This is a genomic window from Neisseria sp. HMSC064D07 (assembly GCF_001837185.1).
In the GTDB taxonomy this organism is placed as follows: Bacteria; Pseudomonadota; Gammaproteobacteria; order Burkholderiales; family Neisseriaceae; genus Neisseria; species Neisseria flavescens_C.
Genome location: NZ_KV831707.1, coordinates 195990 through 250292, shown reverse-complemented (window position 1 = coordinate 250292; position 54303 = coordinate 195990). Strand labels below are relative to the sequence as shown.

Below are 54303 nucleotides of genomic sequence, written 5' to 3'. Positions count from 1 at the left end.
CGGGTCGTGCTGTTTCAGGGCTTCGGCCAGCGCGTTTACGCCACCAAAATAGGCAACCAAACGGTCAATGTCTAATTGCATGATGTTCCTTGTCCAAATCTGATTAAGATTATTGTATTCTGGTTTTGCATTATACTCATTTTAGACAAAACGACAATCTGTTTTTATAAAAATATTAGCTTAAATTTTAAAACTTGAGAAATTTTTATACATTTTGTCTAATTCAGACTATTAAAAGCCCATCTCAAACCGAACCCATCCTAAATATAGTAAACTAATCCCCTATTTCCTCGATTTGAAGCGCATTATGCCCCATACCATCCCTACCAACCGCTCCGACATCGAATGGCGCAACGAAAGTACACAAAAGCCGCCCAAGCAGGCGGTTTACATTCAAGAAGCAGGTGCAGCAGAAATTTTAAAAAATGCCCACGCACAAACTGCAACTGTTTGGACTGGCGATTTTCACAATGCCAAGCAAGTCTTATCTGCAATGAAAAAACGTATCCGCAGGCCGTCTGAAAAAAAGAAAGGCGCACCTGCCGATATTCAGACGGCCTTCCACGCCCACCGTATGAAACAAGCTCAGCAAAGTCGTTTGCTCAATATGCTTGCCGTTGAAATCCAACCGAATTTTCAACTGGACAATGCACGCGCACCCGACATCTACTCCGCCCTTCGCGATGTTTACGACACACCAAACGACAAACCGTTTCTTTTGCCGCTGAATCAATTATTGGGTTTTATCGGCGCACACGAATGGCACAAAAAAGGCATAGACATTCCTCAGCTTGATGGAAAAATCCATGTTCCTTTCGGCGTATTCTCTCCACTGCGTGGCGAATATTTGGATTTAATCGCCCAAGCACCACTCGCTCCCCATATTCAGACGGCCTTTGACATCGGCACCGGCTCAGGCGTTATTGCCGCCATTTTGGCCAAGCGAGGCGTACCCGACATCATTGCTACAGACACCAACCCAAAAGCAATAGGCTGCGCCACAGCAAACCTCGAACGCCTAGGCTTAGATAAAGCTGTCAGCATTCAATCGATTGATTTATTTCCCGAAAGCTGCGCCGACCTTATCGTCTGCAATCCGCCTTGGCTGCCGGCAAAACCGACCTCCGCCATTGAGACCGCCCTTTACGACCCCAATCATGCCATGCTGACTGCATTCCTCAACGGCGTACGCAAGCACTTAAATCCAAACGGCGAAGCCTGGCTGATTATTTCCGACTTGGCAGAACACTTGCATTTGCGAGATAAAGACTTTCTAAACCAATGCTTTCAGACGGCCTCGCTCAATGTAGTCGATATTTTGAAAACCAAACCGCAACACAAAAAAGCAATAGATGAATCTGATCCTTTGGCGTTTGCCAGAAACAAGGAAACTACTTATCTATACCGTTTGAAAGCAATATAAAATCAAGGCCGTCTGAACATTCAGACAGCCTTTAAGCATTTCCATAAAAGAAAACGGCATATCCGTAAAGATATGCCGTCGATGGGAGCAGGGACTGCTATATTTGGCAGTGGTTTGTGTTTTAGTCCTCTTGCGCCGCTGTTTGCAGGTAGTTTGGCAAACCGACTTTGCCAATCAATTCCTGCTGAGTTTCAAGCCAGTCGATATGTTCTTCGTTGATGTCTTTTTGTTTTTCCAACAAATCACGGCTGACGTAGTCTTGTTGCTCTTCTGCAAGAGTGATGGCTGCAACCAGAGCATCATGTTTTTCATACTCTTTTTTCAGATCGCAGGCAATGATTTCTTCGGTAGATTCACCGATCAACAGTTTGCCCAATTCTTGCAGATTAGGCAGGCCTTCCAAGAACAAAATACGCTCGATTAAATCGTCTGCGGATTTCATTTCGCGGATGGATTGTTTGAAGAAGTGTTCGCCCAATTCTTCAAAGCCCCAGTTTTTCAAAATACGGGCATGCAGGAAGTATTGGTTAATGGTAATCAGCAACAAACCTAAGTTTTTGTTCAGCTCGCGAATAACTGAGATATTACCTTTCATATTCAGCTCCTTATACGTTATACGCTAGATTACAGTTGGCTTTGGTAGTAGTTGCCTTCGCCGACCAATTCGATCAGACGCAGTTGTTGTTCCAACCAGTGAGCGTGATCTTCTTCAGTGTCTTTCAGTTGGGCAATCATCAAATCGCGGGTAACGTAGTCTTGAGCTTCTTCGCACAACTTGATGCCTTTTTTCAGCGCATCGCGTACTTCGTATTCAGTGTTCAAATCTGCTTTCAGGCAAGAGATTACGTCAGTACCGATGTTCAGTTCGGTACGGGTCATTTTAGGCGTACCGCCCAACATCAGGATACGACGGATGAAGTCTTCGGCGTGAGTGGTTTCTTCTTCCATCTCGTGGTTCAAACGTTCAAACAGTTTGGTGTAACCCCATTCAGAGTACAGGCGAGAGTGGATAAAATATTGGTCGCGAGCAGCCAACTCACCAGACAATAATTCGTTCATGTAATCAATAACTGCTTGGTTGCCTTGCATAATTCTTTCTCTTTCTTTTAAAAGTTGATAATCACGAATGAAGATTCGTGTGTTGTTATGGAATGAGGTAATTGTATGCACAAGTAGCACTTTTGACAAATTTTCTATTTAAAATACAAACAATTATCAAAAAATTTAACCTGCCTAAAAGGCCGTCTGAAAAATTAATCCCCTGTTTTTAATAACAATTTTTTGACATTAATATTAAGAATCCATTGCATTATTCAAAAACATTTACATTCGTTAACCATAAATAAAAGCAAATAATCCAACAAAATCAATCAAATTTAATTATGAATTATTCTCAACTGCTTTTGCCTCATTTTTTTGAATCTTCTACTCCGTCAACATTTAGGAATCGTGCTATAATTACCAGTTATCTTTTTTTTAAGCACCTAGCTGAAACACATAAATCATCATGAAACAAATCCGCAATATTGCCATCATCGCCCACGTCGACCATGGCAAAACCACATTAGTTGACCAATTGCTGCGTCAGTCCGGTACATTCCGTTCCAACCAGCAAGTAGAAGAACGCGTCATGGACAGCAACGATCTTGAAAAAGAGCGCGGCATTACCATTCTCGCTAAAAATACCGCCATCGAATACGAAGGCTACCACATCAACATCGTAGATACCCCGGGACACGCCGATTTTGGTGGCGAAGTGGAACGTGTATTGGGCATGGTTGACTGCGTCGTACTGTTGGTTGACGCACAAGAAGGCCCTATGCCGCAAACCCGTTTCGTGACCAAAAAAGCCTTGGCTTTGGGTCTGAAACCTATCGTTGTCATCAACAAAATCGACAAACCGTCTGCCCGTCCAAGCTGGGTTATCGACCAAACATTCGAATTGTTCGACAACTTGGGCGCAACTGACGAACAATTGGACTTCCCTATCGTCTATGCTTCCGGCCTGTCCGGCTTTGCCAAACTGGATGAGAACGACGAGAGCAGCGATATGCGTCCTCTGTTCGAGACCATTTTGAAACACACGCCTGCACCAAGCGGCAGCGCGGACGAAACGCTGCAACTGCAAATTTCCCAACTGGACTACGACAACTACACCGGCCGCCTCGGTATCGGCCGCATCCTGAACGGCCGCATCAAACCCGGCCAAGTCGTTGCCGTCATGAATCATGAAGAACAAGTCGCCCAAGGCCGCATCAACCAGCTGTTGGGCTTCCAAGGCTTGGAACGTGTACCTTTGGAAGAAGCTGAAGCCGGCGATATCGTGATTATTTCCGGTATCGAAGACATCGGTATCGGCGTAACCATTACCGACAAAGACAATCCTAAAGGCTTGCCTATGTTGAGCGTGGACGAGCCGACCCTAACCATGGACTTTATGGTCAATACCTCTCCTTTGGCCGGTACTGAAGGCAAATTCGTGACTTCCCGCCAAATCCGCGACCGCCTGCAAAAAGAATTGCTGACCAACGTTGCCCTGCGTGTTGAAGATACTGCCGACGCTGATGTATTCCGCGTTTCCGGCCGCGGCGAATTGCACTTGACCATTTTGTTGGAAAACATGCGCCGTGAAGGCTTTGAATTGGCAGTCGGCAAACCGCGCGTGGTATTCCGTGAAATCAACGGTCAAAAATGCGAGCCTTACGAAAACCTGACCGTGGACGTACCTGATGACAACCAAGGCGCCGTTATGGAAGAGCTTGGCCGTCGCCGTGGCGAATTGACCAATATGGAAAGCGACGGCAATGGCCGTACCCGCCTGGAGTACCACATTCCTGCACGCGGTCTGATCGGTTTCCAAGGCGAATTCCTGACTTTGACCCGCGGTACCGGCTTGATGAGCCACGTTTTTGACGACTATGCTCCGGTTAAACCTGATATGCCCGGCCGTCACAACGGCGTACTGGTTTCTCAAGAGCAAGGTGAAGCCGTTGCTTACGCCCTGTGGAACTTGGAAGACCGCGGCCGTATGTTCGTTTCTCCAAACGACAAAGTCTACGAAGGCATGATTATCGGTATTCACAGCCGCGACAACGACTTGGTGGTAAACCCTCTGAAAGGTAAAAAACTGACCAACGTCCGCGCCAGCGGTACAGATGAAGCCGTGCGCCTGACTACGCCGATCAAATTGACTTTGGAAGGCGCAGTTGAGTTCATCGACGATGACGAACTGGTTGAAATCACGCCACAATCCATCCGCCTGCGTAAACGCTACCTGAGCGAATTGGAACGTCGCCGTCATTTCAAAAAACTGGACTGATTCTGTTTGATTGACGCATTTTAAAATTAAGGCCGTCTGAAAAGTGTTTTAGAAATCCTAGATTTCATTTTTACACTTTCAGACGGCCTTTTATCATCTGTTCAAATAAAGTAAATCGGCATCTCTTCCGCTTGTACTGCTGCTTCATCAGCGCGATCATTCTTACGATATTGCCCCGGCGATATCCCATATTGCTTTTTAAATGCCTTGCCAAAATGCGTTTCCGATTGAAAACCGACCGAGAGCGCAACCGATAAAACCGAATCCGCCGTCTGTTTCAATAATAATGCCCCCTGTTGCAAGCGAATACTGTTAACAAAGGCGTGCGGGCTTGTGCCCGTCTGCTGCTTAAATACCCGCATCAACTGGGCGCGAGATAAGTTGGCAATCGCGGTCATTTTCTCGATATTCCATTCCTCTTCCGGCTTATCCACTACTGCCTGAAGCAGATTCCGCAGGCGTTTGTCCTGCCAACCATTCAGCAAACCGCTTAATTGCGCTTCCCCATTTTTCTCCAGGCTGGCTCGAAGTAGAAATACCAGCAACACCGAAGCCAATGCGTTCACAACCGCTACCGAGCCGGACAAAGCTTGACCGCTCTCATATTGCAACAATGCCACCAAATACTGTAAAGAAGGATGGTTGATATTCAGTAAAACCGTATCAGGTAGTCCCGCCATAATATCCGCCTGCGCTTCATATTCAAACCGCGCGCAGAAAAGATGCAAAGCCGCATCGCCTCCTGCATGACTCTGCTTGACTTTAAATGCGCCTTTTTCACTCGTTAGCACGCTGACGCCGAGATTTTCACAACTACTGTCGCTGCTCAAAGTATGCCCTACGCTGCGCGGAAAAAAAATGACATCCCCCGCACTCAGCAGCCTGGCCTCTTGCTCCCCATCAATTCGGATATAACCCGAACCTGCAGTTACGATATGAACCAAACCATGCGCACGCTTTGATTCATGCCGTACATACCACTCCCCCTGAAACAGACATTGAACATCCACGCTGCCTCTTACCTGCGCCAATTCGACCAGCCTATCCAAAATATCCATAGTGTTTTTTACCAATAAATGAGATGTTTTGACGATTTAAATCTTCCAATTATTGCAATAATACACACACCAAACACAAACGGATAGGATTTTTTATCTTATCCACTCACCTTAAGAAAGGACATATCATGTTTAAAGACTGGCCTGAACATACCGCCTTGGTAAAAAAAGCATTCGGCGAACTGGGTAAAAACCATCCTAAAATGCTGCAAGCCTACGGCGCACTGGATCAAGCAGCCGCTGCCGAAGCACTGGATGCCAAAACACGCGAACTGATCGCCATTGCCGTTGCCATTACCACGCGTTGCGAAAGCTGCATCAGCGTGCATGCAGCCGCCGCAGCCAAAGCAGGTGCAACCGAAAGCGAAATCGCCGGTGCATTGGCCACTGCTATCGCCCTGAACGCTGGTGCCGCTTATACCTACGCTTTACGCGCTTTGGAAGCAGTAGAAACCCAACGCTAATCGGTTTGTAAAATCAGGCCGTCTGAAAGCCGACTCCCCTTTCAGACGGCCTGATGAAATGCTAAACTGATAAAGTTATCATATTGTTTTCTGTCTAATAGGAGATTGAACCATGAAGAAACTGCTGACCGCCGTACTTTTTGCCGCCGCTGTTGCCACTCCTTTGGCCACTTCCGCTGCCTCTATGCCTAAAGTTGAAAAAATTGCGGCACAGCCTGCAAAAGCAAAAGGCGTTTGGATTGATGTCCGCTCTGCCGAAGAATTTAAAGAAGGCCATTTGCAAGGTGCGCTCAATATTCCGCATGACCAAATCGTTGACCGCATCAAATCCGTCAGCCCGGATAAAAACGCACCGGTAAACCTCTACTGCCGCAGCGGCCGCCGTGCAGAAGCCGCGCTGACTGAGCTGAAAAAAGCCGGCTACACCAACGTAACTAACCATGGCGGTTATGAAGACTTGGTGAAAAAAGGTTTGAAATAAATCTAGTTGATTTTAAAAAGGCCGTCTGAAACTTTTCAGACGGCCTTTATTGCATTACAGACAGCAACTTCCAAATCTCAAACGTTTGCTGAGACCGGTTTCGTGAATCAATTGTTTGATAACCAAAATATTGGTGTTATCGGCCAACGCGCGAATGCTGTGCGCTTCCATCGGCTCAAGACGGATAACTTGCAAGCCTTCGGTTTGCAAAACTTCGCCCACCGTTTTGATTTCGGCTTTGCCGTTTAAAACCAAAAGCAAAATAATCGCATCCGCCTCATATGCCGGAATTTCATTATCCTTCTGCAGTGAAAGCTGAACAATCTCCTGATTGCCGTCTGAAGCAATCACGCCGCCCAATAAAGCTTTGGGGTCTAACTCATAATGTTTCATTATTATCCTTTCCGCCCAAACGTTGCCGATTCATGGACAATCGCTCAAGCAAACCAGTACAATACCGCCCATCTTACCGATAGACACAATATTGTCACATGAACATATTAATCTCAAACGACGATGGTTATCTTGCGCCTGGTTTGGCTGTTTTGGCAAGAGTGTGCGCAGAATTTGCCAATGTCAGGGTGGTTGCGCCCGAACGCGATCGCAGCGGCGTCAGCAATTCCCTGACTTTAGACCGTCCTTTACAACTGAAACAGGCGGAAAACGGGTTTTACTATGTGAATGGCACCCCCACCGACTGCATTCATGTCGGCCAACATGCCCTTGCCGACTTCAAACCCGACTTAGTCTTGTCTGGTATTAACAACGGCGCAAACATGGGCGACGATACGCTTTATTCTGGTACGGTTGCCGCCGCAACGGAAGCTTATCTAATGGGTATTCCCGCTATTGCCTTTTCGCTTGCCGATTCAAGCGGCCGTTATTGGGAAACTGCAGAAAAAGCCGCTTGGATGCTGCTTTCCTACTTTCTCAAACGACCTATTTCCAAACCCATCTTATGGAACATCAATATCCCTGCCGTCGCACCTGAAGATATCCAAGGCATAAAAATTACACGGCTCGGCCGTCGTCATCATGAACAAAGCATTGTTCCCATGTATAATCCACGTGGCGAACAAATTTATTGGATTGGGCCGGTCGGCGATGTTTCCGACAGCGAAGAAGGTACCGACTTTGGCGAATGCGCGTCCGGCTTCATCACGATTACCCCGCTGCAAGTCGATTTGACTGCCTACGGACAAATGGAGCAAACCGCTTCCTTTTGGTCAGAAATCCCTGCGCCTTAACAGTCCCTAACAGCCGAACACTTGAGAAACAAGCATATTTTTATTATGATATGCCCCGACGAGAACAATTACCCGAATACGAAAGTCATTAACATGTTGAAAAAAAGTGTATCTTATGCCGGATCGGCAGCTTTGGTTTTATTACTTGCAGCCTGTGCCAGCCAACAACCGGCTCCTGTAGTCGTCGGCACACAAAGCGGTGGGGCAACAACAAGTTCTACCGCTGACAATCCTTACGGTGCAGCGCCTTACAATACCAACACCAGCCCAGCGACAGATGCGCCATACACTCCGCCGGCAAGTACACCTGCTCCAACGTACAACAGCGGCAGCACCGGCACTTACACGCCTTCTTACGCGCCTGTTGATATTAATGCAGCGACACATACCGTTGTTCGTGGCGATACCGTTTACAACATCTCCAAACGCTACAATATTACCCAAGACAATCTGCGTGCTTGGAATAACCTGGCCGACAACACCATCAGCGTAGGCCAAACCCTGCGCGTGAAACCTGAAGGCTACGTTGCACCTGCAGCTTCTGCAAGCAAACCTTCTACTCCAACAACTACAACCACTGCTCCGGCCCCAAGCACTCCTGCAAATACACCAACCGTATCTACCGGCAGCAGCCGCAACGTCAGCGGCATCACATGGCAACGTCCGACTACCGGTAACGTTATCGCCAACTTCGGCGGCAGCAATAAAGGTGTAGATATCGCCGGTACGCAAGGCCAGCCTGTTGTTGCAGCGGCAGACGGTAAAGTCGTTTACGCAGGCTCAGGCTTGCGCGGTTACGGCAACTTGGTCATCATCCAACACAACTCCTCATTCTTGAGCGCATACGGCCACAACCAACGCCTGCTGGTTAATGAAAACCAAACCGTGAAACGCGGTCAAACCATTGCGCACATGGGTAATACTGATGCATCCCGCACTCAGTTGCACTTTGAAATCCGTCAAAACGGCAAACCGGTCAATCCGGCAAGTTATGTTGCCTTCTAAGCTGATTCAAGCAACCTAATTTCACTTCAATCCCTGCCTAAATGTCATTTAGGTAGGGATTGTTTGTACCGGTTCCCCATGAAATTTCATCTTCCCTTTCTTTATACCCTGCTATTGGGCGGTTGCGCCGCGTTTTTGCCTTCATTGGACGAACGCACCCAAAGCAGTTATCTTGACATACCTGCAACGCCGCGGCTGGACAGCGCATTAGGCATTCCTTCTACATCCTCCAAGACCGATGTTTCCCATATCTATCTGTTGAACGATGCCCATGAAGCCTTTGTCGCCCGTGCCGCCCTGATTGAATCCGCCGACCATACCCTCGATTTGCAGTACTATATCTGGCACAACGACATCTCCGGCAAGCTTCTCTTCAACCTGATTCATCGCGCGGCCGAACGCGGCGTCCGTGTGCGTTTGCTTCTGGACGACAACAACACCAACGGCATGGATGATCTCCTACTTGCACTCGACAATCATCCCAATATCGAAGTCCGTCTGTTTAATCCCTTTATTTTCAGAAAATGGCGTGCACTCGGCTACGTTGCCGACTTCCCGCGACTTAACCGCAGAATGCACAATAAATCGTTTACCGCCGACAACCGTGCCACCATTTTGGGCGGACGCAATATCGGCGACGAATATTTTAAGGTTAACGACGATACCATTTTTGCCGACCTCGATATCCTCGCCACAGGCCGCGTAGTAACCGAAGTTTCCCAAGACTTCGACCGCTATTGGGCAAGCCACTCCGCCTATAACGCGACCAGCATCATCAAACGGGGAAACATGCAAAAAGGATTGGCAGAGCTTGATTACACCGACCAAGATAAAAATCAAACGCTCATCCGCTACCGTCAAAGCATCGAACACTCCAACCTCTATCAAAAAATGCAGAGTAACCTTATGGAGTGGCAAAGTGTCAGCACACGCCTGATCAGCGATGACCCGGCCAAAGGCTTAGACCGCGACCGGCACAAACCGCCTATTTCCGAACGCCTGCAAGACGCCCTCAAGCAACCTGAAAAAAGCGTTTACCTTGTTTCCCCTTATTTTGTACCCACAAAATCAGGCGTTAAGGCCATAGAAAGGCTGATTCACAACGGCGTGGATGTTACCGTTCTGACCAATTCCCTCCAGGCGACCGACGTTGCCGCCGTCCATTCCGGCTACGTCAAATACCGCAAGCCCTTGCTTAAAGCCGGAGTTAAACTCTATGAGCTTCAACCCAACCACGCCGTTCCGACCTCCAAAGACCGCGGCTTGACCGGTAGCTCCGCCACCAGCTTGCATGCCAAAACTTTCATCGTGGACGAGAAACGCATTTTCATCGGCTCATTCAACCTCGACCCACGTTCCGCACGCCTCAATACCGAAATGGGCGTCGTCATTGAAAGCCCCGAAATCGCAGGCCAAATGCAGCGTACCCTCGTAACGACCACCCCAAGCTACGCCTATCAGGTAACGCTTGGCAATTACAACAAACTATACTGGTATGACCCAAGCGAAAAACGAACTTACGCACACGAACCCGAAGCCAAGTTCTGGAAACGGATGACTTCAAAAATCCTGTCCATCCTGCCCATAGAAGGATTATTATAGAGGCCGTCTGAAAACAAAAATCATGCAGCCGGAGGAATTCACCATGTCTCGACTCATCTGCAAAACCCTATTTGTTTGTACCACCTGCTTATTGTTGGCCTCCTGCGGCACCACTGGCAAGCATAAATCCCACAAGCCGCAAACAACCGCCAGAACAATCCAACCTGTCCGCATTTCCCATATCGACCACACCCAAGGTTCGCAGGAATTGATGCTTCACAGCCTAGGCCTGATCGGTACGCCCTACAAATGGGGAGGCAGCACCACAGCCACAGGCTTTGACTGTAGCGGCATGATCCAATTCGTCTATAAAAACGCCCTCAACGTCAATCTGCCACGCACCGCACGCGATATGGCCGCAGCCAGCCGAAAAATTCCCGACAGCAAATTGAAAGCCGGCGATCTTGTCTTCTTCAATACCGGCGGCGCACACAAATATTCCCATGTCGGCCTCTACATCGGCAACGGCGAATTTATTCACGCCCCCAGCAGCGGTAAAACCATCAAAACCGAAAAACTTTCCACTCCGTTCTACGCAAAAAACTATTTGGGCGCACATACTTTTTTTACTGAATAAATCAAGGCCGTCTGAAAGGTATCGCCACATCATCGATCCCTTTCAATCTATTGCTGATGAGTAAAACTTAGTTGCCAGATAGACCCATGCAAAATTTACCCATAACAAAGCAATAGAAAGATAACACTCAGTTTCAACAGCTTAAATCATCTTTCACCCTGTCATTTTGCAAGTACGAAACCATCAAGGATATATCATGCACACAGAATCCGTTCTCACCCTCCTCAAAACCCTGCAAAACCAAATCTGCGCCGCGTTGGAGCAAGAAGATGGCGAAGCCGAATTTGTGCATGAAGCATGGACGGGGAAACTGGGTATCGGCGAAACCCGCGTATTGAAAAACGGCGCAGTATTCGAGCAGGCTGGTGTAAATTTTTCGCATGTAAAGGGAACCAAAATGCCGGCTTCTGCCACTGCCCATCGTCCGGAATTGGCAGGCGCGGCGTTTGAAGCCATGGGCGTATCGCTGGTCATTCATCCGAAAAATCCTTATGTTCCAACCAGCCATGCCAATGTGCGCTTTTTTATTGCCTATCCTGAAAATGCCGAGCCGGTTTGGTGGTTTGGCGGCGGCTTTGATTTGACGCCGTTTTATCCTTTTGAGGAAGATATCGTGCATTGGCACACAGTGGCGCGGGACGTATGCGCGCCATTTGGCGAATCGGTTTATCCTGAATTCAAACAATGGTGTGACGAATATTTCTATTTGAAACACCGTAACGAAACACGCGGCGTGGGCGGCCTGTTTTTTGACGATTTAAACCGTTGGGATTTCGATACCTGCTTGAACTTTATCAAGGCAGTCGGGGAAGGCTATATCGCAGCGTATCTGCCGATTGTGGCCAAACGCAAAAACACGCCTTATGGAGAACGTGAACGAGATTTCCAACTCTACCGTCGCGGACGCTATGTCGAGTTTAACTTGGTTTGGGACAGAGGCACGCTGTTCGGCCTGCAAAGCGGCGGCCGTACGGAAAGCATTTTGATGTCCATGCCGCCTTTGGTACGCTTCGAGTATCAATATGTGCCGGAAGAAGGTTCACCCGAAGCACGCCTCAATCAATTCCTTATACCGCGCAACTGGCTGGAAGAAGCCGGCAGATAGTTTTACCTATCAAAGGCCGTCTGAAAAGCGATTCTCACTGGTTGAGACTACCTTTTCAGACGGCCTTTGCTTCAATTGCTTTGAATTTGCATACCTTTGCCTATCATGCTGTTTCATCTCTATAGAGTTTTTGAGACAATGCGCCCATATAAAAATCACCTCACAAACCACACTAAAAAGGAATAATCGGTGAAACGCATTTTCTTATTTATCGCAACCAATATCGCAGTTCTGGTTGTCATCCGTGTTATTTTGGCCATCTTGGGCATCAACAGTACCGACCAAGTCGGCAGCCTGTTGGCTTATTCCGCAGTCGTCGGCTTCAGCGGCTCGATTGTCTCCCTGCTGATGTCAAAAACCATCGCCAAACATTCGGTCGGCGCCGTCGTCATCGACCAACCCCAAAGCGAAGAAGAAGCTTGGCTGTTGGCAACTGTTGAAGCGCAAGCCCGCCAATGGAATCTGAAAACGCCGGAAGTAGCCATTTACGACTCTCCCGAGCCTAACGCCTTTGCAACCGGCGCAACCAAAAACAGCTCGCTCGTCGCTGTCAGCACCGGCCTGCTCGACCACATGACCCGCGATGAAGTCGAAGCTGTTTTAGCGCATGAAATGGCGCACGTCGGCAACGGCGATATGGTAACGCTGACGCTGATTCAAGGTATTGTGAATACTTTTGTCGTCTTCTTGGCGCGTATCGTTTCCAGCATGGTAGCGCGCAATAATGACGGCAGCACTTCGCAAGGTACATATTTCATGGTCAGCATAGTATTGCAGATCGTATTCGGCTTCCTCGCTAGCATCATTGTGATGTGGTTCAGCCGCCAACGCGAATACCGCGCCGATGCGGGCGCTGCAAAACTGGTGGGCGCGCCGAAAATGATTGCCGCCCTGCAACGCTTGAAAGGCAACCCCAGCGATTTGCCGCAAACCATGACGGCAATGGGCATTGCCAGTGAAGCCAAAGATTCTTGGTTCAGCACCCATCCTTCTTTGGATAACCGCATCAACCGTTTGAAAAACCGCTAATCGAAAACATCAAGGCCGTCTGAAACATCTATTTCAGACGGCCTCTTTTTATTTCTTCATCAAAGCCCGTTTGATGATAATCATCCAGTCTTTTTTATCCAACAGCGGCCGCTGGTTAAACACGTCATATTTGCAACCGTCCAGCTTCTGCAAAATCAACTGGCCGCCGACAATAATCATGCGCAGCTCAAAACCGATTCGCCCTTTGAGGGTTTTGCCCAACGGCGAGCCGGCCTTCAGCATTTGAAAGGCACGTTGGCACTCGTGCGCCATCAATCGTTGAAAAGCAAAGTCGGCTTTACCGGCCGCAATCTGTTCTTCGCTAACTTTGAACTTCTGCAAATCTTCCTGGGGGATGTACACGCGCCCTTTCTGCCAATCCACCGCCACGTCCTGCCAGAAATTAATCAGCTGCAAGGCAGTGCAAATGCCGTCGCTTTGCGCCATGCTCACTTCATCGGTTTGCCCGTACAAATGCAGCATAATGCGCCCCACAGGATTGGCGGACAAACGGCAATAGGCAATCAATTCGCCAAAGTTTTCATAACGGGTTTTAACCACATCCTGACTGAACGCCGCCAGCAAATCATAAAACGGCTGCAACGGCAATTGAAACGGCTCAATCGCTTCGTTATACAAACGCTGCATCAAAGCCGTTTGCGGTTTCCCACCTTGTGTAATGCGGTCTAACTCTGCCTTCAGTTTGTCCAGTTGGCGCAGGCGTTTGACTGCTTCGGCATTGCCTTCGTCGGCAATATCGTCCGCCGTCCGTGCAAAAGCATAAACGGCATGAACCGGCTTGCGCAAACGGCGTGGCAGCACAATGGAGCCGACTGGGAAGTTTTCGTAATGATTGACTGACATGGGAAATCCGAAAATTTAAAATAAAATGTTTTTGCTGACAGGCCGTCTGAAATTCAGACGGCCTTACGTTTGGCCGCAAAGAAATCCTGCAATACGCTTTGGCATTCTTCTGCCAATATGCTGCCCAAAATTGCGGTATGCTTGTTCAGACGTTTGTCGGCAAATAAATCGACCACGCTGCCTGCCGCACCGGTTTTGGCTTCAGCCGCACCATAAATCACACGCCCGACCCGCGCCTGTATCAAAGCAGATGCGCACATGGAGCAAGGCTCTAATGTGATGTACACATCGCAATCTTCCAAACGGTAGTTTTGCAAGGCTTTGCCTGCGGCGGCAAGTGCGTTGATTTCGGCATGATGGCTGACATTGTGGTCGCCAATGCAGGTATTGTGTGCCGCTGCGATTGCCTTACCTTGATATACGATGACCGCGCCAACCGGCACCTCACCCAATGCCGCCGATTGTCTGGCCTGTTCTATCGCCAGCCGCATAAAGGCTTCCGTATCGCTTTGCGAAGGGAAAACGGCAACAGGCGGATGATTTTTCAATGCCTCGCCCAGTTCCGTCTTTCTCTCCTCGGAAATATGCCGGACATCCATTCCTGAAACCAACGCGTCCAGTTGCCACAAAGTGCTTTTGGTTACGGTCAAACCCGATGCTTTCAGCAATAGAAACGATCGGACTGCGCCGATTTCCTGTAAATCTTCCAGTGTACAAATACCCAATTCTTTTAGCGCGGCCAATGTTTTAGGCGCAAGTGGTGGCGTGTTCAGCATAGATTATTCCTGAAAATGCTGACGCGCCAAGGCTAAGGCCGCCTGAACATAATCACTGTCTGCGTAAGGATCTAACGTGTGCGCCAAAGGAATTTTCCGCAACCAGGTCAACTGGCGTTTGGCAAGCTGGCGCGTGGCGACAATGCCTTTTTCGACAAAGGTGTCATAATCGGTTTCGCCTTCGAGATAATCCCAAGCCTGACGGTAGCCCACGCAGCGCATAGACGGCATATCGGCATGCAGCTGCGGATAATCGCGGCGTAAGGCGTGCATTTCATCGAGGAAACCGTGTTCCAGCATACTTAAAAAGCGTTTTTCGATTTGACGGTGTAACAAATGGCGCTCTTCGGGGATAAGGGCAACCGTACATAAATCCAATAAAGGCGCAGCCTGCTTCTGCTCTGTGAAATGTTCGCTCAAAGGCTTGCCGGTCAAAAGATAGACTTCCAAAGCGCGTTCAATACGCTGGCTGTCATTGGCTTTCAGACGGCTTGCCGTAATCGGGTCAACTTCCTGCAAACGGTGATACAGGCCTACCAGACCATGTTCGTTTTTTTCCGCCTGAAGCTGTGCGCGCACCGCCGTATCTGCGCCAGGCAAATCGTTCAAACCTTCCGTCAGCGCGTGGAAATACATCATTGTGCCACCGACAATCAGCGGATAGCGACCGCGCGCATGTATTTCATTCACCAAGCGCACGCAGTCGCCGACAAAATCCGCCGCGCTGTAACTTTCCAGCGGCGAGATAATATCAATCAAATGATGCGGTACGGCGGCAAGCTCTTCGGCAATCGGCTTGGCCGTACCGATGTCCATGCCGTGATACACCAGCGCGGAATCCAAACTGATGATTTCCACCGGCAACGATTGGGCAATATTTAAGGCCAGTGCGGTTTTACCGCCGGCTGTCGGGCCGAATACGGCGAAGGCTTTGGGCGCGTTCATAAGAAAACGGAAAAATTAAAAATGCGATTATAGCAAACCCGGGCAGACCATATTTCAGGCCGTCTGAAACATTTGCTCTACATTATCAAAAGCGTTACACTTGCTGCGCCGTTTCAGACGGCCTTTTATATTGATTTCAAACCTGCTGCTGCCGTCATTGCGCCGGCAGTCAAGCCGTCAGCGACACTGCGTCGCTGTAAACACGAAAGAACACACTATGACCGTATCTCCCGTAGCCTTGCGCCGTCAAACCGAGCGCAAGCCGCATCCGACTGCGCGTTATTGGAAAAAATGCGATGTCGAGGCTTTGTTTGGACTGCCTTTCCTCGACCTCGTTTTCCAAGCCGCCGAAATCCACCGCCAAAACTTCAACCCGCGCGAAATCCAACTTTCCACCCTGCTCTCCATCAAAACCGGCGGCTGTCCCGAAGACTGCGCCTACTGCCCGCAATCGGCACACCACAACACCAATCTGGGCAAAGAGCAGATGATGGACGTGGACGAAATCGTCGAAAAAGCCAAAATTGCCCAATCGCGCGGCGCCAGCCGTTTCTGCATGGGCGCGGCATGGCGCGGCCCCAAACCCAAAGACGTGGCTGTCGTTTCCGAAATCATCAGCGCGGTGAAAGGCTTGGGCATGGAAGTGTGCGGCACCTTCGGCATGCTCGAAGACGGCATGGCTGAAGACTTCAAAAAAGCCGGTTTGGACTACTACAACCACAACCTCGACACCGACCCCGAACGCTACAACGACATCATCCACACCCGTAAACACGAAGACCGCATGGATACTTTGGGCAAAGTCCGCAATGCCGGTTTGAAAGTCTGCTGCGGCGGCATCGTCGGTATGAACGAAACCCGCGCCGAACGCGCAGGCCTGATTGCCAGCCTTGCCAACCTCGATCCTCAGCCCGAAAGCGTACCGATTAACCAGTTGGTCAAAGTAGAAGGCACGCCGCTGGCCGATGCCGAAGATTTGGACTGGACGGAATTTGTCCGCACCATCGCCGTCGCGCGCATTACCATGCCGCACAGTTACGTTCGCCTGTCCGCAGGCCGCAGCAATATGCCGGAATCCATGCAGGCCATGTGTTTCATGGCTGGCGCAAACTCGATTTTCTACGGCGACAAGCTGCTGACTACGGGCAATCCGGACGAAGACGGCGACCGCCTGCTGATGGAAAAATTGAATTTGTATCCGCTGCGCTTTGAATTGGAAGAAGAATACAAAGCCGCTCAGGAAACGCCTAAAATCAAAGTCGACTATTAACCGCCATCATAAAAGGCCGTCTGAAGCTTTTTCAGACGGCCTTTTATCGTTATTCAACATGAAAACTTTCAATCTTCCGTATCCATTCTTCCTTTTCCGCCTCGCTCAAAAACGAAGCGCGGAACGAATTGGCGCACAAGGTTTTGACTTCTTCCGTACTCAAATCCAAAGCCTCGGCAAGCGCTTCAAAATTGCGGTTCATATAGCCGCCGAAATACGCCGGATCATCGGAATTGACGGTTACCAACACGCCGCGTTGCAACATACGGCGCAAATTGTGTTTCGCCATCTCCGGAAATACTTTCAATTTCAAATTGCTCAACGGGCAAACGGTCAACGGCATTTGCTCTGCAATCAAACGCGCCATCAAGGCCTCATCTTCTTCCGCCCGTACGCCATGATCGATACGGCGGACATGCAGTAAGTCCAAAGCCTCATAAACATATTCCGGCGGTCCTTCTTCTCCGGCATGGGCCACCGTCAACAAACCCTCCGCCCGCGCCTGCACAAACACGCGCTCAAACTTGGACGGCGGATGCCCCAATTCGCTCGAATCCAAGCCTACGCCGATGATGTGTTCTTTATAAGGCAAAGCCTGATTTAAGGTTTCAAATGCGCTTTCTTCCGACAAATGCCGCAGGAAACACATAATCAAACGCGTGCTTATACCCCATTGCTGCTCAGCTTCACGACAGGCACGGACAATGCCGTTAATCACGGTTTCAAACGCCACACCCCGCGCAGTATGGGTTTGCGGATCGAAAAATATTTCCGTATGCACGACATTGTCTTCATGGCAACGCTTAAGATACGCGCGGGTCAAATCGTAAAAATCCGCCTCGTGCAACAATACGCCGGCACCGGCATAATAAATATCCAAAAACGACTGCAGATTATGAAAATCATAAGCCTGCCGTACCGCATCGACATTTTCATAAGGAATCGCTATATGGTTGCGCTTGGCGATTTCAAACATCAACTCCGGCTCAAACGTCCCTTCGATATGGACGTGCAGCTCGGCTTTGGGCAGGGCTTGGATAATTTGTTTGATATTCATATTTTCTCTGTTTTTCGGTTTATATTTATTTAATATTGAAGGCCGTCTGAAACTTTCAGACGGCCTTTGACCATTTATCTGTTAAAAACCATTTTCCATCATGATTATCCTTTCAATAATAAACATATGTATATAAATATATTTTTATTTCCCACTAATTTATATACCCCCATATATACCCACAAATGCGAATCATCTTGAGCAATACTAAATACAACATAAATGTTGTATTTAGTATTGCAATTACAACATTTTTGTTGTATTATATCCTTACTGTATGGAAAGGAGGTGAATGATGAAATACAGCGAATTCAGGAAATGGCTACTCTCTCAAGGTGTAGAGTTTACCACGCTAAAACGCGGAAGCCATCAATTAATAAAACTTGGTAATAAAACATCAGTTTTCCCAAACCATGGTAGTAAAGAAATCGGTACGGGATTGGTTCAAAAAATCAAAAAAGACTTAGATCTTAAATAAATAAGAAATAAAAAGGAGCAAGCTCTAAGGAGCTTGCTACCTAATAACTATAATCGATTACTATGAAAGGTGCATATGTTAGCTTACCCCTATACTCTAACGCCAGACGATAATGGTACTTTATTAGTAACATTCCCAGATATTCCGGAAGCTGTCGCAGTCGGAGAAGACGAAGACACAGCAAGAATCGAAGCAATTGATGGCCTGATTTGCGCACTAGAAGGATATTTTGAAGACAGGAAAGCAGTCCCTCTGCCATCAGAAAATGATGGTGAGCATGTTGTCGTTTTACCGGCATTAGAAACAGCTAAAATCCTGCTACTTAATGAAATGGTACAACAAAATGTAAAGAAAGCCGAAATGGCAAGAAGATTAGGCGTACACATGCCGCAAATTGACCGCCTACTGAATTTGCGTCACAATACAAAAATTGATTTTTTGGAAAAAGCCGCTGAAAAGCTTGGCAAAAATCTGAATATCAGCTTCTCTTAACCTACTCTTTCCATACAGTAAGCTTTTATAGAGCAAGCCCCCGCAAGGGGGCTTTTTCATTCACCAGAAACAATACGACCATAAGCCTGCCATTCAGCCAGATCATTTCTTTGCTGGTCTGCTACTTCTGCCATTCCAGCATATTCAGCCGTGCATTTTCCGAATAATGCCCAACCTTTGGCAACTGATTCATCAGATGCGCCGGCGGTGCTATCGGTTGTGGGCAGGTTTCGGCGGCCACCTTGATTTCGGGCGTACTGCTGCACGCGGTCAAGCTCGCTGCGAAGGCTATTAATAACAGTTTTCGCATGGATTCGCTCCTTTTCTATTTTGGCTTGCATCGCAGCAAATTCAGCGGTGCGCACCCGTTCTTTTTCCAATGTTTCAGCAACACGCCGACCTTGGGCAACAGCAAAATCTTGGCTGATTTTTGCCGTAGCAACTGCCGCACCGCGCTTTTCAGCATCAGGAATAGCGACACCATAAACAAAGCCAAGCCAACACACCAAAACCACCACCAACACAATTAGGGACGTGATGATTCTGTTTTTAAGTATCCACGGAATCACGGCACTAATCCCTGTAAATAAACGGTTTTCCCACCGCGTTTAACGGAGGTCATAACCTGATTACGTTGAGCGCCATTGTGTCGGAAACCGATGTGCACCCATGCACCATCCCCACGCTCTGGGAATTCCAAGATCAACTGGTCAAATACCAGCTTTCCAACATCACGCATTTCAATCAGCTTTTTCGCAAAAGCAAATGAAGTCATGCCGATAGCGTCACAATCAGCCGCCGAACCAAAACGATGTGCCGATGTTGGGCTACCACCAACCAGCTTATTCACACGATCGCTACGAAAACAGCTTGTAACGATGATGCCACGGCCAACGTATTCACGAATTTTTTCCAACTGCTCAGCTGTCTTGCGGATATTCTGCATTTCCTTTTCAGTCGGAATGTTTTCAACACCCATACGGCGGGCGGTTTCGCTACGCGTCAATTCGCGCAAACTAAAATTTTGTGTTACTTGTGTCATATTCTACCTTTCAAAATAAAAAGGCCGTCTGAAAGCTTTTCAGACGGCCTTTTGCTAGTCTTTACTATCGATAAATTTGTCAGCCGTTTTCCTAAGCCACTTCTTCATCAATCCCGGGGCAATGGCCTGCACGGTATCCATCGCATGACCTGTCAAGATGCCGACAAACGCGCCGGCAATAGCGCAAGTCCATACTTGATTTAGCATTAAAAACCGTTCCGCTACTGAGGCCGCCGCAACCGCCGAAATCAAAGCTTCAAACAGGCTTGATACTGGCGCATCATGGTCTTTCATGCTTGACCACACGCTACCAATGACGCCGCCCCCTATCGCGAACAGATAGCCGATTTGAAAAAAATCGTGCATTATCCCCCCTTCTGTTTCCGTTTGAATTTATCCTCCGAAAACAAGAATTTAAGTGAGTTATTTCCAGCAAGTAAGCAAAGGAACGCCAAGACGGGCGGAATAACCATGCCTGTATGCGCAGGCGGATAGGCTGCCCAAAACGCATATGCCGTTAAATACCAGATAAATGCCGATACCAAAAGCATATAACCCGACAGCACATCCCCCTTGAATGTCTGCCAGTACATCGCCACCAGTTGCAGCACTCCAACACCGCCAAATACCAATATCAACGTAACCTCTGAAATATCCTTGAACTTATAGTATATTGGCCAACTATAAATGTCGTTCGGGGAGAATGCGAAGACCAGCGCATAACCAATCATCGAACACCCACTGACAAATTCAACAGCACGCGTGCCTGTACCAAACAACCACTGCTGAAACCGCACGGGAAGAAACCGCCATTCAAGAATATATTTAACCCATTTGAGCGAGTTACTCATTTTTTTGCCTCCAAGAAAAAAGGCCATCTGAAAGATGGCCTGTTACGCAAGTTTGCCAGTTACGGCGTAGTGAATCGTTTGCACGCCTGCGCTAAAGTAGTTTGAGCGGCAGGTAAAGCCGTCTTTATCCAATGTCAGCAGATACAGAACGCGGTTTTCGTTTGCGCCCATCACAGCAGGCTGACCGTGAAGCGTTGGCGTTTCTGAAAACTTCGCTTCAAATTCAACCGTTTGAATAGATTGAGCGTTGACCGTGACGGGAACAGTACGGATTTCCGTGTGTAGCCCGTTATTACTCCCACCAGCAGGCAGGACGAAGTTCAAGACGGCCTCTGTCTCCGTGCCAGTGTTGGTCACGCTTGCCGTCTCGCCTGTTGTTACCTTGCCAATGGTTACAGTTGCTGATTTGCCGTCAGAACCTTTTGGCCCTGTGTCGCCTTTATCGCCTTTCTGACCCGGCAGGCCACGTTCGCCATTTGTGCCATTTGTACCAGGTAAGCCAGGCAATCCTCGTTCGCCTCGCTCTCCAGTATCGCCTTTGTCCCCATTCGCGCCTGTATCGCCTTTCTCGCCTCGTTCGCCTTTGAACTTAGCGAGGAACTCCTCAAAAGTGCCGGTAAAACCAAGCTCTTTTTTAGCGCGGTCGTACAAGTCCTGACCAACACCATTGATGATAGCGGCGGCTTTTACGTCAATCTCGATTTTTGGCGTTTCGTCAGACAGCCTGAAAATATATTCAGTCATTTCGTGATTACCTCCAGCAGTTCGATTTCCCCACGAATCAGCGTTTGATGGGTAGAGGCGTTCAATATGTCATATCGCGCCCTACGCCATTTCACGCCGGCAGAAAATTCAGGCGGGAACGTTAAAAATAAAACCTGACCGTCTTTAGTCAGGTTTTCGCTTCCATCAAATTCGCCGCCGACACTTGGTCGGAATGTCATCTTTAAATCAAAAGACGACAAGTCGTATGGCTTGCCGTCCGATGTGATTGAGATTTCAAACCGCCGCGCGTTTCCTGTCGGGATTTCGATGTTAAGCGTTGGGATATGCGCTTTAATTTTTACAGTATCGCCCATAATCAACCTCTACAAATTGCTCACGCTCTTTGCTGACACGATGGCGGCAAGGTCGTTGGGCGACCAACGCCAGCCTGCGGGTAACCCCAATGCGGCGGCGCACCACTCGGAGCAAAACCAGCGGCGGCGGCTGTGCCGCAACCCAAAGGCAATGCCCAATGCGCCCTTCAAGTCGTAGCCTTGGCCTTTGGTTTCCGCCCATACCCTTTGCAGACGTTCGTGTGCCTCGGAGGTTGACACCATTGGGATTAAGTCCCACTTGTCATCAGGCAGCGGCATCTTTTTGGCGCGTACGCCGCCGTCCCTGATGGAGGCGGAGTAGCAGGTATAAACCGATGCCTGCGGATGTTCGCGCACCGCAATCTCACAATGGCTGTACTGGCCGCGGGTGAGGATACGGGTGAGCCAATCGGTAGCCCGGGCACACCACACACGCCAGCCGCTGCCGTCGCGGCGGCCTCGATAAAGGGCTAGATAGATGGGTTGCGTATTCATTTCGCGGCCTCCTCAAGCTCGGTGGCGGGCTGCTCATCAAAGTTTGCCGTCCAGCCGTCGCTGTAGTCGTATTCCAGCGGGTGTTCGGCTTTAAGCATGGCGGCTTTATGGCGTTCGGCGTTGATAAAATCCGCCTCCTCATCATCGTGCATGGTCTGCATGATTTCGCGCAGCAGCTCGGGTGTGAGCATCAAAAAGCTGTTATCCATCGTTTTCCAGTTGATGGGCTTTTTAAAACCGCCCGTTACGCTTTCCAGTGCCAGCGCTAGGTATTGCAGGCGGGTGGCGTCGTCGGTCTGAAACCACTTCCCAACCGATTTGGCGTACACCCCATGCCGCAGGTTGTCGTAGCGCTTGGCCTTGATGCGCTCCCACATCTCATCTTGCTGCTCGGCTTTGAGCCGGGCGGCACACTCTGGGTCAATCTGCCATTGAGTGCCGTCCCATGTGCTGGATGGGCATGGCGCGGGGTCGGCCAATACAGGCTTGCCGTCTTTGCCCGGCATCACGATTTGGCCGGTACATTGCCCGACAACCAGCGCCTCATGCTCGGCGGCGGTAAGGGCGATCGCACCTTCCGGCGGCGTATCGTCGGTGTGCAAAAATCCGTTTTGGTAAAAATACACAGTCATGATTCAGCTCCTTTATTTCCAACGCCCGATGGCGACAAAATTAACCGTCACATCCGGGGTGTTATAGTTCGGCTCGTACAACCAGTAGTGCACGGCCGACCGGTTACTCTGCCTGCTGTCAATGGTTACCCAAACATCGCGCACGTTGACTTCCGGTGCAGATATGGTGGCGACCACCACAGGGGCGGTGACAAAGGCCAGCGGCCACGTCAGCACCCGGGCTGTCGGGTTGTTATTGTGGTTTTGGATGCGCACCGTGCCGGATTCGATTTGTGTGCCGTCCGGCAGCCTGCAAATGTCAAACGTGCCGATTTTTTGGTGCACGGTGAGCGCGGCCACTGCCTCGGCAAAGTCGGTGATTTCGGCGGCACGGTGGGTGTGGGCTTTTAGAGCTACCTCATCGCGGTTGGCCTTGCGCTGTATATCTGCCGCCAGCGTGGAGGCATCCAATACACCGGCATTGGTTACTTTGCCAAACGCCTTAATCCACATCACCACGTCGTCCAGGCTGTTTTGAGCTTTAATGCACAATACCATCGCAATGGCTTTAGGGCGCACTTCGTGCGCCACCGGCACGCTGCGTGAGGCATCAAACGTCAGATAGTTATAACCTTGGCGGTGGCCGTCAATATCGGTGATGTAGGCGTTCGGTGAACCTTCGCCGCCGAACACGCCTTCCGGGTCTTTCGGGCCAAGCCCGAGCGTGCCATTGTTGTCACTGCAGAACGATGTTTTGCCCTTGATATTTCGGATGGCGTCGCCCTGCTGCGTGCCCACCGCAAGGCCGCCCGCAGCGTTACGGATAAAGCGGTCGTCGGCCTTGGGTACGGCATCGATTGAGCCGTACTGCGCCACCAGCTTGCGGTAGAGCTCTGGATAGGCGGCCTGCGTGACCTTGGCAGCAATCTCGTCGTACTTAATCCAGCCGTCCGGGATGTCCGCAACCGGGAAGTGGGCAGTCATGCCGATGTCGGAGCGCGTGAGGTTGGGCAGCTTGTTGCCGCCCAGTACGCGATACAGGTCGGGATAGGTGGATTGATTAAAGGGGCTGCCGTCGGCTGTCAGGTAGCCTTCGGGGTTGGTAACCGCGCGGGGGAAACCCACCACTGCGCCTACGGGCAAACCTTTGCCGCCGGCCTGCTCATCGATTAGTTTTTTCAGGGCGGCAAGCAGCTGGTCGCGCTTATCTGGATTAAGTGCCACACCCGCGCCCTCAATCACATTACAAATCTCCTCCTGCACATGGTTGCACCATTCGGCGTTAAACGCCGTAGGCAGCACGCCGCGCGGCAAATCGCCGTTTCTAAAGCCTGCTTTGCCGCTGCCGAACAGGTCGGCCACGGCGGAAGAAGTGGAAATCCGCTGCATAATCAATCGCTCCTAAACATATTTAAAAATCAGATAAGTGTGCGCCGGTTTAAGCTTGTTGAGTACACACTCGATGGCGCTGCGTTGGTACAGCTGCAGCGGGCTGTTGCAATCATCGTTACAGTTAGCCGGTCGGTGGTCGCCGCTGCCGCGCAGCGATACCGCCCAACAATAGCTGTCATTGTCGGAGTACAACGCGGCATTGCAGTCATCATTGCAGGTGGCCGGGAAAAACTCGGTAATTTCCGCCTGTGGTTGCCCGGATACGCGCAACAGATGCAGATAAAATGCCTTACTTTGCGCCCCGCCGCCTGCCAGCCGCGCCACCAGCGCCATACGCCGCGCCTGAATATCGCCGGCAGCTGATGCGCTACATTCATCAGGCAGCCCGGCGGTAGCTTCCCATTCCGGCAATGTTTCGTATGCGCCGTATGGCGTGGCTTCCGCCAGTAGTTCGGTGGCGCGTTGCTCAATACGGGCCAGCTCTAATGCCAACGCAGCGATAAAATCGGCCAGCGCCGGGTCGGATTCAGTTGCCCAGGCGCGGCCGGTTGGCAGCAACGCAGTAAGTTGGCTGCGGTAGGCAGCCTGCCTGATGCTTAAGTCCACGAGATACCTCCCAGCACCGCGATTTCATCTTGCTCACACACCACATCCGCTGCGGGGGAAAGCAGCATATGGTGTGTTTCGCCCGCCGCCAAACTAACCGCCTCGCTGATGCGCGAAATGCGGATAACCGAGCCCAGCGAGGCTTCGCGCCGGTAAAACAGACGCAGTGAGTTTTCCACTGCCTGCCGCACAGCGGCGGTATCGGGATACACTTTGATGCGATGCGCCACGGTTTTCAGTCGCGGCGCGACGACCGACACCCGCGCCGTTACCGGACGCAGCAGCTCTAAATGCTGCCGTACCGCATCCAGCAATGTGCTGTTGGGCACGATGTTATCGCCGCCTGCCACATACACCACAACGTGGTTAATCTCGCCGCCGTTTGGTTTAACCCAAGCGCGAGCAATACCCGGCACCTCGAGCGACCAGCGGATATAGTCGGACACACTGCCGCCCATCGGTGGGTTGCGTATGCGCTGCAGCAAACGTTCGCGCAGCTCTTCGTCGCTTTCTGCCACCGCACCGCCGGCGAGCCCGACACTATCCACTGTGGCTGTGCCGCCGCTGTATCGCAACACCGCACCCGCGCTGGCGTTGCCGGCCGGGCCCGGCTCCAACGCATCCAACTGCACTGTATTGCCTGCTACCGCGCGCACCGAATAGCGCACGCCGTCTTCCCGCCGCAGCTCATCACCCACCAAAGGCAGGCTGCCCGACACAGTAGCCTGTCCGCTGGCAAACGCTGCAGGTTTGCGTGGCACGGTAAGCCAGGTGCGGGCGTGGCGGTCAAGCTCATCGCCTGCGGCCGTGATTGGCAGCATCTGTTGGGCAATCCAATCCAAATGCCCGTGCAAGAGGTGCGATGCTGCGCCCAAAGCTGCGCCGAATACCGATGCCACATCACCTTCCTGCGGGTGCGGGTAGGGTGAGAGGCGGCTGCTGATGTCCAATTCCACCCGTCGGCACAATTCCGGCAGGCTTGGTCGTTCAAACGCCATGATTTACGCTCCACAAATAATCAAAACGGCGGATTTCTCCGCCGTCTTTTTCGATTTCGATATACAACATCGCGCAAGTGAGCGTGTGCCGTTCCGCCCGCACCCGCACTGCCGCCGCGATTTTCTTTTCCGTGAGCCAGGCGAGCGCCTCGGCGGCATATTCCTCCGCTCGCAGCAGGGAGTCGGCAGTAATTTTCTGCCGTTCCAGCAGCCACAGCCGCGATCCGATACGGCGCGGGCGGAAGCTATCGCCCCACCAGCCGCGCTTGTCGCCGTCTCCGCCGGGCAGTACATCGTCGTTTTCGGCGCGGCGGTCGGTGCCAAGGCTCATCCATACTGCCGATTTAAGCCAATCCACCCCGGCAAACAACAGGCGGCTGCCGCCATCTGCTTGAGGCATCAGTCCCAGCATAGTGCTTACTCCATTCGTTCGTTCGGCTGGTCGGTATTGCCGCCGCCGTCGTTTTCGTGGTGGGTGTGGCGGTTAAACAGCGCACGCATCCAACCCATGCTAAAGCGCCCGCCTTGGTCTTTCACGTCTTCTTTAAACACTGCCGACTTGGTGCCGCTCACTTCGCCGTCCAGCGTAATTTTCGGCGCTTTGATGGTGGCGGATGTTTTGGCATTGACCTCAAACACCGGGGTCTCTATCACGCATTTGTCTTTGTACAGCGTGATGTTGTGCCCCCATAGGTTGTAAACTGCCGCTTCGCCCTCGGCCAGATTGTTGCGGCGGGTACCCTTGTGTTCGGCGCACAAGGCAATCGGGTGGTCGTGGTTTCCCGCCACGAATACCACCACCGCCTCGCTGCCCACCGGCGGATGTGCCGAAAAACCGAATGGCTGAAACAGCTCCACCTCGTCGTGCACATCGCCCGCCTGCGCCTCTAGGGTAACGGTTTGCGTGGCGGCGGCATCGTTGATTAAATTTAAAATCGCCCTGCCGATCATATTTTTCAGCGCCTGCATTATGATTTTCCTCTTTCAAAGTTTCCGGGTTTGTAATTACCTTGCGCATCGGGTTTGATCACCAGCACATCGCCGGATACCGCGTTTTGCCCCTTACCCTGCCGCCCGCGTTTGCCGCCACTGCGGCCTTTACCGCCACTGTGGCCTTTACCGCGTGCGGGTTTGGCGGCGGTGTTGCGGTTGGCTTTTTCCGCTGCTTCGGGCGATGGCAGCAGCGCTTCCGGGCGGATTAGCTCGATTTTGGTTATCTCGCCCGAATCATCGTAGCCGTACTCGACCGCCGAAATCAGCAATTCGCCCTGTACTGCCAGCGTAGCCGCTTCCACTTGTGCACGCTGGTTGATGTCCCACAGCTGGCCATTGTGCTGCGTCCAGCCCGCCACCGTGCAGGATAGCTGTGTGCTTTTCGCTTCGCGCACCTGCTTTTCCCATTCCGCCTGCCGCCGTGCCATCTCGGGCGTAGCCTGCCCGTCGGCGGATTTGGCAAACGGCCGGTGGCGCTTGATGGCCTCATCCTTAACTGCAGAGCGCACATGAGCCGCCGCCTTGCCGTGGTCGTTGTCTTTGCCCGCCCGCTGGCCGGTGATGGTGTATTCTGAAAACCGCTCCGAATAATCGTAATCGGCCGTGCCGGATTTGATGTTGCCGCCTAAAACCAGCGGCGTAGCCGCCTGTTGTGCTCCGGCATGGGTCAAAACCAATGCGCCCCGTGCCTGTACCAGCAAAATACCGGCGATTTTCGCCGCCCGTTCCAAGGCTTTAAATACCGTTTCGCCCGGCTCGGTTTTAAACACCGCCAGCGGCTTGCCCGGCTCGGTCTCCAACACCACCTCGATACTAAACGGCGCACACAGCTCTTTAGCCAAGTCCAAAATCGACACATTACGCCATTGCTTCACGGCAGCGGCGCAATCCACCAAATCGCCGGTTTTATCCCGTCCGGCCACGGCAATGCTGTGGCTGCTGTCCGATACATCGAGCGTGGTTTTGTCGATATAGCCCTTAATCACCACCTGCCCGGCCACCCGCACTTCGCACTCGTCGTTCGGGCGGATCGGCCAATGTATTGCCTCGCCGCCCACGTTTTCGGTGCACTCGATGTTAAATGCACCAGCGGCAGTGCCGATGCTACGGCTGATGGATACGCTCGTCCAACCGCCGTACAAAACGCCGTTTACCAATAGCTCGATAGCCATTTACTGCTCCTTAATCCGACAACACCCGCAGCGGGCGCACCGGCATAAAGCCCGGATGCGCGACCGGGTTATGCCGCAAAATCTCGCTGCTGCGCCGCGCATCGCCGTGCAAGCGATAAGCCAATACCACCACCGGCAGCGGGCGCTGCGGGGTGTAATCCACTAGGCGCGGCAGTTCGTTTTCCGTGTCCGGCAAAGCCTGCACGATAGCGGCGCGCAAATCCTGCGCCGCCGAAAATGCCGAATCCGGCAGCTGCGGCGCGAGCTCGTCTAACCACGCCAATAGCAGGCGGCGCAGCGCCACCGCCTCATCCAGCGATTCAAACAGCGGGGCGGCGGCCGCCTTCGGCGCAATGCGGCTGGATGGTTGGTTGCTGCCGCCACCGAAATTGCCACCCGGCTGCGGCAGCTCGATATGCACATCATCCGGCCGCACAACCGCCGTGGACGCAGCCGCATTTAAAGCCGCAGCCTCAAACAACACCTGCACCGCCTGCCGGTTGGATTCGGCACGCTGATACGGCGTAGGGTTGGCTGGCAGCCCGCGCGATACTTCGCGCTTCCCTGTGCGAAACGCCTTGGCCAGCCCCATAATGCCGCCCAAAGGCTGGCCGAAGCTGCCGGTTAAATCGGTAAACAGTCCGATGATGCGGCTACCCAACACCGCCGGTGTTGCCGATAGCTCGCCCACCGCATCCAACAACTGCCGCACCTGCCGCAAAAACGGCGATTGTTTGGACAAATCCAGCAGACCGCCCACCGTAGTCAGTCGCTGGATGCGCTCGGTGAGCGCCTGCAGATTGTCGCGGCTTAAAAAATCCGGCAAGCCGTCCAAATCAAACCACTTGCCGAAGGCTTCGGCCAGCTGCCCGTCCAGCGTATCCGCCGCATCCAACAGGTTGCCTGCCGGGTCGGATTCCGCCGCCGGATAGCGGCTCTCGCCCGCCTCCACAAAGGTTAAATCAAACACCGCCATGCCGCCGGCTTCGCCGCTCTCGCTCACGCTTACCGCTGTGCATACCACGCGCAGCGCACCGAAATACGGGTGCACCAACTGGCCGGGCCCGGGAGCGTTTACCGCATCCAGCAGCGCATCACGGGCTTGCTGGTAGTCCTTGCCCACCACAAAGCCGCGCAGCGTAAAACCCCGTGCCTTCGCGCCGAGGTCTTCCACGTAGGGCTTGTCGCGGCCGGGGTATTCGTGTACCACCACCCGCCGACCCTGCGCGCTGCTGTGCGCTTCCACGCCGAATGCCGCCTGTTTAAACGAGGCCGGCCGCAGCCTGTCTTTCCACGCCATTTTTTTACTCCTAAGTTGCCAGGCTGTAGCCTTGCTTGGTGCTCAACTGCACGCCGTTACTGGCCCGTGCCTGCAGCCGCGTGCCGCGCGGCACATTGCTGTGGTCAATATGTACCGCCACCTTATTCAGGTTTTGCGTTTTACCCACCAGCGCCCCGGCCGGGCCCGTACCCGGAGCCGTAGCGCCATCGCCGCCGCCGAACACCGAACGCACCGTATTGCCCAGTGATTCCAACTTGTCCAATGCCCACTGCAGCTTTCCGCGTATCCAGTCCCATACCCCGGAAATATAGCCTTTCAGCGCCTCAAAACCGCCGCGCATCAGGTTGATCGGTGAGAAGCCGGACAACACCCCGCCGATGGCGGAAAGTGCGGCAACAAAGGTTTGCCGGATTTGCGGCCACACCCCTTTCAGGTAGCTCCACACCGCCGTCATCGACTGGATCATCCAGCCCACCGGCGTAAAATTGAGAAATAAGTTGCCAAGCGCCTCAAACGCCGAAGCACACAGCTCCTTAATCAGCTCCCACGCCACGGCAAACGCACCCGACACTTCATCCCACAATCGGCTGAAATAGGCGCCGATGTCGTCCCAGTTGCGCCATATCACATATACCAAACCGGCAAACGCCGCCACCAGCCCGATAATCCACGTGAGAGGATTAGCCAGCAGCGCAGCGGTAAAGCCCCAAATCGCAGGAAGCGCGCCGATTAAAGCCACTGCCAGCGAGCCTACCGCCCACGCCACATTCACAAACGCCGCTACCAGCGGCAGGGATAGAATCGCCGCCACCACCAGCATTGTGTTGCCAAAGCCGCCGAGATAGTTGTTGATTTCGTTGAATTTATCGTATAGCTTGGTGCCGAACGCCCAGGCTTTTTCAAAGGCGGTTACCAAGTTTTTGCCGATGGTTTCGGCCAGTTTCTGCAGGCTGCCGTCTTGCGCCATCGCATCGATTTTTTCCAACAGGCCGCGCAGCTTATCCTGCAAATAGCTAAATACGCCCGAATCGGCGATCATCAGCTTAAAGCGCTCCCAGTTGTCCGATAGGTTGGACATCATGCCGCCCCAAGTATTGGACAGCTTATCCATCGCCCCGCCGTATTTTTCGTTCCAAATGGTCTGCAGGGTGGCGCGGATTTGTTCGCGGTTGTTCTTGTCTGCCATCGCCCGCATCTGGCGGCCGCTTTTGTCGGTGTATTCGTAGATGATGCGGTTGCCCTGTGCCGAGGCCTTAATCCCAAACTCTTTCAGGCGCTCGTTTTGCCCGGTCATGGCATCGGCAATCGCCTCCACCGTCTGCATCAGCGGCTTGCCCATACCGGCGGAGGTATCGCCCAGCGTGGTCAGCAGCCCGTCTTTAATCGGGTCAAGGCCGTAGGATTTGAGCTTCACAAAGGCTTCGTTTACCTCATTGAGTTCGTAGGGCGTTTTTGCCGCGAACTCACTCACCCATGTCATCGACTGCCTAGCTTTTTCACTGCTGCCTTCGATGGTTTCCAGCACGGTGCGGTAACGTTCAAATTCTGCGGCGGTATCCACCACGCCCTTAACCATAAACGCCGCGCCAGCAGTCAGCACCGCACCGGCCGCAGCATAATGTTTCAGGGTGGCAGTGGCCTGGTCAGTTGCCTGCGCCACCTGCGCCATCGCCCGCCCCACGCGCCCGTTGTTCAACGTGCCCAAGCGTTCGCGGATGGTACGCAGGGCGCGGCTGGCTCGGTCTTGTACGGTTACTTCTATCTCAGTTTTTGGCCTTGCCATTATTTACTCCAGGCATAAAAAAACGCAGAGCGGCAGGCTCTGCGGTCGGTTGGTTCGTCTGTTACGGGGTAACAGTCTTGATGTAGAGATATTGCAGCGACTTATCGGCACCCATGTGCGCGGACACCTCCAGCAAACCCGGGTAGTTATCCCAAGCCAGCCGCGCGGGCGCAGCCACAGTTGGAGGATTGCTCGGCAATCCAATCCACACAGGGGCAGTATAGGCATTATCGATGCGCTTATCAGTTAGCGTCAGCCAGTCAGCCTTACCCTTAATATAGACAATTTCCCACTCTGCCGATGCGGCGGAGTAGCGGCAGCTTTTGCCGTATTTGTTGTTTTCGCAATCACCCTGCGGATGGCCCAGTATTTTTTCCACCGCCGCCTGCGGCTGTCCGGCAATATCCATTATCTGCCACACCGGTTTAATATCCGGCACAGGGGTAAAGGTTCGTTCGGCTTGCGCGGCGCTGGCGGATACTGGAGCGGAAGCCGCCACTGAAGCGGCGGCAGGTTCGGCAGGTTTTTCCGAGCCGCCGCAGGCAGTCAGCAGCGCAATCAGTAATACGGGTAAATATTTCATCGGTTTCTCCTTGTAAATAAGTCCCGGTATTTTACTCCTCCAGTTGTTCCCGAATCCAGCCCGCCCGCTCATACCACCACTGCAGCTCGTCAATATCCAGCGCCAGCACGTCGCCGGCGCTGCCCTTGAAGGTATAAGCCACTACTGCGGCGTAGTCTGCCCAGTCTGGCGGCCAGATAGCAAAAAACCCTGCATCTCCGCGCTCAATACAAAGGCGTCGGCGCTGTCCATCTGTGCCAGCACGTTAGGCGGGATGTTGGTCAGTTTGCCCACCAGCGCAAACAGGGTTTTGGCATCCAAAATCAAGCTGTCCGGGCTGAATTTAATCTCTAAGCCCATCAAATCCCGGCCGGTCGGGCGGCGGATGTCCAGTTCGCTGATTTCCTCGCGCCCGAACTGGATCGGGCTGCTTAACTGAATAATAAGTTTATCCATTTACTTGTTTTCCTTTAGATTTCCTGCGCTTCGTATTTGCTCTCGAAGCGCACGCCGATATTGGCCTCTTCAGTGTTGCCCGTACCCTCGCCGGCATACCAGGCATCGGAAAGCACCACGGTTTTACCGCTGGCTAACTGCAGGGTAACGGTGGCATTGTCGATGCTGGTTAAATCGGCCAGCTTCAAATCGGGGCGGTCGGTGATTTCGCCCTCAATAAACGGCGTTTGCGGCGTCTCTTTGTAACCGTGCACGCCGTCCGCGCCGATAATCGCCTCACGCTTGCCTTTGCCCAAGTTGTAGGTAAAGTTGCCTTTGGCATCCAACTGGTTGCCGTTGACTTTAAAAAAAATCACGCCAGCACGGCGGTTTGATTTTGCCATGATATTTGCTCCAAACCCCGCAGGCTTTCAGGTAGCCTGCGGGGCGTTAGGGGTTAAACGATAAACGCAATCACGTTGCCGGTGATAATCCACGGATTAACCAAGTCCGGCACCATGAACGTGTCGAGGCGGGTCGGGTTGCCAATGTTGCGTTCGGCGTAGCTGTCGGCGGTGAACTGGTCGATGTTTTCCACCAAACCCAGCGCCTGCCAAATCTGCGCGCGCGCCACCATTTCGGCCTTCATGCCGCTCGGGGTCATAATCGGCTGCCCAGACGGGAATTTGTTGCCGTCGTCCGCCAGCTTGTGCCGTGGGTATTTTTGCTGGATATAGGTGTCCCAGTCGTAGCGCAGATAGCTCAAGGTCCACACCGTGTTAATCAGCAGGTAGCTCTCATCGGCCTGCCCCAGTTTGCCGGTTTTGTAGGTGCTGATCAGCATATCGATCATCACCGCGCCGCCTGCGTTGGTGCGGTAGGTGGAGATGCCGTTATACAGCAGCAGGTTGCGCTCCTGCAGGGTAAGCTGGGCGCTGTCGGCGGGCGGCAGGATGCCTTTGAGTTCCAAAGTTTGGAACGGGCGTGCCGGGTCGTTTTGTGCGGCAAACGCGGCCTGTGCGGCAGTCGCTGCAGCCAGCTGCACCGGCAAATTAGGCACGCCGGGCAAACCGCCGATCACCGAAAACGGACTATTGCGCCCGTTGCCCAGCGTGGTGAGCCCGGCGTAGTTGTCGGCCTTGGCGACAAACACCAAACCGCCGATGGCGCGCATCGGTCCCCAACGGGAAGCCAATTCATCCTCCACCGCCTTCAGGCTGGCGGCATCGGTAAACGGCATCACCATCACATCAAACTGTTTATCACCCAGCCCGGCCAAGGCGGCTGCCAAATCCGGCGTGCCCGCGCCGCCGGCCATTGCAGTGATGGAAATAGTGAGGCCGGTTGGCGTTTGCTCGTCGCGCGGATAATAGTTGAGCCGCAGGTCAATCTCATTGCCGGGCAAGCCCTTGTTTTTAGCCGTCAGCGTTACTGCACCGGCATCTGCCTGTGCACTCACCGGCAAATCGGCGGCGGCATTCACGGCGGCGGCCAGCGCGGTAGCCACGGCCGCCGCGCCATCGTTGGCTTTGACCGCGAGCTTGACTGCCTGGCCACCGATGTAGAGATACACCACGCCGCCATCCTGCACCGTGCCGGCAATTTGGATTTTGCCGCTGGCCGCAGAGCCGGAGGTGTTGGACAAAGGCAGGGCGAAGGTTTCGATGTCGCCGCCTTTGTTGTCAAACCAGCCTTTGGCCGCCCAATACATCAGGCTGCCCGCACCAAACATACCGGCAGCCTGCTCCAGGCGGGTAATCGGCACGGCCTTGCCTGCTTCCGCGCTGCCGCCGGTGGCCGGTGCAATCAGCAAGGCGCGATAAGGCTTGATATTTGCGCCTTTTTTGGCCAGCTCGTTGTTAAATTCGGTGCGGCTGCCCGGCGCGCGCAGGGTGCCGGGAATCTCATTAAATGCAATCGTCATTTGTTAGCCTCTTTGTCTTTGCCGGCCACCGCCTCTACTTCGCCCGCATTCAGGCGGCGCAGCCAGTAGTTGTTTTTTTCCACCTGCGCGCCGTCTTTCGGCAGCGGCTCGCCGGTGGCCGGGTCGGTGATTAGATAATCGCCAACCGGTCGCACATAAAACGTAGTCATAAAAGCCCCTTTCAGCTTTTCGGGATGTTGTCTTCGGCATCAATCTCGGGATTGCTGCCATACAGTTGCCAGTGCGTGGCCATCTGTGCCTCGGTGATCAGCTGCGGGCCGATATGCGCCTGCGGGTGGTGGTTTTCATCGCCCACATAATCGCCGGCCTGCTCATACCACACCGCCTGCCACAGCTGGGTGTAAAACACGCTCACGTATTCGCCTTGGTCTTCGGCTTCGATAGTGAGCGACAGCGGCAGCAAATCTTCGCCCAGCTCGCCGCCGAGCGTGGGGTTGGCATAAAACAGTTTTTCCGCCAGCGCGGTCATTTCCTCCGCCACGTCTTCGGTTTTTTCGTTGCCCTGCACAATACAGGTAACGGCCAGCTGTGCTTCGTGCCGCAATTCCAGCGGCGCGGCGTTAAATACGCTGCTGCTGCGGGATGCCACCGATACCACCACGCACGGCAGTTTGTTTTGCGCTGGCGCCACCCAACGATAGGGATACACCCGTCTAAACTTGGTACGCAGCAGCGCCACGGCGGCGGCGCGGATGTCAGTAAGTTGGTGCCGGCTCATTTTTCGCCCTCAACTGTAAAACGGTGATGCCGGTGCCGTCGGCCTGCACTTCGGCTACCCGGTAGGCAACGCCCCGCACCTGTATTTCCGCTTCCGCCACCGTGTCCGGCAGCTCGGCGGAAAGGCAGATTAAATACGGATCGGCATTGCCAGCAGAGATGCCGTAGCCGTTATCTGTGGCGTATTCGCGGTCGAAAATGCAGCGCACCGGCTGCCCGTCAATCATCACGGTTTCACCGAAATCGGCAGGATTGGTAAACACGTTCAGCGGCTCATTAAACACTGCCGCCCTCGCCGCCCTCACCGGATGCGTTACCGCCATCGGCACCAGAGGATTCAGCCTCTTTGGCAGGCGCTTCTGCCGCCCAGCCTTCACGGATATAGGCCGCCGCCTGTTCTTCGTCCACCGAATACTTCTTACCGAAGAAGAAACCTTTGTCATCGTCAAAAAAACTACGCAACGGTGTAATTTTGATTTTTGCCATTTTTAATACTCCATATAGTCAGGCCGTCTGTTGCTCAGACGGCCTTTGGTTAAACGGTTATGCTGCCACGATGTCTTTAATGGCGGCAAAGGATTCGACATGACGGACGGCAATATCCACATCTTGCAACGTGGTGATGCGTACCGCGCCCGCAGTAGACTTGGTGTACGGATCAACGATCACATCCAAAACGCCCCAGTGTGCAATCATCAGATCAGACCAGTTACCAAAAATCAGCGGACTGCATTTGATGGCCGCCGTGCCTTTGGTCAGGTTGGACGGAATTTGGTTTGATACCGCGCAACGGTAGCCGTTCAACGGCGTTGCGCCGTCCTGCCAGATGTAGCCGGACACGCCGTCGGCCTTCAGCTTGGTTTTCAGCAAACCGCGCACGCGGGCATTGGTGATGTAGGCCAAATCGCCGATGTCGGCATTGGCGGCGGCAATGGCACTTTCCAAAGCGACGATATGCTCCCATTCGGGCGCACCGCCGTTCGCACCGATTTCCACCGCGCCGATGCCGGCAGTGTTCAGGATGCCGGTCGGTTCGTTGCTGGTACCTTTGCCGTTGATGGCCGCCAAATCGATACCCAGCATCATCGCTTTCAACAATTCGCTGCGGGCGAACTGTTCGGCAGACAGCGAAGACTGCAAAATGAATTTGCGGCTCAATTCGGTATTGGCGGTAATGGTTTTCGGTTTCAGGCTCATTTGTCCGAAAGTGGCGTTCGATTCGGACGCGCTGCCGTTTTCATACACCCATTGAACGGTGTTGCCGGTCAGGTGTTTCGGAATAGTGATGTCGCCGACCAAGCCGTCCAGTACGGTGGCGCCCAACTGGGCAACGGCAAGTCGGTTGCGCAGCAGTTCGATGAACAAGTCTTCGCGGAAGTCGTTTTCGATGACGTTGCCGCCGTTTGCCGCATTGCCTTTGCTGTAAGCGCGGGCAATCAAATCAGTCGGCACAAAGAAGCCTGCCGCTGCGCGACCATGTCGTTTTTCCAACTCTTCCGACACTTCGCGTTCCAAGCCCGCTTTGTCCCATTTGCCGGTTGCGGCGGCAGACATGGCGCGCAGAAGGGAAAATTCACGCTGTTCTTTATCAGTCATGCCGATTTCACCGGCGGTAACGGTCGGCTTCGTCTGCATGTTTGCCATGATGGCGGCGCGTAATTGGGCTTCACTACCGCCCTCTTTAATAACCTTTTCGGCTGCTTCGATACCGCCGTGGGCGGCGTAACTGCGGCCAATGGCCAGCAGTTCGGAAACGCGCGCGCGTTCGTTCTGCATACCGCGTTCGGCGGTGTTGTTGGTATCGATTGCTGCGGTGGCAGGGATTGCGGCGGCGGGAGTTTCCACCGTAGTGGGCGTTTGATTTTTATCCATGTTTCGATTTCCTTTTTCAGGGGTTGGGTTTACAGGGTTTTCAATAAATGGTTCCGCCGACCTGCCGACTCCTACTGTCGGGTCTGCCGGAACGGTTACAAAACTGATTTCATAAGGCTGCCACCGCGTTGCAGTAAAGGTGCGGCTGCCGTCTGAAACCTCTTCTTCAAAATCGGCTATGCTGTAACCGACACTGATATGGCGCAGGATGCCGTCTTGCACGTCTTGGAATTTTTCCGCCGCTTTCGCGCTGTTGCCAAAGCGAACTAAGGCACGGCCGCGTCTATCAGCATCCACCCAAGCGCGTTCGATGACACCGATTTGGTCATCCCAGTCGTGGTTGAACAGCACCGCGCCGCCATCATTCAGACGGCTTAAGTCAACGGCACCCGCCGCATGACTTAATACTTCATCGCCGAACCAGCGTTCTACCGGCTCTTCGCTGGAAAACGCCACTTCGACCGTCCGTTTTTCAACATCCACGCTTTCACGCTGAAACACGGCAAAACGGCTCATTTGCTGCATTTGCGCCTTATCAGGCTTCATTTTCTTCATTTGGGTTATCCTCCGATTCCGATTCTGCCGCCGATGCGGCCGGTTTTACGTCGGCAATAATTCCTTTTCCTGCCAACATCTGGTTTTCCTGTTCGATTTGGGTAATAACATCTTCAAAATCCAAACCCATTTCCGCGCAAATATCGCGGCGGGATTTGACCGTCAGCGCCACCGCCTCTTTATGCGCATTAATATCTTTCAGCGGGTCAACCCACGACCAGCGGCGCCCCTGCCAGGTGCAGGCCTTGAACTTGTCCAGCTTGCCGGCAGGCAGCGATTTACCGGACGGCATCTTGATTGCGCCCATTAGCAACGCCGCCTCAATCCAGCGATCGAATACGTCATACAAGAACGCTTCGGCAAACCAGTTTTGCAACGTCATCCATGTATCGCGCTCCTCCAGCGTCCCGCTGCGGATACTGGAAAAGTTCACGCCCTCAAGGTCGTTCGCCAAACTGTGATAAGCCACGTTCAAACCGCTGGCGATACCGCGCAGACTGGCTTTGACGAATGCGTCGTAATTGGCGTGCGGGTAATCCGGGTCGAACGGCGTAAAGTCGTAACCCTGCGGCAGTTCATGGAACGTACCCGGCTCGACCGAATCGATTAAATCGATGCTGCCGCGCCCGTTATCGACCTCTTGCCCGTCAATCGGCGGCATAAAGTTGTCGGCATCTTCCGTCTGTTTGAAAAAGCCCATTTTCGATGCACCGACACGGGCAGCGATAATGGCCGCTTCCTGATAGCCCGACAGGTTTTGCAGGCCGATGATGGCCGAAGCCACCCACGGAAAGCCGCGCCGCTGCTCCGGGCGGTCGTGCAGGAAAATATGGCTGATTTGCTCTGCCGGCACCCGTTCGCGTAAATTGCCCGTATTCGTCTGTCCGTATGATTCGCCCGGATGTGCCGTCCGCAACCAGTACGCTACAGGACGGGAATAGCTGTTTAACTCAACACCCATGCGCACGGCGTTACGCCCGTTTTGCTGCGGAACGTTGTATCCCGTATCCAAACGGTCAATATCCAGCACCTGCAACGCATAGCCGTAATCATTGTCAAACCCTGAAATATGACGAATCAGCACTTCGCCGTCCCGCGCCACGCTGCGAATCAGCAGCCGTTGCAGGTCGGTAAAAGACATCTGGCCGGTAACGTCGCACACGCCGCGCCTTGCCCAGCGCGAAAACGCTTCTTCGATGGCCTTATTCGCCAAGTTATCGGGCTTTTCGGCGTTATCCAGCAAAACACGCATTTGCAGGGCGAAACCATCGCGCCCGATAACGTTGCTTTCGACCATGTTCAAAAACTTGCGCATGTAGTCGTTGTCGCGCGCAAGGCTGCGGGCGCGGGCGCGCAGGCGGTCAAGGTCTGACCGCGCCAAGGCATCCGCCGACCAGTTTTGCGGCTGCCATGAAGCCAGCGATCCGACCGGACGTGCTCCGGCAAAGCTGCGGCGGGCTGTTTTCGGGACGGCTTCCCGCCTGCCGAACAACCGCGCAAAAAAACCGCGCTTTTGCACGGTTGGGTTATTTGTTGGCATGGTGTAATCCTAGAATCGGCAAATAATACGTCCGCTACGCCGGGCTGAAAAACCTAAAGCAGCTTCAAATTTCCGGATTTCGTTTTCCCAATAGCGGATTTGCTTCAGCAAATCTGCCAAATCGACAAACTCCATTTCACGGTCTTTAATTTTGTAGCGCTTGGTCAAGCCACGGCCGGTAGCATGTTCCTTATAGGCGGTTTTAAGCACCTGCAAGATTTCACGGGCATCATCCAATTCAGCTATGAACTGCTGTTCACGCTGATCGGCGGTGATTTGCTGGATAGTCATTTCAGACGGCCTTATCCATTAAATAAAATAAAGTGATACAGTTTCCTTCACTCGATTTGACCAACCCTTCTTTAATCAGGTTGTCTATATCGTTGCGCGTATTAATCCAATCTGCCCAGCTTCGATCTTCTCGCACTGCTTTATTAATACTGGTAGTTGTGCAGCCGGGATTGGCGCGGATGTAGTCTAAAATTTTGGTTTTCATAGTTTTAAGCGGTTATAAACCGCCCTAACTTGTAAGCATAACTTACAGGCCGGGCGGCGGTTGAGAGTAACAGTAGCAGTTGCCTTTGCTAACGACGCGCCACCGCCGGGCTGTTTACAGACTGTACCGGCTACATCTCTCCGGCCTCGGTCCTTCACCGTCGTGCAGTGCCACCGCCGACGTGTCAAGAATTTAAAAGTTAGTAGCAAAATTGCCGCCACGCTTGCGACGGTTCACGGCCGAATAACCGCTGCTGTTTTCGCGGCCGGTTTCAGATCCGACAACCTGATCAGCTTCAGCTTTTGGTTCTGAAAACAGTTCCGATTGCAACAAGGCCGATTCATACAGTGCCCACCGCGTGGCAGACATGGTATGCGTACCCAGCGAACGGGCAGCATGAAGTGCGTACACTTCGCAGTCCAACGCTTCGTTTCTCACTCCTACTTTTTTCTGCCACACTTTTTTGTGCTTATTCATCCGGCTCGGCACTTTGATTTCAGACAACAACTGGCTGCAGTAATCGGTGCGAACGCCTGAATAAAAGTGCATACGGCCGGCGCCGCTACCTTCTAAATTAATTCGGGCGTGCTCATCAATCAGCAGGTCTTTCGCACGGCTCACCCCAACGCTATACACCTGTACGCCGAATTTGTCGGCCTTGGTGTTTTTGTGTTTCAGATCAATCGCACGGGCGCGGCTGAAAATCTCTTTATCCGGGTTCGAACTACCCTTTACAGCCATCACATTGATATTCTTATAACCGCGGCAGGCGCGTACGAAACCATAAACCGCATCAGACGTATTGCCGTCCGAACTGTCAATAGACACCGCGGCAATCTTCAGACCGGAACCACTTTCATGCCGGTAGACCGTCTGAAAAATCATTTCCGCCAGCTTACGCCAAACGTCTGATTTTGGGTCAACGGTATTGCCATGTATCTCGCCCCACCAAACCAGCCAGCTTTCCTCACCACGCCCCCAGGCGCGAATAATAATGGCCAATCGGTCGTGCTGTACGTCAACACCCATTGTCAACAACAGGCCACCGCGTGGCACGGTATTTTCCGGGTAGTCTTCGGCACGTTCAGCCAGCTCATCCTCTTTAACGCCGTCGTTCGTCATTTCAAACGGAATGCCGATTGATGAATTGACAAATGCAATCATTGGGGCGACATCGCCGTTATCCATCTCGTACTGCGCGGTCAGCCATTTCTTCATCAATTCCGAAAAGACACTGCCGGGAAACGGGCTGTAAAGCTCGTTCAAATAAAAACCAGCGGTGCCATGAAAGGGGGCGGTAGCTTGCCACCAGCCTCGCTTCACATTGCGGTTTTTCTGCATATCGTTCCATACGCTGCCACAATGCGGGCAGGTGTAGTGTGCAGTTTCGGGCAATTTCTTGCCGAAAACGGGATGGTTGCCGTTTGGATCTTCATCACAACTTAAGTAGTCAAAACTCAAAGCGTGCGCCTCGCCACATTCATGGCATGGCACCATCCCCACGCGTTTATCGGATAGCTCCATTTCGGCTGCTATGGTTGATACGCCTGCAATGGTTGGTGTTCCGCCTAAAACAATTTTCGGGCGGCGGTAGGTTTTTGTTCGCTCCTTCGCCAGCTTGATACTGTCGCCCTGTCCCCGTAGGTTTAAGTTACAGTCGTCTGGTTCTTCCACACACACAATCGGCACTGGCGACGATTTCACGCTAGCCGGGCTGTTTGAACCTACCAGCTTAAGGAAACCGCCAGGGAATTTCTTAAATAGCTGCCTTTGCCCTTGCACGCGTGCACGGGTATCGACTTTTTCACGCAGGGCAGGTGTAGCCTCTACCATCGGCGTGAACTTCTCGTCCATATACTCCTTGGCCGCACCCTCTTTCGGGAATAGCACCAGTATTGGGCTAGGGTCGGTGTCGATTGTCTTGCCCAAAAAGTTACCCAATACACCGGAAGTCCATGCGACTTGCGCGGATTTTTGGCAGCAAATCACTTGTACATTTGGATCATCAAGAGCGTCAAGCGGGCTGTTTTCCCACTCAAGATATGGCGTAACGCCCAAAACATATTTACCGGGTCGGGCTGCTTCAATACTCGACAAGTAGCGGTACTTATTCGCCCAGTCACGCGTTTTTACCTTACGCGGCGGACACCATTTCTGGCATGCCTGCCGCAACACGCGCAACACGGTATCAGCCATCTGCACTTGCATCGTTGCTGTCGCTGTCTGCATCGTCATCGGCTCCGTAGTTCACCAGCTTATCAAGCGCTCGGTAAATATGGGCGGCAATGGCATCTGGGTCGATTTCAACGCCAGCCATCGCGCTTAATTCGGTGGCCAAAATATCAGGCATCGTTAAAAATTCGGTACGAGCAGCAAGTATATGATCCGACCAAGCGCGTTCAAACAACGCGGCCGGGGCAAGTTCGCCCGTTCTCTCTTTAATATCAAGCTCAATCGCATCAGCTTTAAGCCTGTCCAGTCTATCGCGTGGCTTCTCTTTGTTCAGTCGCTCAATTTCACGCTGAACCATCCAGCGGATAACTTCACTGCTTTCGTATTCATTTGCCTGTCCTCGATTGTCGGCATAGCTGGCAACAGGTAAACCCTCTTTCTGCCAATCCGTCAACGATCGTTCGGACACGCCTAAAATCTCGGACAACTGCCTTTTATTTACCAGCATATCCAAGTCCTAAAAATGCACTTCAGACGGCTTGCCACTAGACCCAATATCACCCATCCAAAAATGACAGGCCATCTGAAACACACTAAAAAAATTGGGTGGATAAAGGCCACCCATAAAACTCACAGCACACACAAAAATCATCGAAACAAAACCAAGTAAGGAAGCTAACGTCCCCCGTCGCTTCACAAAAAACGCGGCGCGAATCACCCGCGTGTCCAACAACGGCGGAAGTACCTAACGGGCTGTTGCCACAGCATTTGCCAACTCCCTATCGAAGTGTTGACGATACTTGGACTGAACTGTACGTTCTGCCGTTTCGAAGTATTTAAATCGCTTACCATAGCTGGCACCACTCACATAAATCAGCAAGGGCTTAACCTTGCCGCGCTTACTACGCTGATAAAGCCCAGGCTCAAGCTTGCCATGCCGACAATGCAGCGCAAAGTGCGTACCCGCCGCTACGCCAGCAACCATGCGCCTAAACGTGCCAAGCGTTATGTTACCGTACTGATCCAGCTTGACCGCAGCCGGAACAATCTTCATTCCTGCAGGCATTAACCCACGGCCAATCAATAATGATTCCACCGCCTTCTGCCTACGGCTCCCACCTTCGATTTGTGCCGCAAGATATTTCGCAGCACTGCGCCCACGGCCACCGTCTTTAAAATCAACAACAGCAGTTAAATCAGCCTTACGCGCATACTTTCGGACAAAAACCGAATTCACGGTATAAGCTTTCGGAGTAGCAAAAACCGACTTTATTTCCGTTTGTTCGGCGGTCTTAACGTCTTTTGCCACAGCGTTTAAAGCTCGACTACACGCAAACGGCAATTGTTTTTTCTGCACATTATCAAACCAACGCACAGTTTCGCGGGCATCCACTTTAATCTTTATCATATCCACCCCAAAGAAATGGCCGTCTGAATGGCGGTTCAGACGGCCTATACGGGTAATGACAATAAAAAACTGTGGTCTCGTTACGCACGTAAACCACAGTCTGTCATAATTAAACATCAAATGTTACAACCCGTCAAGACAATTTTCTCAATAAAAATGCAATTTCAGGATTGGCCTCAAGTTTCTTGATTGTCCGGTGCAATGTTACACGGTAGTTTTGATGACTGACAACCGCCCCACACTGCTGCGATACATTAGCCGCTTTTTCCAACTGATTACCAACCGTTAAAAACTCAACCCGCACCACCGCCGCGGGCACTGCCGACAACCTAGACACATACCGATCAACAGTCATCGCAACCGCATCACCATCAATACCATATGGAATTTGCGAAAAAGCGTTTGAACTGCCGGGCAACGACACCCCAGAAGCCATCAACGCATTTAATTTACTCGAACACCGACCTGAAGAATCAAACCGGCCTAAACACCAATCTGCCCAATATTCCAACAGTCCATTAATTGTCATTCAATCCTGTATCAATCTCGCCATACAGTTACCCTGTAGCCCCATCAATTAACGCAGAGCTTTGTTTTATATGAATGAAATTATATCAAACCAAGCAACAACAACCAACAAAAATCAGATTGTCCACATTTTTCAAAATTTTTATCTGGTTTGTCCATACTTGTCCATGGTGTTGTCCATAGCAAAAGCCTTATATTTATTGGTTTGTCCAGTTTGTCCATACTTTTTAAGTAAGTCCGTATGTGGAAGTAAAAAATAAAAATAAAAAACCATGTATACACAAAAAAACGCGTAATGAAAAAATCATTACGCGCGTATAAGGTTTTGACCTATGGACAATCTGGACAAACTGGACAAACCACGGTTTATAAGGCTTTCAGAAGACCCCATAATATGGACAAACCATCAAAAATATGGACAAACCAAAATTACAACGACAACTTTTCTAAAATGCGGCTAAATTCCGCCACCTGATTGCCGTAATAATCCATCTTACTGACAGCATCCTCCGAATCACGGGCAGTATTATCTGTGTTGGGCTGTGGGAAGAGCTGCTGCATTTCCGGGCGCAACCAATTATGTGGCACCACAAAGATACGCAACCGCTTCTTGTCATATCCATTCATTCTAACCCAAGTTCTCACATCTTGTAAGCGCTTGGCCATATTTGAATAAAAATTCTTCTGGGTCATACTAAAAGTCTTAGTATCGTAGCACCATTTCTTGTAAACCTTCCACAAATCCGCCGCTGCACAAGTAATAAAAGGCACATCAATATCACCATTATACCAATCATCCAAAAACGCCTCCCAGCCCGGCTTATTCAGATTAATCATTCGGCGTTTAATAGGCGTCATCAACGGCTTAGAATGCGGATTAAACGGTACACGCTCCCCCTGATCATTGGTGTACATCAACGGCAAAGCACATAAAAACGCAGCAAATTCCTCAATACCGCCATTTTTCAATTCTGCATCCAAATTAGCATACATATCATCCGTGAATTTCCGACTACAACCTGATACCATAAAACGACGGTCATTTGATTCAATCGGTATCGAACGCTCATCATTCGAAAAAATGATATACGAATTATAATCCGAATGTTTTTCAGCATCGCGCCCTTTGCGCTCCACCATAATCACATCACTCGTAATCATATTTTTAAGCTTACCGATGATATTCATTCGCTCATCAGACGGACTAATCTCTTCAAAAATTGTAACCAACGCAAACAACAAAACCGCATTAAAGCGAGATTCCAGCGCATTTTGGTCAAGTTGGCGCAAATAATCACCAAACAAACCCTTAACAACACGCTCACCGAACGTCGATTTACCCACCCCCTGAGTTTCAGAGATGAAAACCAAAGCCGTTGCAGGCTTACGTTCAGGCCAGCGGAAGCGGCAAGCCAACCAATTCAAAACCCACTCAACAGATGCAACAGCCTTATTACCATTGCCGGCACATAAATTTTCAATCAAGCCAATGATATGCTTACACCCGGGGAAACGCGCCTTCAAATCATCAATCGACACATCCTTGGCCGTCTCAACCTCCGGAAAAACCGCAGGCACAGGTAAACCACGAAACATATTGATATAATTGACTAAATTATCATCATTAAACGATACTCCACACGGCAAATCAGGCTCAAAAACATAATTTGAGATCGGGCATACCATTCGTGCCGGAGATTTCGACCAATCATCAAACTGCTCCGGCCACGCCGCCTTTACCGCCGCCAATGACACAACCGAATCCAACTTAATATCAAAAGCATCAGTTGTCCCATCCAAATAAATATAGCGGTTAATCATATCCGCAAACATATCATCAATCTTGGCCAACGCCTCCAACTTCAACCGCTTACCGATGATTTCAGCCTCAAATTCCTCAACCTTTTGCCGTTTAGCCTTATAAGACCAACCAAGCACCGCCTCTTTGCCGAAAATCTTGCCCAACTGACGAAAACTAAAAATTTCCCCTGTTTTCAAAGAGATAACACGCTCTTTCAAGCCAACCTGAGCAAAATTATCCATCAATTCCTGCATGACCAAACCTTCACGGCTACCCACAGACGAATGTTCAACATCCGCCCCCGCACCGCCCCCTTGATTTTGTGGGTGCGGTGCATCGCACCCACTCATATTATCAGAAGGGTGCGGGAAGATTGCCGGGTCGGAATCATCCACAAAAGGATACGTCCGCAAAGCGGACATCACCGCCCGAACACTGGTAAGCGGCTCAGTATCCACCAACACATCAGCAATATCGTAACCACTTGGCCAAACGCCAGGGCGTGGGATATCCGCGATTTCGACCGAACAGCCCAAATCAACCAATACCGCCGCAATACCCAACATCGCCGCCATACCCGGCTGTTCCAAATAATCCAAATACGGCATATCCCATTCACTCAAACCCTCCTCAGCATCTTTTTTGGAACGTTTTCGGCGCTGACTATCACAATCCGGCCAACACACCACCCTACGGCCGGCAAGCGGCTGCCAGTTGGATTTTTTCCAACCATTTGCACCACCGTGCCAAGACACCGCAACATAATCAGCCAAATCATGGCAATTTGCCGCCGCGTCCCGACATTTCTCCCCCTCGACCAACAAAACAGGCGCATTCGGGCGGCGTGCCAAATCATCCAAACCATACAACGGCAAAGGCTCAAGCACACGACGATTCCGCCATTCCTGCTCACCCTTACCATTCTGACACCATGCAAACGGCAGGTCTTCCTTATGCCCGTCAGCACCGATAAACCGCTGAATAACCATCAACGGACGGCCCTGCTCATCACGATAAACCGCCTGCCGGTCAACCCTCTTATCCCTAGCTCGGAATTTAAACGACGATGAACCACGCAAAAAGCCCAATTTCGCCTCATCCACCGGCACAATCGGCGTCCACGTTTCCCGCGCCCGACCAGATTTACCATAGTTCGGCGTACCATCCCAAAGAACACGCTCCACCGGCTCAAAGCCACCTATATTCAAACGTTCGGCCACAGCACGAAGCGCATCGCCCTGATTGCCATGCGTAAACAAATAAGCATAAAGGCTGATCAGATCCCCGCCGGCATCATCAGTCGCATAATCAGCCCAAGCGCCCGAATGCGTATTCACCGCAAACGAACCCAAATGACGGTCCGCACGTGTCGGATTCAGCGCAAAAAACTCATGCCCCTTATACTTGCCGCCGGGCAACCATTCCGCCAGCAAATTATCCACCGCATTCAAAGCAGCATCAGCAACAGATTTAAAGTCTAATTTATTCATTTCAGACGGCCTTATACAAAATTTAGGCGTAAAAAAGCCTGCCCCCCCCCTCTAATGGAAAAGGCAGGTGGAAAAACATCCCGACATGGCGTATCGGAATCAGGGGTATTTCAAGACACAGTCACCAAAGGCGACAGAATTAACGCAAAGCCAAGCCGGCACCGCCGCCCTCAGCTTCCAAATCAGCCCAAAACCTTAACCAAGGCTGGGCACGCGCAATTTTGAAATCCAGCGAACGGCGCTCCAAAGCCAACTGCGCCGCCAGCTTGCGCGCCTCATCGGCAGTACGCGGCACCGACAACTCAAACGGAATCACCGACGGCGGCAGCTGGTTCGGGCAAACCGCCGATGCAGCCGTCCGACCCGATACCAACGCATCAAAAGCACGGACAACCTGTAGATGAAATTTCGGACTAATCCACATCGCATAGCTGTAAACCAACTCACGGCAGGCGAAAGTCCCTTGATTTTTTCCAAAACCTTTAATGGTTTTAATAAGTGGTTGATTTTTCATTGAACCCCATATCTGGGGTTCACTAAGTGGTTGATTTTTCATTGAACCACATATCTGTGGTTCACTTTGTTCAAACTCCAACTCTCGAATGAGTTCAGATGTTTGCAATAATCTAAGCCACAGATAAGGCTCATATCGTTTTTCACCGCCCGAAGCCTTATGCAAATCATTCAGGCAATACAAACCATCTGTAAGGCGAATGGTCTTATCGGCAATTACAATTTCATTCATTTCACACCTCAACTAATTCAGGCCAAATTTCAGCAAAATCATCAGGGCGTAAATCGCGGCGCGTAACAACCCCACCAGTAGCACTCTCAATACGGACACACCAAATCACAGGCGGTGTTCGTTGGCCATTTGCCCACCGCAAAACATCAGGAGCATGGGCTTTAATCTTTCTTGCAAAAGCGGCCGCAGAAATACTTTCCGAATGGAAATATTCATTAAGCTTCATAAAATTCCTTTCCTAATGGCGCAATACTAGCAAATTGCTAATATTTAATCAATAGCATTTTGCGTATTTAAATTTTATAGCATTTTGCTATGATTTAAAAAAAGGAATTATCATGAAAACCATTGAAGAGACATATCGCGAAAAGCTACGCATCCTGATTGCCGAATACGGATCACAAGCCAAACTTGCACAACAAATCGAGAAAAATCCCGCACAAATCAGCCAATGGATAAACGGCACACCCAGTTCCACGGGTAAGCCCCGATCGCTAAAATCTGATACCGCGCGCGAAATTGAAAGAAAAACAGGCAAACCGATTGGCTGGTTTGATCAGCCTGAAGATAAAGATAGTCAAACGATAGGTAGCTTCTCATCTCGAAAAAATGACAGCACAACATTAAATCTATACGACGTAGCCGCATCTTGCGGACAAGGACATATTAACCCCGAATTCCCCGACCTCCTCCGGTCGATAGAATTACCCAATAGCGCCCTACAAGAACTGCTTGGCACAGCCAATCTGAAAAACGTCAGCCTATGTCCGCCCGACGGCGACAGCATGGAGCCGACCATACCGCGCCGATCCATTACCCTGATAAAAACCGACATCGCTGAATTTACCAACAGCGGCATATACCTGATTACCTTCCAAGGCTATACCTACATCAAAAGGCTCGCACGCGGGAAAGGCGGCGTTTTGCACGTCACATCCGACAATCCCGCCTACACAAAATCCAATTTTGATATATTGCCGGACGAATACGACCAATTAACCGTACACGGAAAATTTTGGAAAGTCCTCCCCCTCGACTTTTTAGACCTGTAATCCGGACATAATCACAAAAGGCCGTCTGTTGTCAGACGGCCATCTTAAAATCTAAATATTACAGATTTACACTAAGTGTAAATTTGATATAATAGAAAAATCTTAGAATGCAGCTAAAGTTTGAAACAAACTATTTATACTTGCTGTTCACCGACCCATATTTTCAGGATAAGCAGATAGGTGTAAAAGCAACAGGTGCATACAGGTTAATTGTGAACTATCTTTTGTCTGTACAGCGCATAACCGATTTGCACCAAGCTTCATTTTTAAACTTGTCGCCGTGTAATGACAGTTCAGGCCACTATTCCATAACCGTCAATTCAAAATGTAATTTAATTATCCACATAGAAAACGAACAAATCGTATTGCACCGACTAGAGTTAAAAGACCACCCAAAATGAATACACAAATTTTACCCGCTCAACCGATACACCCAGGACAAGTTCTAAAAGCCGAACTTTCCGCTAGAAATCTGACACAGTCAGATTTAGCAGAAATCATTCAACGACCCGCCAAAACCATAAACCAAATCATATCCGGCAAATTGGGCATCACCCCCGATACTGCCATGCAGCTGCATCAAGCATTGGGTATTTCTGCAGAAACATGGCTTAATCTTCAAGCCCGATTCCAGCTATCCCAACTCGAAGCCGACAAGTATCAAGAGATTCCGTTAAGAGCAGCCTTGTATCAGAACTATCCGATTAAAGAAATGGTAAAACGCGGCTGGATTTCTGCCGGCAAAACATTTGAAGAGTTAGAAAGTGCTGTAAAAAACTTCTTCAATCTCGAGACAATCAACCAAACACCGCAATTCCAATTTTCTGCCAAGCAAAACGCGGCTGCCTACCAACAAACAATCAGCACAACAAACTTGGCATGGCTTTTTAAAGTCAGACAGTTGGCAGCCGAACAACTGACAACGGGAAAATTCAGCAATGCGGCTGTAAAAAAAGCCATTGACGAATTGTCCGGTCTGCTTCGTTCGGCAGAAGAGGTCCGCCACGTTCCCAAAATACTGTCTGCATGCGGCATCCGATTAATCTTTGTCGAAAGCTTGCCCAACAGCAAACTGGATGCCGCCTGCTTTTGGCTGGACAATCAAAAACCGGTTATCGGCATGACCTTGCGTTACGATCGCATAGACAATTTCTGGTTTACCCTCCGGCATGAATTGGAACACATCCTAAACGGAGACGGCAAAAACCAAGCTGTCATTGATGAAGATATCGGCATTCAGATCGACGGGCTACCCGAATCGGAACATTTGGCAAACAAAGCAGCGGCAGATTTTTGCGTCCCCGCCGCAAAACTTGACAGCTATATTGTCCGCGTAGGTGCCTATATTTTTTCCGAAAGGAAAATTATTGCCTTTGCAGGTGTCAATGAAATACACCCGGGCTTGGTGGTCGGGCAGCTTCACAACCGCACAGGAAAATATCAGCAATTGCGCAAACATCTTGTTCCGGTACGGAATTGCATTTTAAACGGCTCAACCTATGACGGCTGGGGTTTTGCAAATAGGAGTAATGATGAGTAACGCCACAAAAAAACAAATCGCAGAAATCGTAGAACAATACAAACAGGCCAAAGGCATTGAAGACGGAAGAGTAGATGTTCATGATTTGGCAGGATGGGCATTGGACAACAAACTTTACCAGCCCAATATGCGCGATGAAATCCAGCTTGCCGCCAATACATTTTCACGCCACTTCAGAGAAGAGCTGCGCGCAGACCCTAAAGGACGCAGCTATCGTGCCAAACACGCGGTAAGAGAAAGTGTTAATGGCAAACAATTGACGCTATGGGCTGATTTAGATGACCCCAACGTCCCCGTAGAACATTTTCATAAAGCATTTTCACAGCGCCGACAACAAATTGTCGGAGATTGTGTCCAGCTTAAAACCGACGTTGACGTATGCAATGATAAAAAAGGCAGTGATATTCCACTTTCTCTCAACTTTGAAGACGACGTAGCAGAAGCTGAATATCTGCGTGACAATCCAGATGCTGCAGCCTAAGTAATATTTTTTACCAGCCCGCCACAAAGCGGGTTTTTCTTTTCCCTATACTTGGCCGTCTGAATATTCAGACGGCCTTTATTTTATCTAAAGATAGCAAATTGATATTTCACAAAAAATAAATAACCTTTTAAAACAATAAAATACAATAAAAATAACATTTTGCTATTTTATTTGCAATAGCAATTTGCTAATATCTCCACATCGAAACAAAAACAAAGGAAACCGCCATGACTTCAGAAAAATATACCGACCGCGCCCTACGCGCCAAACAAGTCGCCGAAAAGCTAGGGGTCAGCATTCCCTTTGTCTGGGCTAAATGCAACCCCGACAACACCCGCTATGACGCCACTTTCCCCAAACCCTTCAAAATCGCCTGCAACGTAACAGTATGGCTTGAATCCAACATAGACGCATGGTTGGCCGCTCAAGCCGCAAAAACCAACAACCCAAAAGGAGCCGTCGCATGACTACCCAAGTCCAAGAAACCTACCTATTGCGGATTGACGTAACCGCTAACACCACAACCAACTATCTGACCTACTACAGCTGCCATATCCGCAACGAATCCGGCGAAAACCTCGCCAGAACCGGCGGACACCGCGAACCACAGCAAGCAGTCAAAGCCGCACTCAAAGAATTACTACAAACCATTCACTTAGGGAGCATGTAAATGAAACGTAAAATCTACCGCACAAAATATGGCCGGCTCATGCTGAAAATTCAAACACAGCATCGCAATAACTACCAATCGATATTCGTGCTTAATATCCCGAATTCACATTTCGAAGCAAGTGGGACAGTTAAATCGATCAACAGCACATGGCAATTTAAATTTCCAAGTCGCTCAAAGCAAGACCGAATTTTTAAAGCATTAACACAAGAACGCGCAGAAATGGTTGCAGAAGCATTAATGGACGCAATCCCCGATATTTTTAAGAAAGGCCGTCTGAAATGAAAATCCGCTACACACTAATCATCGCCATCCTAGCCGCCGCACTCGGTTATGGTTGCGCCCCGGCCATTGCCCACCACAAAAATACAGCCACCCAAGAGTGCAATCCCGATCATGGCTGTATTGATTTTGACGCTCATCCCGAATTAATCGGCGGCGGCATCGTATACGAGTAAAACATGCCCACCATCATTAAATTGGCCCTAATCATTATCCAAATCATTATCGAACGCATTATCCGCCATCGGTTCAGCTACTGGGCCGATGGCACACCAAGGAAATAGCATGTTTCAACACACAGAGCGGCACATAAAGCACCGCCCTATGTGTTGCCCTGATTTAGAAGGGGTTACGCCCCTCCCGAATAAAGTCTGATTCTACCGCCCTAAAGGGCGGGGTTTCAACCGAAAAGGAAACAGCATGCAAAAGAGAAAACGGTACCAATCCAAAACCTTTGACGGCATACCACCACACATGATAGCCATCATGAAAACCAGCCGTCGCAGCCTAACCGTCAACGAAATCGACAAAGCCATTGGCCCACTGCTGAAGTACATCGACCATCTGAAAGCAGGAACAGCCAACGAGACCGACTTATGGGCTGCCTGCTGTACCAATTACCTCATGGTTGAATTAGTCCTCATCCTACAAAACACCAAAATCCAAGCCGATGACACCGTACAAGAAATCGCCCGCATCAAACTAAGCATCGCCCGCGATTATTTTGTAAACCACGTCAGCGACACACTCGAAGCCCAACAAATCCGAAAAAACAACATCGGCCGCTTCGTAGCTACCGGCGACGAAATCAAAATACTCGAATCCGCCGTCGAAAAAGCGATCGAAATATTAAGCTTGGCCGACTACGGCCACTTAATCCAAGCTCACGCCCAAACCGCGCCGCTACTGAACAAACTAACCAACGACATAAACCACAGAAATCAAAAACAGCAACAAAAACCAAACCACTGACAAACCAAAGGCCGTCTGAAATTTCAGACGGCCTGTTTAACCTTAAATCTTCTTAATACTTTCTTCCCACTGCAAACGCTCTTCCTCTTCAATCGCCCGCTTTTCGGCCTCTTCTTTTTCCTTTTTCTCGTCCTGAAGCCTATTCTCTATTTTCTCCACTTCATCGGATACATTGCTGTCATAAACCATAATGGATACTGCATCATCAGGGCATCTTCTTCGATCATACAAATATAGATCTGTCTCACTTAACGGATTTCCTGACAAATTATCTAAAAAGTTTTCGAATATGCCCGCATTCACGCCCTCTATGGAAGGCAATACAATGCTAAATCTCTCCGCCTCTTTTACATGAATGCAACTTGGGCTGTTTATCTCTTCTTTCTGGGCAAATTCAGTACCGTACTTATCTACCAAAGCCTTAGCAATATGGAAAACCTCATCCCTATCTTCAACAGCCCTTGCAACATCACCCCTATCTCTAAGGTTATACGCATCAAGCGTATAATTTACTGCTATGTGGTACAACCTGCCTTGATGAAACCTCATCAATATTATTGGAGCGGTAAAATCTTCGGTCAAAGCCAAATCTTCATACAACCATACGTAAGACGACGGATAAAGGTCATCTCCTTTCAAAAGCCTTGGCTTCTTACCCTGTTTCTTGGCAATCATTTGTTTGACGTACTGCTCGGAATCACCAATCTTCAGAAACCCGATACCGTCCACCAATGGTTGCGCGACCGTAGCAGCAGATACCAAGCAACCAACTACCAAAGCTGCAAAGCGTTTCATCTTTACATTTCCTTGCGTGATTTAATCGAATTTCATCATGCCAAATTATATTTCCCTTGACAAGTATTTTCTTTTTGCTTTACATTCCGCTTCACGAGGCGTCGAAAACCTCTACTAGAACGGCATTCACCCCGTCAGCGTGAATTTTTTACGTCCATAGATTTCATCGGTTTCCTTTGTTTTTTGTTTCGATACCACCGAAGTTTCCTATGGTCGGGAGGGCTGCGAATACAAGACCCGCTTTCAGCGGGGAATAAGCACGGCCTTTTTCTAGTAGGTTTTCGAACCTCCCGACCGCCCTTTTCGGGCATTTCGAAACTAAACTAGGAAACCATCATGAACCAAGTTCAAAACATCTCTTTCCACGGCCAAGCCGTCCCTGTCTTCACCCGAAACCAAACCCACTACGTCGCCATGAAGCCGATAGTTGAAAATATCGGCTTGACATTACCACTTTAATCTGTTTAAATTTCTTTCACGTGGCGTAGAAACCACATGACAAAGCGGCACCGCACCGTTATTGCGGCATTTTTGTATCCATAGTTTCTTTAGGTTTCCTTTGGTTTGTTTCGATACAGCCTAAGTTTTCTATGGCCGCGCGGGCGACGAATACAATACCCGAAAGGGGAATAAGTCCGCCCGTCTTTGTCAGGGTTTCTAACCGCGCGGCCGCCCATATGGGCAAATTTAGAAAACTTAGACAAAGGCAAATCATCATGAACCAAGTTCAAAACATCTCTTTCCAC

68 protein-coding genes (1 of these 68 cut by a window edge) are annotated in these 54303 nt (G+C 51.0%); 22 read left to right on the top strand and 46 right to left on the bottom strand.

The features are described from left to right. On the bottom strand, positions 1-81 hold the 5' portion of the coding sequence (locus tag HMPREF2608_RS10770; RefSeq protein WP_070644856.1) for a 2-isopropylmalate synthase. It extends 1713 nt beyond the left edge of the window; 81 of the gene's 1794 nt are visible here — the first part of the coding sequence; the start codon lies at positions 79-81; its stop codon lies beyond the left edge, outside the window. A gap of 226 nt (positions 82-307) precedes the next feature. Between HMPREF2608_RS10770 and HMPREF2608_RS10765 the strand changes: the two genes are divergently transcribed. Further along, a complete protein-coding gene (locus HMPREF2608_RS10765) occupies positions 308-1423 on the top strand; it encodes a methyltransferase (RefSeq protein ID WP_070827026.1) in 1116 nt (371 codons plus the stop codon). Between the two features lie 121 nt (positions 1424-1544). On the opposite strand, the gene bfr (HMPREF2608_RS10760) is transcribed toward HMPREF2608_RS10765, so the two are convergent. Then, positions 1545-2018: a bacterioferritin gene (bfr, locus tag HMPREF2608_RS10760; protein WP_070827025.1), complete on the bottom strand. Its 474-nt coding sequence runs from the start codon at positions 2016-2018 to the stop codon at positions 1545-1547. A 29-nt stretch (positions 2019-2047) separates the two neighbouring features. Next, complete coding sequence (gene bfr / locus HMPREF2608_RS10755; RefSeq protein WP_070827024.1) at positions 2048-2512, bottom strand: bacterioferritin; 465 nt, start codon at positions 2510-2512, stop codon at positions 2048-2050. A gap of 418 nt (positions 2513-2930) precedes the next feature. On the opposite strand from bfr (HMPREF2608_RS10755), the gene typA reads away from it, so the two are divergent. Then, positions 2931-4742 (top strand): translational GTPase TypA, encoded by a 1812-nt coding sequence (typA, locus tag HMPREF2608_RS10750; protein WP_070461822.1) that lies wholly within the window; start codon positions 2931-2933, stop codon positions 4740-4742. Positions 4743-4843: 101 nt separating this feature from the next. Here typA and HMPREF2608_RS10745 read toward each other — a convergent pair whose 3' ends face one another. Beyond that, positions 4844-5800: a cupin domain-containing protein gene (locus tag HMPREF2608_RS10745; RefSeq protein ID WP_070827023.1), complete on the bottom strand. Its 957-nt coding sequence runs from the start codon at positions 5798-5800 to the stop codon at positions 4844-4846. Positions 5801-5928: 128 nt separating this feature from the next. On the opposite strand from HMPREF2608_RS10745, the gene HMPREF2608_RS10740 reads away from it, so the two are divergent. Then, the gene (locus HMPREF2608_RS10740) at positions 5929-6264 is read left to right on the top strand and encodes a carboxymuconolactone decarboxylase family protein (protein WP_003686488.1); all 336 of its coding nucleotides are present in this window, start codon (positions 5929-5931) and stop codon (positions 6262-6264) included. 112 nt (positions 6265-6376) lie between these two features. After that, positions 6377-6745, top strand: a complete 369-nt coding sequence (locus tag HMPREF2608_RS10735) for a rhodanese-like domain-containing protein (protein ID WP_070827022.1) — start codon at positions 6377-6379, stop codon at positions 6743-6745. Between the two features lie 54 nt (positions 6746-6799). Here the strand turns inward: HMPREF2608_RS10735 and HMPREF2608_RS10730 are convergent, their stop codons facing one another. After that, complete coding sequence (locus tag HMPREF2608_RS10730; protein WP_070827021.1) at positions 6800-7138, bottom strand: cupin domain-containing protein; 339 nt, start codon at positions 7136-7138, stop codon at positions 6800-6802. Between the two features lie 98 nt (positions 7139-7236). Between HMPREF2608_RS10730 and surE the strand changes: the two genes are divergently transcribed. From surE to htpX, 6 genes are all read left to right on the top strand, one after another. Then, complete coding sequence (gene surE, locus HMPREF2608_RS10725; protein WP_070827020.1) at positions 7237-7992, top strand: 5'/3'-nucleotidase SurE; 756 nt, start codon at positions 7237-7239, stop codon at positions 7990-7992. A gap of 93 nt (positions 7993-8085) precedes the next feature. After that, positions 8086-8997: a peptidoglycan DD-metalloendopeptidase family protein gene (locus tag HMPREF2608_RS10720; RefSeq protein WP_070827019.1), complete on the top strand. Its 912-nt coding sequence runs from the start codon at positions 8086-8088 to the stop codon at positions 8995-8997. A 78-nt stretch (positions 8998-9075) separates the two neighbouring features. After that, complete coding sequence (locus tag HMPREF2608_RS10715; protein WP_070827018.1) at positions 9076-10599, top strand: phospholipase D family protein; 1524 nt, start codon at positions 9076-9078, stop codon at positions 10597-10599. Between the two features lie 43 nt (positions 10600-10642). Further along, a complete protein-coding gene (locus tag HMPREF2608_RS10710; RefSeq protein ID WP_070827048.1) occupies positions 10643-11176 on the top strand; it encodes a C40 family peptidase in 534 nt (177 codons plus the stop codon). 196 nt (positions 11177-11372) lie between these two features. Next, positions 11373-12281 (top strand): oxygen-dependent coproporphyrinogen oxidase, encoded by a 909-nt coding sequence (gene hemF, locus HMPREF2608_RS10705; protein WP_070827017.1) that lies wholly within the window; start codon positions 11373-11375, stop codon positions 12279-12281. Positions 12282-12470: 189 nt separating this feature from the next. Then, positions 12471-13310, top strand: a complete 840-nt coding sequence (gene htpX / locus HMPREF2608_RS10700; protein ID WP_070827016.1) for a protease HtpX — start codon at positions 12471-12473, stop codon at positions 13308-13310. Positions 13311-13358: 48 nt separating this feature from the next. On the opposite strand, the gene hpnC is transcribed toward htpX, so the two are convergent. The 3 genes from hpnC to miaA are packed head-to-tail and all read right to left on the bottom strand — an operon-like array spanning position 13359 to position 15895. Next, positions 13359-14174 carry a squalene synthase HpnC gene (hpnC, locus tag HMPREF2608_RS10695; RefSeq protein WP_070827015.1) on the bottom strand — a complete coding sequence of 272 codons (816 nt, stop codon included), beginning with the start codon at positions 14172-14174 and terminating at the stop codon, positions 13359-13361. Between the two features lie 53 nt (positions 14175-14227). Beyond that, positions 14228-14950: a tRNA adenosine(34) deaminase TadA gene (gene tadA / locus HMPREF2608_RS10690; RefSeq protein ID WP_070827014.1), complete on the bottom strand. Its 723-nt coding sequence runs from the start codon at positions 14948-14950 to the stop codon at positions 14228-14230. Between the two features lie 3 nt (positions 14951-14953). Continuing rightward, on the bottom strand, positions 14954-15895 hold the full coding sequence (gene miaA, locus HMPREF2608_RS10685) for a tRNA (adenosine(37)-N6)-dimethylallyltransferase MiaA (RefSeq protein ID WP_070827013.1): 942 nt from the start codon (positions 15893-15895) through the stop codon (positions 14954-14956). Between the two features lie 217 nt (positions 15896-16112). Between miaA and bioB the strand changes: the two genes are divergently transcribed. Next, entirely contained in the window at positions 16113-17165 is a 1053-nt protein-coding gene (bioB, locus tag HMPREF2608_RS10680; RefSeq protein WP_004519884.1) for a biotin synthase BioB, read from the top strand. Positions 17166-17214: 49 nt separating this feature from the next. On the opposite strand, the gene HMPREF2608_RS10675 is transcribed toward bioB, so the two are convergent. Beyond that, positions 17215-18222 carry an adenosine deaminase gene (locus HMPREF2608_RS10675; protein WP_070827012.1) on the bottom strand — a complete coding sequence of 336 codons (1008 nt, stop codon included), beginning with the start codon at positions 18220-18222 and terminating at the stop codon, positions 17215-17217. Between the two features lie 295 nt (positions 18223-18517). Here HMPREF2608_RS10675 and HMPREF2608_RS10670 point away from each other — a divergent pair, with 295 nt between their 5' ends. Both HMPREF2608_RS10670 and HMPREF2608_RS10665 read left to right on the top strand, forming a co-directional pair. Then, positions 18518-18700 carry a type II toxin-antitoxin system HicA family toxin gene (locus HMPREF2608_RS10670; protein WP_049343624.1) on the top strand — a complete coding sequence of 61 codons (183 nt, stop codon included), beginning with the start codon at positions 18518-18520 and terminating at the stop codon, positions 18698-18700. Between the two features lie 75 nt (positions 18701-18775). Further along, positions 18776-19192: a type II toxin-antitoxin system HicB family antitoxin gene (locus HMPREF2608_RS10665; RefSeq protein ID WP_070827011.1), complete on the top strand. Its 417-nt coding sequence runs from the start codon at positions 18776-18778 to the stop codon at positions 19190-19192. Positions 19193-19248: 56 nt separating this feature from the next. Here HMPREF2608_RS10665 and HMPREF2608_RS10660 read toward each other — a convergent pair whose 3' ends face one another. From HMPREF2608_RS10660 to HMPREF2608_RS10495, 35 genes are all read right to left on the bottom strand, one after another. After that, the gene (locus tag HMPREF2608_RS10660; RefSeq protein WP_141761495.1) at positions 19249-19761 is read right to left on the bottom strand and encodes a hypothetical protein; all 513 of its coding nucleotides are present in this window, start codon (positions 19759-19761) and stop codon (positions 19249-19251) included. Beyond that, positions 19758-20234: a D-Ala-D-Ala carboxypeptidase family metallohydrolase gene (locus HMPREF2608_RS10655; RefSeq protein ID WP_070827009.1), complete on the bottom strand. Its 477-nt coding sequence runs from the start codon at positions 20232-20234 to the stop codon at positions 19758-19760. Before HMPREF2608_RS10655 ends, HMPREF2608_RS10660 begins: the two co-directional genes overlap by 4 nt. A gap of 54 nt (positions 20235-20288) precedes the next feature. Next, positions 20289-20600: a hypothetical protein gene (locus HMPREF2608_RS10650; protein WP_070827008.1), complete on the bottom strand. Its 312-nt coding sequence runs from the start codon at positions 20598-20600 to the stop codon at positions 20289-20291. Next, on the bottom strand, positions 20600-21085 hold the full coding sequence (locus tag HMPREF2608_RS10645) for a hypothetical protein (RefSeq protein WP_070827047.1): 486 nt from the start codon (positions 21083-21085) through the stop codon (positions 20600-20602). Before HMPREF2608_RS10645 ends, HMPREF2608_RS10650 begins: the two co-directional genes overlap by 1 nt. Before the next feature lie 42 nt (positions 21086-21127). Next, on the bottom strand, positions 21128-21829 hold the full coding sequence (locus HMPREF2608_RS10640; protein WP_070827007.1) for a collagen-like triple helix repeat-containing protein: 702 nt from the start codon (positions 21827-21829) through the stop codon (positions 21128-21130). After that, positions 21826-22164: a hypothetical protein gene (locus HMPREF2608_RS10635; RefSeq protein WP_070827006.1), complete on the bottom strand. Its 339-nt coding sequence runs from the start codon at positions 22162-22164 to the stop codon at positions 21826-21828. Before HMPREF2608_RS10635 ends, HMPREF2608_RS10640 begins: the two co-directional genes overlap by 4 nt. A gap of 9 nt (positions 22165-22173) precedes the next feature. Then, positions 22174-22659, bottom strand: a complete 486-nt coding sequence (locus HMPREF2608_RS10630) for an enoyl-CoA hydratase (protein ID WP_070827005.1) — start codon at positions 22657-22659, stop codon at positions 22174-22176. Continuing rightward, the gene (locus HMPREF2608_RS10625; RefSeq protein WP_070827004.1) at positions 22656-23291 is read right to left on the bottom strand and encodes a DUF4376 domain-containing protein; all 636 of its coding nucleotides are present in this window, start codon (positions 23289-23291) and stop codon (positions 22656-22658) included. Before HMPREF2608_RS10625 ends, HMPREF2608_RS10630 begins: the two co-directional genes overlap by 4 nt. A 12-nt stretch (positions 23292-23303) precedes the next feature. Continuing rightward, complete coding sequence (locus HMPREF2608_RS10620) at positions 23304-24659, bottom strand: phage tail protein (protein WP_070827003.1); 1356 nt, start codon at positions 24657-24659, stop codon at positions 23304-23306. Positions 24660-24671: 12 nt separating this feature from the next. After that, complete coding sequence (locus HMPREF2608_RS10615; protein ID WP_084824633.1) at positions 24672-25268, bottom strand: YmfQ family protein; 597 nt, start codon at positions 25266-25268, stop codon at positions 24672-24674. Next, positions 25259-26266, bottom strand: coding sequence for a baseplate J/gp47 family protein (locus HMPREF2608_RS10610; RefSeq protein WP_070827002.1), 1008 nt, complete (start codon positions 26264-26266; stop codon positions 25259-25261). The genes HMPREF2608_RS10615 and HMPREF2608_RS10610 overlap by 10 nt, the downstream gene beginning before the upstream one ends. Then, positions 26256-26678, bottom strand: coding sequence for a phage GP46 family protein (locus HMPREF2608_RS10605; RefSeq protein ID WP_070827001.1), 423 nt, complete (start codon positions 26676-26678; stop codon positions 26256-26258). The genes HMPREF2608_RS10610 and HMPREF2608_RS10605 overlap by 11 nt, the downstream gene beginning before the upstream one ends. A gap of 5 nt (positions 26679-26683) precedes the next feature. Then, positions 26684-27235, bottom strand: coding sequence for a phage baseplate assembly protein V (locus tag HMPREF2608_RS10600; RefSeq protein ID WP_070827000.1), 552 nt, complete (start codon positions 27233-27235; stop codon positions 26684-26686). Further along, on the bottom strand, positions 27235-28431 hold the full coding sequence (locus HMPREF2608_RS10595) for a phage baseplate assembly protein (RefSeq protein WP_070826999.1): 1197 nt from the start codon (positions 28429-28431) through the stop codon (positions 27235-27237). The genes HMPREF2608_RS10600 and HMPREF2608_RS10595 overlap by 1 nt, the downstream gene beginning before the upstream one ends. A gap of 10 nt (positions 28432-28441) precedes the next feature. After that, positions 28442-29731: a DNA circularization protein gene (locus tag HMPREF2608_RS10590; protein WP_070826998.1), complete on the bottom strand. Its 1290-nt coding sequence runs from the start codon at positions 29729-29731 to the stop codon at positions 28442-28444. Positions 29732-29741: 10 nt separating this feature from the next. After that, positions 29742-31496: a tape measure protein gene (locus HMPREF2608_RS10585; RefSeq protein WP_070826997.1), complete on the bottom strand. Its 1755-nt coding sequence runs from the start codon at positions 31494-31496 to the stop codon at positions 29742-29744. 61 nt (positions 31497-31557) lie between these two features. After that, on the bottom strand, positions 31558-32079 hold the full coding sequence (locus HMPREF2608_RS10580) for a hypothetical protein (protein WP_070826996.1): 522 nt from the start codon (positions 32077-32079) through the stop codon (positions 31558-31560). Positions 32080-32220: 141 nt separating this feature from the next. Beyond that, positions 32221-32514 (bottom strand): phage tail assembly protein, encoded by a 294-nt coding sequence (locus tag HMPREF2608_RS10575; RefSeq protein ID WP_049258260.1) that lies wholly within the window; start codon positions 32512-32514, stop codon positions 32221-32223. Positions 32515-32528: 14 nt separating this feature from the next. Further along, on the bottom strand, positions 32529-32897 hold the full coding sequence (locus HMPREF2608_RS10570; RefSeq protein WP_049258259.1) for a phage tail tube protein: 369 nt from the start codon (positions 32895-32897) through the stop codon (positions 32529-32531). 53 nt (positions 32898-32950) lie between these two features. Beyond that, a complete protein-coding gene (locus HMPREF2608_RS10565; protein ID WP_070826995.1) occupies positions 32951-34417 on the bottom strand; it encodes a phage tail sheath subtilisin-like domain-containing protein in 1467 nt (488 codons plus the stop codon). Continuing rightward, a complete protein-coding gene (locus tag HMPREF2608_RS11275; protein ID WP_082887733.1) occupies positions 34414-34587 on the bottom strand; it encodes a DUF2635 domain-containing protein in 174 nt (57 codons plus the stop codon). The genes HMPREF2608_RS10565 and HMPREF2608_RS11275 overlap by 4 nt, the downstream gene beginning before the upstream one ends. Before the next feature lie 11 nt (positions 34588-34598). Continuing rightward, complete coding sequence (locus HMPREF2608_RS10560) at positions 34599-35027, bottom strand: hypothetical protein (RefSeq protein WP_141761494.1); 429 nt, start codon at positions 35025-35027, stop codon at positions 34599-34601. A gap of 106 nt (positions 35028-35133) precedes the next feature. Beyond that, positions 35134-35418 carry a head-tail joining protein gene (locus tag HMPREF2608_RS10555; protein WP_283122318.1) on the bottom strand — a complete coding sequence of 95 codons (285 nt, stop codon included), beginning with the start codon at positions 35416-35418 and terminating at the stop codon, positions 35134-35136. A gap of 13 nt (positions 35419-35431) precedes the next feature. Then, entirely contained in the window at positions 35432-35641 is a 210-nt protein-coding gene (locus HMPREF2608_RS10550; RefSeq protein WP_070826992.1) for a hypothetical protein, read from the bottom strand. A 57-nt stretch (positions 35642-35698) separates the two neighbouring features. After that, positions 35699-37582, bottom strand: coding sequence for a phage major capsid protein (locus HMPREF2608_RS10545; RefSeq protein ID WP_070826991.1), 1884 nt, complete (start codon positions 37580-37582; stop codon positions 35699-35701). Further along, positions 37563-39122 (bottom strand): phage portal protein, encoded by a 1560-nt coding sequence (locus tag HMPREF2608_RS10540; RefSeq protein ID WP_070826990.1) that lies wholly within the window; start codon positions 39120-39122, stop codon positions 37563-37565. The genes HMPREF2608_RS10545 and HMPREF2608_RS10540 overlap by 20 nt, the downstream gene beginning before the upstream one ends. A gap of 9 nt (positions 39123-39131) precedes the next feature. Beyond that, on the bottom strand, positions 39132-39413 hold the full coding sequence (locus tag HMPREF2608_RS10535) for a hypothetical protein (protein ID WP_070826989.1): 282 nt from the start codon (positions 39411-39413) through the stop codon (positions 39132-39134). 1 nt (position 39414) lies between these two features. Further along, complete coding sequence (locus HMPREF2608_RS10530; protein ID WP_070826988.1) at positions 39415-39618, bottom strand: hypothetical protein; 204 nt, start codon at positions 39616-39618, stop codon at positions 39415-39417. Between the two features lie 192 nt (positions 39619-39810). Beyond that, on the bottom strand, positions 39811-41847 hold the full coding sequence (locus HMPREF2608_RS10525; RefSeq protein ID WP_070826987.1) for a phage terminase large subunit family protein: 2037 nt from the start codon (positions 41845-41847) through the stop codon (positions 39811-39813). Continuing rightward, positions 41807-42298 carry a terminase small subunit gene (locus HMPREF2608_RS10520; RefSeq protein WP_070826986.1) on the bottom strand — a complete coding sequence of 164 codons (492 nt, stop codon included), beginning with the start codon at positions 42296-42298 and terminating at the stop codon, positions 41807-41809. The genes HMPREF2608_RS10525 and HMPREF2608_RS10520 overlap by 41 nt, the downstream gene beginning before the upstream one ends. A gap of 237 nt (positions 42299-42535) precedes the next feature. Next, complete coding sequence (locus HMPREF2608_RS10515) at positions 42536-43315, bottom strand: hypothetical protein (RefSeq protein WP_283122317.1); 780 nt, start codon at positions 43313-43315, stop codon at positions 42536-42538. A 16-nt stretch (positions 43316-43331) separates the two neighbouring features. Next, a complete protein-coding gene (locus HMPREF2608_RS10510; protein WP_070826984.1) occupies positions 43332-43727 on the bottom strand; it encodes a hypothetical protein in 396 nt (131 codons plus the stop codon). 428 nt (positions 43728-44155) lie between these two features. Continuing rightward, positions 44156-47017, bottom strand: a complete 2862-nt coding sequence (locus HMPREF2608_RS10505; protein WP_070826983.1) for a DUF5906 domain-containing protein — start codon at positions 47015-47017, stop codon at positions 44156-44158. Between the two features lie 139 nt (positions 47018-47156). Next, complete coding sequence (locus tag HMPREF2608_RS11270) at positions 47157-47762, bottom strand: KilA-N domain-containing protein (protein WP_084824631.1); 606 nt, start codon at positions 47760-47762, stop codon at positions 47157-47159. A gap of 1 nt (position 47763) precedes the next feature. Next, positions 47764-47988 (bottom strand): transcriptional regulator, encoded by a 225-nt coding sequence (locus tag HMPREF2608_RS10495; protein ID WP_070826981.1) that lies wholly within the window; start codon positions 47986-47988, stop codon positions 47764-47766. A 112-nt stretch (positions 47989-48100) separates the two neighbouring features. Between HMPREF2608_RS10495 and HMPREF2608_RS10490 the strand changes: the two genes are divergently transcribed. The 8 genes from HMPREF2608_RS10490 to HMPREF2608_RS10455 all read left to right on the top strand — a co-directional run bounded on the left by HMPREF2608_RS10490 (position 48101) and on the right by HMPREF2608_RS10455 (position 52762). Then, the gene (locus tag HMPREF2608_RS10490) at positions 48101-48814 is read left to right on the top strand and encodes an XRE family transcriptional regulator (protein WP_070826980.1); all 714 of its coding nucleotides are present in this window, start codon (positions 48101-48103) and stop codon (positions 48812-48814) included. A 397-nt stretch (positions 48815-49211) separates the two neighbouring features. Beyond that, positions 49212-50354 (top strand): HigA family addiction module antitoxin, encoded by a 1143-nt coding sequence (locus HMPREF2608_RS10480; protein WP_070826978.1) that lies wholly within the window; start codon positions 49212-49214, stop codon positions 50352-50354. Beyond that, positions 50347-50835, top strand: a complete 489-nt coding sequence (locus tag HMPREF2608_RS10475; protein WP_070826977.1) for a hypothetical protein — start codon at positions 50347-50349, stop codon at positions 50833-50835. The genes HMPREF2608_RS10480 and HMPREF2608_RS10475 overlap by 8 nt, the downstream gene beginning before the upstream one ends. A gap of 230 nt (positions 50836-51065) precedes the next feature. After that, positions 51066-51305: a helix-turn-helix transcriptional regulator gene (locus tag HMPREF2608_RS10470; protein WP_049349602.1), complete on the top strand. Its 240-nt coding sequence runs from the start codon at positions 51066-51068 to the stop codon at positions 51303-51305. Continuing rightward, entirely contained in the window at positions 51302-51508 is a 207-nt protein-coding gene (locus tag HMPREF2608_RS10465; RefSeq protein WP_070826976.1) for a hypothetical protein, read from the top strand. The genes HMPREF2608_RS10470 and HMPREF2608_RS10465 overlap by 4 nt, the downstream gene beginning before the upstream one ends. Then, the gene (locus HMPREF2608_RS10460; protein ID WP_070826975.1) at positions 51509-51793 is read left to right on the top strand and encodes a hypothetical protein; all 285 of its coding nucleotides are present in this window, start codon (positions 51509-51511) and stop codon (positions 51791-51793) included. Next, positions 51790-51966 (top strand): hypothetical protein, encoded by a 177-nt coding sequence (locus HMPREF2608_RS11515; RefSeq protein WP_168167211.1) that lies wholly within the window; start codon positions 51790-51792, stop codon positions 51964-51966. The genes HMPREF2608_RS10460 and HMPREF2608_RS11515 overlap by 4 nt, the downstream gene beginning before the upstream one ends. Before the next feature lie 244 nt (positions 51967-52210). Then, positions 52211-52762, top strand: coding sequence for a hypothetical protein (locus HMPREF2608_RS10455; RefSeq protein ID WP_141761493.1), 552 nt, complete (start codon positions 52211-52213; stop codon positions 52760-52762). A 42-nt stretch (positions 52763-52804) separates the two neighbouring features. On the opposite strand, the gene HMPREF2608_RS10450 is transcribed toward HMPREF2608_RS10455, so the two are convergent. Then, on the bottom strand, positions 52805-53557 hold the full coding sequence (locus HMPREF2608_RS10450) for a hypothetical protein (protein WP_070826973.1): 753 nt from the start codon (positions 53555-53557) through the stop codon (positions 52805-52807). Positions 53558-53893: 336 nt separating this feature from the next. Here HMPREF2608_RS10450 and HMPREF2608_RS11265 point away from each other — a divergent pair, with 336 nt between their 5' ends. Continuing rightward, entirely contained in the window at positions 53894-54016 is a 123-nt protein-coding gene (locus tag HMPREF2608_RS11265) for a phage antirepressor N-terminal domain-containing protein (RefSeq protein WP_084824629.1), read from the top strand. Positions 54017-54105: 89 nt separating this feature from the next. On the opposite strand, the gene HMPREF2608_RS11580 is transcribed toward HMPREF2608_RS11265, so the two are convergent. Beyond that, positions 54106-54303, bottom strand: a 198-nt coding sequence (locus HMPREF2608_RS11580) for a hypothetical protein (RefSeq protein WP_210402784.1), incomplete at its 5' end; no start/stop codon positions are given.

Bases quoted from the DNA above. Each gene is read 5' to 3' on its own strand.
- HMPREF2608_RS10765 (WP_070827026.1), top strand. From the start codon at position 308: ATGCCCCATACCATCCCTACCAACCGCTCCGACATCGAATGGCGCAAC.
- bfr (WP_070827025.1), bottom strand. From the start codon at position 2,018: ATGAAAGGTAATATCTCAGTTATTCGCGAGCTGAACAAAAACTTAGGT.
- bfr (WP_070827024.1), bottom strand. From the start codon at position 2,512: ATGCAAGGCAACCAAGCAGTTATTGATTACATGAACGAATTATTGTCT.
- typA (WP_070461822.1), top strand. From the start codon at position 2,931: ATGAAACAAATCCGCAATATTGCCATCATCGCCCACGTCGACCATGGC.
- HMPREF2608_RS10745 (WP_070827023.1), bottom strand. From the start codon at position 5,800: ATGGATATTTTGGATAGGCTGGTCGAATTGGCGCAGGTAAGAGGCAGC.
- HMPREF2608_RS10740 (WP_003686488.1), top strand. From the start codon at position 5,929: ATGTTTAAAGACTGGCCTGAACATACCGCCTTGGTAAAAAAAGCATTC.
- HMPREF2608_RS10735 (WP_070827022.1), top strand. From the start codon at position 6,377: ATGAAGAAACTGCTGACCGCCGTACTTTTTGCCGCCGCTGTTGCCACT.
- HMPREF2608_RS10730 (WP_070827021.1), bottom strand. From the start codon at position 7,138: ATGAAACATTATGAGTTAGACCCCAAAGCTTTATTGGGCGGCGTGATT.
- surE (WP_070827020.1), top strand. From the start codon at position 7,237: ATGAACATATTAATCTCAAACGACGATGGTTATCTTGCGCCTGGTTTG.
- HMPREF2608_RS10720 (WP_070827019.1), top strand. From the start codon at position 8,086: ATGTTGAAAAAAAGTGTATCTTATGCCGGATCGGCAGCTTTGGTTTTA.
- HMPREF2608_RS10715 (WP_070827018.1), top strand. From the start codon at position 9,076: ATGAAATTTCATCTTCCCTTTCTTTATACCCTGCTATTGGGCGGTTGC.
- HMPREF2608_RS10710 (WP_070827048.1), top strand. From the start codon at position 10,643: ATGTCTCGACTCATCTGCAAAACCCTATTTGTTTGTACCACCTGCTTA.
- hemF (WP_070827017.1), top strand. From the start codon at position 11,373: ATGCACACAGAATCCGTTCTCACCCTCCTCAAAACCCTGCAAAACCAA.
- hpnC (WP_070827015.1), bottom strand. From the start codon at position 14,174: ATGTCAGTCAATCATTACGAAAACTTCCCAGTCGGCTCCATTGTGCTG.
- tadA (WP_070827014.1), bottom strand. From the start codon at position 14,950: ATGCTGAACACGCCACCACTTGCGCCTAAAACATTGGCCGCGCTAAAA.
- miaA (WP_070827013.1), bottom strand. From the start codon at position 15,895: ATGAACGCGCCCAAAGCCTTCGCCGTATTCGGCCCGACAGCCGGCGGT.
- bioB (WP_004519884.1), top strand. From the start codon at position 16,113: ATGACCGTATCTCCCGTAGCCTTGCGCCGTCAAACCGAGCGCAAGCCG.
- HMPREF2608_RS10675 (WP_070827012.1), bottom strand. From the start codon at position 18,222: ATGAATATCAAACAAATTATCCAAGCCCTGCCCAAAGCCGAGCTGCAC.
- HMPREF2608_RS10670 (WP_049343624.1), top strand. From the start codon at position 18,518: ATGAAATACAGCGAATTCAGGAAATGGCTACTCTCTCAAGGTGTAGAG.
- HMPREF2608_RS10665 (WP_070827011.1), top strand. From the start codon at position 18,776: ATGTTAGCTTACCCCTATACTCTAACGCCAGACGATAATGGTACTTTA.
- HMPREF2608_RS10655 (WP_070827009.1), bottom strand. From the start codon at position 20,234: ATGACACAAGTAACACAAAATTTTAGTTTGCGCGAATTGACGCGTAGC.
- HMPREF2608_RS10650 (WP_070827008.1), bottom strand. From the start codon at position 20,600: ATGCACGATTTTTTTCAAATCGGCTATCTGTTCGCGATAGGGGGCGGC.
- HMPREF2608_RS10645 (WP_070827047.1), bottom strand. From the start codon at position 21,085: ATGAGTAACTCGCTCAAATGGGTTAAATATATTCTTGAATGGCGGTTT.
- HMPREF2608_RS10640 (WP_070827007.1), bottom strand. From the start codon at position 21,829: ATGACTGAATATATTTTCAGGCTGTCTGACGAAACGCCAAAAATCGAG.
- HMPREF2608_RS10635 (WP_070827006.1), bottom strand. From the start codon at position 22,164: ATGGGCGATACTGTAAAAATTAAAGCGCATATCCCAACGCTTAACATC.
- HMPREF2608_RS10630 (WP_070827005.1), bottom strand. From the start codon at position 22,659: ATGAATACGCAACCCATCTATCTAGCCCTTTATCGAGGCCGCCGCGAC.
- HMPREF2608_RS10625 (WP_070827004.1), bottom strand. From the start codon at position 23,291: ATGACTGTGTATTTTTACCAAAACGGATTTTTGCACACCGACGATACG.
- HMPREF2608_RS10620 (WP_070827003.1), bottom strand. From the start codon at position 24,659: ATGCAGCGGATTTCCACTTCTTCCGCCGTGGCCGACCTGTTCGGCAGC.
- HMPREF2608_RS10610 (WP_070827002.1), bottom strand. From the start codon at position 26,266: ATGGCGTTTGAACGACCAAGCCTGCCGGAATTGTGCCGACGGGTGGAA.
- HMPREF2608_RS10605 (WP_070827001.1), bottom strand. From the start codon at position 26,678: ATGCTGGGACTGATGCCTCAAGCAGATGGCGGCAGCCGCCTGTTGTTT.
- HMPREF2608_RS10600 (WP_070827000.1), bottom strand. From the start codon at position 27,235: ATGCAGGCGCTGAAAAATATGATCGGCAGGGCGATTTTAAATTTAATC.
- HMPREF2608_RS10595 (WP_070826999.1), bottom strand. From the start codon at position 28,431: ATGGCTATCGAGCTATTGGTAAACGGCGTTTTGTACGGCGGTTGGACG.
- HMPREF2608_RS10590 (WP_070826998.1), bottom strand. From the start codon at position 29,731: ATGGCGTGGAAAGACAGGCTGCGGCCGGCCTCGTTTAAACAGGCGGCA.
- HMPREF2608_RS10585 (WP_070826997.1), bottom strand. From the start codon at position 31,496: ATGGCAAGGCCAAAAACTGAGATAGAAGTAACCGTACAAGACCGAGCC.
- HMPREF2608_RS10580 (WP_070826996.1), bottom strand. From the start codon at position 32,079: ATGAAATATTTACCCGTATTACTGATTGCGCTGCTGACTGCCTGCGGC.
- HMPREF2608_RS10575 (WP_049258260.1), bottom strand. From the start codon at position 32,514: ATGGATAAACTTATTATTCAGTTAAGCAGCCCGATCCAGTTCGGGCGC.
- HMPREF2608_RS10570 (WP_049258259.1), bottom strand. From the start codon at position 32,897: ATGGCAAAATCAAACCGCCGTGCTGGCGTGATTTTTTTTAAAGTCAAC.
- HMPREF2608_RS10565 (WP_070826995.1), bottom strand. From the start codon at position 34,417: ATGACGATTGCATTTAATGAGATTCCCGGCACCCTGCGCGCGCCGGGC.
- HMPREF2608_RS11275 (WP_082887733.1), bottom strand. From the start codon at position 34,587: ATGACTACGTTTTATGTGCGACCGGTTGGCGATTATCTAATCACCGAC.
- HMPREF2608_RS10550 (WP_070826992.1), bottom strand. From the start codon at position 35,641: ATGGCAAAAATCAAAATTACACCGTTGCGTAGTTTTTTTGACGATGAC.
- HMPREF2608_RS10545 (WP_070826991.1), bottom strand. From the start codon at position 37,582: ATGAAGAAAATGAAGCCTGATAAGGCGCAAATGCAGCAAATGAGCCGT.
- HMPREF2608_RS10540 (WP_070826990.1), bottom strand. From the start codon at position 39,122: ATGCCAACAAATAACCCAACCGTGCAAAAGCGCGGTTTTTTTGCGCGG.
- HMPREF2608_RS10535 (WP_070826989.1), bottom strand. From the start codon at position 39,413: ATGACTATCCAGCAAATCACCGCCGATCAGCGTGAACAGCAGTTCATA.
- HMPREF2608_RS10530 (WP_070826988.1), bottom strand. From the start codon at position 39,618: ATGAAAACCAAAATTTTAGACTACATCCGCGCCAATCCCGGCTGCACA.
- HMPREF2608_RS10525 (WP_070826987.1), bottom strand. From the start codon at position 41,847: ATGCAGACAGCGACAGCAACGATGCAAGTGCAGATGGCTGATACCGTG.
- HMPREF2608_RS10520 (WP_070826986.1), bottom strand. From the start codon at position 42,298: ATGCTGGTAAATAAAAGGCAGTTGTCCGAGATTTTAGGCGTGTCCGAA.
- HMPREF2608_RS10515 (WP_283122317.1), bottom strand. From the start codon at position 43,315: ATGTTTAATTATGACAGACTGTGGTTTACGTGCGTAACGAGACCACAG.
- HMPREF2608_RS10510 (WP_070826984.1), bottom strand. From the start codon at position 43,727: ATGACAATTAATGGACTGTTGGAATATTGGGCAGATTGGTGTTTAGGC.
- HMPREF2608_RS10505 (WP_070826983.1), bottom strand. From the start codon at position 47,017: ATGAATAAATTAGACTTTAAATCTGTTGCTGATGCTGCTTTGAATGCG.
- HMPREF2608_RS11270 (WP_084824631.1), bottom strand. From the start codon at position 47,762: ATGAATGAAATTGTAATTGCCGATAAGACCATTCGCCTTACAGATGGT.
- HMPREF2608_RS10495 (WP_070826981.1), bottom strand. From the start codon at position 47,988: ATGAAGCTTAATGAATATTTCCATTCGGAAAGTATTTCTGCGGCCGCT.
- HMPREF2608_RS10490 (WP_070826980.1), top strand. From the start codon at position 48,101: ATGAAAACCATTGAAGAGACATATCGCGAAAAGCTACGCATCCTGATT.
- HMPREF2608_RS10480 (WP_070826978.1), top strand. From the start codon at position 49,212: ATGAATACACAAATTTTACCCGCTCAACCGATACACCCAGGACAAGTT.
- HMPREF2608_RS10475 (WP_070826977.1), top strand. From the start codon at position 50,347: ATGAGTAACGCCACAAAAAAACAAATCGCAGAAATCGTAGAACAATAC.
- HMPREF2608_RS10470 (WP_049349602.1), top strand. From the start codon at position 51,066: ATGACTTCAGAAAAATATACCGACCGCGCCCTACGCGCCAAACAAGTC.
- HMPREF2608_RS10465 (WP_070826976.1), top strand. From the start codon at position 51,302: ATGACTACCCAAGTCCAAGAAACCTACCTATTGCGGATTGACGTAACC.
- HMPREF2608_RS10460 (WP_070826975.1), top strand. From the start codon at position 51,509: ATGAAACGTAAAATCTACCGCACAAAATATGGCCGGCTCATGCTGAAA.
- HMPREF2608_RS11515 (WP_168167211.1), top strand. From the start codon at position 51,790: ATGAAAATCCGCTACACACTAATCATCGCCATCCTAGCCGCCGCACTC.
- HMPREF2608_RS10455 (WP_141761493.1), top strand. From the start codon at position 52,211: ATGCAAAAGAGAAAACGGTACCAATCCAAAACCTTTGACGGCATACCA.
- HMPREF2608_RS10450 (WP_070826973.1), bottom strand. From the start codon at position 53,557: ATGAAACGCTTTGCAGCTTTGGTAGTTGGTTGCTTGGTATCTGCTGCT.
- HMPREF2608_RS11265 (WP_084824629.1), top strand. From the start codon at position 53,894: ATGAACCAAGTTCAAAACATCTCTTTCCACGGCCAAGCCGTCCCTGTC.